The organism is Acinetobacter sp. LUNF3 (assembly GCF_022699605.1).
In the GTDB taxonomy this organism is placed as follows: domain Bacteria; phylum Pseudomonadota; class Gammaproteobacteria; order Pseudomonadales; family Moraxellaceae; genus Acinetobacter; species Acinetobacter johnsonii.
Map to the genome: position 1 here is coordinate 2,593,272 of NZ_CP093968.1, position 57,671 is coordinate 2,650,942.

57 protein-coding genes (1 of these 57 only partly in view) are annotated in these 57,671 nt (G+C 40.7%); 16 read left to right on the top strand and 41 right to left on the bottom strand.

Annotation, left to right across the window (positions count from 1 at the left end; all coding sequences use genetic code 11):
- Positions 1–666 precede the first annotated feature (666 nt).
- The 5 genes from MN200_RS12620 (at position 667) to MN200_RS12640 (ending at position 5,999) form a co-directional block, all read left to right on the top strand.
- Positions 667–3,354, top strand: coding sequence for a TonB-dependent receptor (locus MN200_RS12620; RefSeq protein ID WP_242759541.1), 2,688 nt, complete (start codon positions 667–669; stop codon positions 3,352–3,354).
- A gap of 151 nt (positions 3,355–3,505) precedes the next feature.
- Entirely contained in the window at positions 3,506–4,204 is a 699-nt protein-coding gene (locus MN200_RS12625; protein WP_004695319.1) for an energy transducer TonB, read from the top strand.
- A 34-nt stretch (positions 4,205–4,238) separates the two neighbouring features.
- Positions 4,239–5,120, top strand: coding sequence for a MotA/TolQ/ExbB proton channel family protein (locus MN200_RS12630; protein WP_058870167.1), 882 nt, complete (start codon positions 4,239–4,241; stop codon positions 5,118–5,120).
- Positions 5,121–5,138: 18 nt separating this feature from the next.
- Positions 5,139–5,564: a biopolymer transporter ExbD gene (locus tag MN200_RS12635; protein ID WP_242759545.1), complete on the top strand. Its 426-nt coding sequence runs from the start codon at positions 5,139–5,141 to the stop codon at positions 5,562–5,564.
- Positions 5,565–5,582: 18 nt separating this feature from the next.
- A complete protein-coding gene (locus MN200_RS12640) occupies positions 5,583–5,999 on the top strand; it encodes a biopolymer transporter ExbD (RefSeq protein ID WP_004695313.1) in 417 nt (138 codons plus the stop codon).
- A 71-nt stretch (positions 6,000–6,070) separates the two neighbouring features.
- Here MN200_RS12640 and bioD read toward each other — a convergent pair whose 3' ends face one another.
- From bioD to MN200_RS12670, 6 genes are all read right to left on the bottom strand, one after another.
- Positions 6,071–6,715 carry a dethiobiotin synthase gene (gene bioD, locus MN200_RS12645; protein ID WP_242759547.1) on the bottom strand — a complete coding sequence of 215 codons (645 nt, stop codon included), beginning with the start codon at positions 6,713–6,715 and terminating at the stop codon, positions 6,071–6,073.
- Positions 6,712–7,491: a malonyl-ACP O-methyltransferase BioC gene (gene bioC, locus MN200_RS12650; RefSeq protein ID WP_058870170.1), complete on the bottom strand. Its 780-nt coding sequence runs from the start codon at positions 7,489–7,491 to the stop codon at positions 6,712–6,714. Before bioC ends, bioD begins: the two co-directional genes overlap by 4 nt.
- Before the next feature lie 7 nt (positions 7,492–7,498).
- Positions 7,499–8,656 carry an 8-amino-7-oxononanoate synthase gene (locus tag MN200_RS12655; protein WP_058870171.1) on the bottom strand — a complete coding sequence of 386 codons (1,158 nt, stop codon included), beginning with the start codon at positions 8,654–8,656 and terminating at the stop codon, positions 7,499–7,501.
- On the bottom strand, positions 8,653–9,972 hold the full coding sequence (bioA, locus tag MN200_RS12660) for an adenosylmethionine--8-amino-7-oxononanoate transaminase (protein ID WP_058870172.1): 1,320 nt from the start codon (positions 9,970–9,972) through the stop codon (positions 8,653–8,655). The genes MN200_RS12655 and bioA overlap by 4 nt, the downstream gene beginning before the upstream one ends.
- A gap of 105 nt (positions 9,973–10,077) precedes the next feature.
- Complete coding sequence (locus tag MN200_RS12665) at positions 10,078–10,824, bottom strand: hypothetical protein (RefSeq protein WP_058870173.1); 747 nt, start codon at positions 10,822–10,824, stop codon at positions 10,078–10,080.
- 98 nt (positions 10,825–10,922) lie between these two features.
- Positions 10,923–11,585, bottom strand: a complete 663-nt coding sequence (locus MN200_RS12670) for an IS1595-like element ISAcra1 family transposase (protein ID WP_058870174.1) — start codon at positions 11,583–11,585, stop codon at positions 10,923–10,925.
- A gap of 132 nt (positions 11,586–11,717) precedes the next feature.
- Here MN200_RS12670 and MN200_RS12675 point away from each other — a divergent pair, with 132 nt between their 5' ends.
- On the top strand, positions 11,718–12,287 hold the full coding sequence (locus MN200_RS12675; protein WP_058870175.1) for a peroxiredoxin: 570 nt from the start codon (positions 11,718–11,720) through the stop codon (positions 12,285–12,287).
- Between the two features lie 97 nt (positions 12,288–12,384).
- Here the strand turns inward: MN200_RS12675 and bfr are convergent, their stop codons facing one another.
- The 5 genes from bfr to MN200_RS12700 all read right to left on the bottom strand — a co-directional run bounded on the left by bfr (position 12,385) and on the right by MN200_RS12700 (position 17,519).
- On the bottom strand, positions 12,385–12,849 hold the full coding sequence (gene bfr, locus MN200_RS12680; protein ID WP_004695301.1) for a bacterioferritin: 465 nt from the start codon (positions 12,847–12,849) through the stop codon (positions 12,385–12,387).
- Positions 12,850–13,118: 269 nt separating this feature from the next.
- On the bottom strand, positions 13,119–14,750 hold the full coding sequence (locus MN200_RS12685; RefSeq protein WP_058870176.1) for a PepSY-associated TM helix domain-containing protein: 1,632 nt from the start codon (positions 14,748–14,750) through the stop codon (positions 13,119–13,121).
- Between the two features lie 3 nt (positions 14,751–14,753).
- Positions 14,754–15,047, bottom strand: a complete 294-nt coding sequence (locus tag MN200_RS12690) for a hypothetical protein (protein ID WP_058870177.1) — start codon at positions 15,045–15,047, stop codon at positions 14,754–14,756.
- Entirely contained in the window at positions 15,013–15,303 is a 291-nt protein-coding gene (locus tag MN200_RS12695) for a hypothetical protein (protein ID WP_157843584.1), read from the bottom strand. Before MN200_RS12695 ends, MN200_RS12690 begins: the two co-directional genes overlap by 35 nt.
- A gap of 74 nt (positions 15,304–15,377) precedes the next feature.
- The gene (locus tag MN200_RS12700; protein WP_242759551.1) at positions 15,378–17,519 is read right to left on the bottom strand and encodes a TonB-dependent receptor; all 2,142 of its coding nucleotides are present in this window, start codon (positions 17,517–17,519) and stop codon (positions 15,378–15,380) included.
- Between the two features lie 273 nt (positions 17,520–17,792).
- Here MN200_RS12700 and MN200_RS12705 point away from each other — a divergent pair, with 273 nt between their 5' ends.
- Positions 17,793–18,860, top strand: a complete 1,068-nt coding sequence (locus MN200_RS12705; RefSeq protein WP_242759554.1) for an aldehyde reductase — start codon at positions 17,793–17,795, stop codon at positions 18,858–18,860.
- A gap of 277 nt (positions 18,861–19,137) precedes the next feature.
- Here the strand turns inward: MN200_RS12705 and ligA are convergent, their stop codons facing one another.
- The 5 genes from ligA to MN200_RS12730 all read right to left on the bottom strand — a co-directional run bounded on the left by ligA (position 19,138) and on the right by MN200_RS12730 (position 27,393).
- Positions 19,138–21,177 (bottom strand): NAD-dependent DNA ligase LigA, encoded by a 2,040-nt coding sequence (gene ligA / locus MN200_RS12710; RefSeq protein ID WP_058870180.1) that lies wholly within the window; start codon positions 21,175–21,177, stop codon positions 19,138–19,140.
- 94 nt (positions 21,178–21,271) lie between these two features.
- Complete coding sequence (locus MN200_RS12715) at positions 21,272–22,267, bottom strand: cell division protein ZipA C-terminal FtsZ-binding domain-containing protein (protein ID WP_058870181.1); 996 nt, start codon at positions 22,265–22,267, stop codon at positions 21,272–21,274.
- 4 nt (positions 22,268–22,271) lie between these two features.
- Positions 22,272–25,724 (bottom strand): chromosome segregation protein SMC, encoded by a 3,453-nt coding sequence (gene smc / locus MN200_RS12720; RefSeq protein ID WP_242759557.1) that lies wholly within the window; start codon positions 25,722–25,724, stop codon positions 22,272–22,274.
- A 10-nt stretch (positions 25,725–25,734) separates the two neighbouring features.
- Complete coding sequence (locus MN200_RS12725) at positions 25,735–26,430, bottom strand: GntR family transcriptional regulator (RefSeq protein WP_004983028.1); 696 nt, start codon at positions 26,428–26,430, stop codon at positions 25,735–25,737.
- A gap of 159 nt (positions 26,431–26,589) precedes the next feature.
- Complete coding sequence (locus MN200_RS12730) at positions 26,590–27,393, bottom strand: sulfite exporter TauE/SafE family protein (RefSeq protein ID WP_242759560.1); 804 nt, start codon at positions 27,391–27,393, stop codon at positions 26,590–26,592.
- 28 nt (positions 27,394–27,421) lie between these two features.
- On the opposite strand from MN200_RS12730, the gene MN200_RS12735 reads away from it, so the two are divergent.
- Both MN200_RS12735 and MN200_RS12740 read left to right on the top strand, forming a co-directional pair.
- Positions 27,422–28,177: a biotin--[acetyl-CoA-carboxylase] ligase gene (locus tag MN200_RS12735; RefSeq protein WP_242760539.1), complete on the top strand. Its 756-nt coding sequence runs from the start codon at positions 27,422–27,424 to the stop codon at positions 28,175–28,177.
- 16 nt (positions 28,178–28,193) lie between these two features.
- Positions 28,194–28,925: a type III pantothenate kinase gene (locus MN200_RS12740; protein ID WP_242759563.1), complete on the top strand. Its 732-nt coding sequence runs from the start codon at positions 28,194–28,196 to the stop codon at positions 28,923–28,925.
- Here the strand turns inward: MN200_RS12740 and MN200_RS12745 are convergent.
- Positions 28,916–29,515, bottom strand: a complete 600-nt coding sequence (locus tag MN200_RS12745; RefSeq protein ID WP_094148230.1) for an alpha/beta hydrolase — start codon at positions 29,513–29,515, stop codon at positions 28,916–28,918. The genes MN200_RS12740 and MN200_RS12745 overlap by 10 nt on opposite strands.
- 179 nt (positions 29,516–29,694) lie before the next feature.
- Positions 29,695–31,101, bottom strand: a complete 1,407-nt coding sequence (gene ffh, locus MN200_RS12750) for a signal recognition particle protein (protein ID WP_010327404.1) — start codon at positions 31,099–31,101, stop codon at positions 29,695–29,697.
- Between the two features lie 138 nt (positions 31,102–31,239).
- Here ffh and ccsA point away from each other — a divergent pair, with 138 nt between their 5' ends.
- Positions 31,240–32,049 carry a cytochrome c biogenesis protein CcsA gene (gene ccsA / locus MN200_RS12755; RefSeq protein ID WP_058870185.1) on the top strand — a complete coding sequence of 270 codons (810 nt, stop codon included), beginning with the start codon at positions 31,240–31,242 and terminating at the stop codon, positions 32,047–32,049.
- A 230-nt stretch (positions 32,050–32,279) separates the two neighbouring features.
- On the opposite strand, the gene MN200_RS12760 is transcribed toward ccsA, so the two are convergent.
- Positions 32,280–32,669: a hypothetical protein gene (locus MN200_RS12760; RefSeq protein WP_086208753.1), complete on the bottom strand. Its 390-nt coding sequence runs from the start codon at positions 32,667–32,669 to the stop codon at positions 32,280–32,282.
- A 350-nt stretch (positions 32,670–33,019) separates the two neighbouring features.
- Here MN200_RS12760 and MN200_RS12765 point away from each other — a divergent pair, with 350 nt between their 5' ends.
- From MN200_RS12765 to MN200_RS12775, 3 genes are all read left to right on the top strand, one after another.
- Complete coding sequence (locus MN200_RS12765) at positions 33,020–33,988, top strand: IS30 family transposase (RefSeq protein WP_005804963.1); 969 nt, start codon at positions 33,020–33,022, stop codon at positions 33,986–33,988.
- Between the two features lie 247 nt (positions 33,989–34,235).
- On the top strand, positions 34,236–35,822 hold the full coding sequence (locus MN200_RS12770; protein WP_242759566.1) for an ATP-binding cassette domain-containing protein: 1,587 nt from the start codon (positions 34,236–34,238) through the stop codon (positions 35,820–35,822).
- Between the two features lie 62 nt (positions 35,823–35,884).
- Positions 35,885–36,820 (top strand): tRNA-dihydrouridine synthase, encoded by a 936-nt coding sequence (locus MN200_RS12775; protein ID WP_242759570.1) that lies wholly within the window; start codon positions 35,885–35,887, stop codon positions 36,818–36,820.
- Here the strand turns inward: MN200_RS12775 and MN200_RS12780 are convergent.
- From MN200_RS12780 to MN200_RS12845, 15 genes are all read right to left on the bottom strand, one after another.
- A complete protein-coding gene (locus tag MN200_RS12780; protein WP_319823170.1) occupies positions 36,817–37,566 on the bottom strand; it encodes a DUF1176 domain-containing protein in 750 nt (249 codons plus the stop codon). The genes MN200_RS12775 and MN200_RS12780 overlap by 4 nt on opposite strands.
- A gap of 17 nt (positions 37,567–37,583) precedes the next feature.
- The gene (locus MN200_RS16675) at positions 37,584–37,871 is read right to left on the bottom strand and encodes a DUF1176 domain-containing protein (protein WP_058870188.1); all 288 of its coding nucleotides are present in this window, start codon (positions 37,869–37,871) and stop codon (positions 37,584–37,586) included.
- Between the two features lie 39 nt (positions 37,872–37,910).
- Complete coding sequence (locus MN200_RS12785) at positions 37,911–38,315, bottom strand: NUDIX domain-containing protein (protein ID WP_058870189.1); 405 nt, start codon at positions 38,313–38,315, stop codon at positions 37,911–37,913.
- A 98-nt stretch (positions 38,316–38,413) separates the two neighbouring features.
- Positions 38,414–38,860, bottom strand: a complete 447-nt coding sequence (locus MN200_RS12790; RefSeq protein WP_058870190.1) for a nuclear transport factor 2 family protein — start codon at positions 38,858–38,860, stop codon at positions 38,414–38,416.
- A 110-nt stretch (positions 38,861–38,970) separates the two neighbouring features.
- Positions 38,971–39,306, bottom strand: coding sequence for a YegP family protein (locus MN200_RS12795; protein ID WP_004695228.1), 336 nt, complete (start codon positions 39,304–39,306; stop codon positions 38,971–38,973).
- A gap of 231 nt (positions 39,307–39,537) precedes the next feature.
- Positions 39,538–39,903: a 5-carboxymethyl-2-hydroxymuconate Delta-isomerase gene (locus tag MN200_RS12800; protein ID WP_010327411.1), complete on the bottom strand. Its 366-nt coding sequence runs from the start codon at positions 39,901–39,903 to the stop codon at positions 39,538–39,540.
- A gap of 140 nt (positions 39,904–40,043) precedes the next feature.
- Entirely contained in the window at positions 40,044–40,382 is a 339-nt protein-coding gene (locus tag MN200_RS12805; RefSeq protein WP_004695225.1) for a zinc ribbon domain-containing protein YjdM, read from the bottom strand.
- A gap of 179 nt (positions 40,383–40,561) precedes the next feature.
- A complete protein-coding gene (locus MN200_RS12810) occupies positions 40,562–40,912 on the bottom strand; it encodes a DUF488 family protein (RefSeq protein WP_029575101.1) in 351 nt (116 codons plus the stop codon).
- Positions 40,913–40,971: 59 nt separating this feature from the next.
- Positions 40,972–41,418, bottom strand: a complete 447-nt coding sequence (locus tag MN200_RS12815; protein ID WP_058870195.1) for an SRPBCC family protein — start codon at positions 41,416–41,418, stop codon at positions 40,972–40,974.
- Positions 41,419–41,585: 167 nt separating this feature from the next.
- The gene (locus MN200_RS12820; RefSeq protein ID WP_004695219.1) at positions 41,586–41,972 is read right to left on the bottom strand and encodes a ribonuclease E inhibitor RraB; all 387 of its coding nucleotides are present in this window, start codon (positions 41,970–41,972) and stop codon (positions 41,586–41,588) included.
- Positions 41,973–42,122: 150 nt separating this feature from the next.
- Entirely contained in the window at positions 42,123–43,079 is a 957-nt protein-coding gene (locus MN200_RS12825) for a DUF5660 family protein (RefSeq protein ID WP_058870196.1), read from the bottom strand.
- 277 nt (positions 43,080–43,356) lie between these two features.
- Positions 43,357–44,022: a pseudouridine synthase gene (locus MN200_RS12830; RefSeq protein ID WP_058870197.1), complete on the bottom strand. Its 666-nt coding sequence runs from the start codon at positions 44,020–44,022 to the stop codon at positions 43,357–43,359.
- 638 nt (positions 44,023–44,660) lie between these two features.
- Positions 44,661–45,056 carry a VOC family protein gene (locus tag MN200_RS12835; protein ID WP_010327416.1) on the bottom strand — a complete coding sequence of 132 codons (396 nt, stop codon included), beginning with the start codon at positions 45,054–45,056 and terminating at the stop codon, positions 44,661–44,663.
- A 589-nt stretch (positions 45,057–45,645) separates the two neighbouring features.
- The gene (locus tag MN200_RS12840) at positions 45,646–45,918 is read right to left on the bottom strand and encodes a hypothetical protein (protein WP_004695211.1); all 273 of its coding nucleotides are present in this window, start codon (positions 45,916–45,918) and stop codon (positions 45,646–45,648) included.
- A 106-nt stretch (positions 45,919–46,024) separates the two neighbouring features.
- Positions 46,025–46,726: a hypothetical protein gene (locus tag MN200_RS12845; protein WP_242759573.1), complete on the bottom strand. Its 702-nt coding sequence runs from the start codon at positions 46,724–46,726 to the stop codon at positions 46,025–46,027.
- A gap of 215 nt (positions 46,727–46,941) precedes the next feature.
- Between MN200_RS12845 and MN200_RS12850 the strand changes: the two genes are divergently transcribed.
- Complete coding sequence (locus tag MN200_RS12850) at positions 46,942–47,295, top strand: hypothetical protein (RefSeq protein WP_125280302.1); 354 nt, start codon at positions 46,942–46,944, stop codon at positions 47,293–47,295.
- Positions 47,296–47,375: 80 nt separating this feature from the next.
- On the opposite strand, the gene MN200_RS12855 is transcribed toward MN200_RS12850, so the two are convergent.
- The 5 genes from MN200_RS12855 to acnD form a co-directional block, all read right to left on the bottom strand.
- Entirely contained in the window at positions 47,376–47,582 is a 207-nt protein-coding gene (locus MN200_RS12855; RefSeq protein ID WP_126037786.1) for a hypothetical protein, read from the bottom strand.
- A gap of 231 nt (positions 47,583–47,813) precedes the next feature.
- Entirely contained in the window at positions 47,814–48,389 is a 576-nt protein-coding gene (locus MN200_RS12860) for a DUF4126 domain-containing protein (RefSeq protein WP_242759576.1), read from the bottom strand.
- 117 nt (positions 48,390–48,506) lie between these two features.
- Positions 48,507–48,650, bottom strand: a complete 144-nt coding sequence (locus tag MN200_RS12865; protein WP_004695201.1) for a zinc ribbon-containing protein — start codon at positions 48,648–48,650, stop codon at positions 48,507–48,509.
- Between the two features lie 529 nt (positions 48,651–49,179).
- Positions 49,180–51,690 (bottom strand): RNA-binding domain-containing protein, encoded by a 2,511-nt coding sequence (locus MN200_RS12870; protein ID WP_242759579.1) that lies wholly within the window; start codon positions 51,688–51,690, stop codon positions 49,180–49,182.
- Positions 51,691–51,763: 73 nt separating this feature from the next.
- Positions 51,764–54,370 carry a Fe/S-dependent 2-methylisocitrate dehydratase AcnD gene (gene acnD, locus MN200_RS12875; protein WP_242759582.1) on the bottom strand — a complete coding sequence of 869 codons (2,607 nt, stop codon included), beginning with the start codon at positions 54,368–54,370 and terminating at the stop codon, positions 51,764–51,766.
- A 261-nt stretch (positions 54,371–54,631) separates the two neighbouring features.
- Here acnD and MN200_RS12880 point away from each other — a divergent pair, with 261 nt between their 5' ends.
- Complete coding sequence (locus MN200_RS12880) at positions 54,632–55,354, top strand: folate-binding Fe/S cluster repair protein (RefSeq protein ID WP_242759584.1); 723 nt, start codon at positions 54,632–54,634, stop codon at positions 55,352–55,354.
- Between the two features lie 72 nt (positions 55,355–55,426).
- Here the strand turns inward: MN200_RS12880 and MN200_RS12885 are convergent, their stop codons facing one another.
- Positions 55,427–56,617, bottom strand: a complete 1,191-nt coding sequence (locus MN200_RS12885; protein WP_242759587.1) for a glucose/sorbosone dehydrogenase — start codon at positions 56,615–56,617, stop codon at positions 55,427–55,429.
- A 339-nt stretch (positions 56,618–56,956) separates the two neighbouring features.
- Complete coding sequence (locus MN200_RS12890) at positions 56,957–57,202, bottom strand: hypothetical protein (RefSeq protein WP_004695190.1); 246 nt, start codon at positions 57,200–57,202, stop codon at positions 56,957–56,959.
- Between the two features lie 292 nt (positions 57,203–57,494).
- On the opposite strand from MN200_RS12890, the gene MN200_RS12895 reads away from it, so the two are divergent.
- On the top strand, positions 57,495–57,671 hold the start of the coding sequence (locus tag MN200_RS12895; RefSeq protein ID WP_242759589.1) for a tetratricopeptide repeat protein. Its footprint extends 630 nt past the window's final position; the window shows 177 of its 807 coding nt (coding positions 1–177); its start codon is at positions 57,495–57,497; its stop codon lies beyond the right edge, outside the window.

The window sequence follows — 57,671 nt, forward strand, 5'->3', positions numbered from 1 at the left end:
AAACATAAACCCATGTTTTATAAATTAAATTTTAATTATCAAAATTTAAAAAACGGTCATGGGCAAATATTCACCTCTGCAACAAAGCGAATATCATGCCACGCCTATTTTTTTATCATTCTAATTTAACATTTTGTAAGAAAAATACATGGATATTAATTAGTTATAAATCAGAGGCTCAACTCACATCGAAACATTTTGCCAATTAGTAGCCATTTTTAAACATTCAGTTTAAATAAACTATTGCACAGATTTAATACACCAATGATTCAAATTCGAACATCTCAAGAAATACAAAAAACCATATAAAACATCACAACAATTTGTTTATTAAAGATAAATACTGATAATTCAGTATAATTACAAATAAGATTTTGTATTAAAAATTCAAAAAATCACGACTCATTTTTGATCACTTATTATATGAATAATCATTTTATGATTATTTTTTAATCGATTTATAAGTAATTTTTTGCCATTTTAATTTTTTAAATTCTAGAAAAATGAAAACAAGTTACATAAATCCATACAAATAATAAAATAAAACAATATTTTCCAATAACTTAATTCACAGTCTTTTGTCTATCCCTGAAAGTTGGCATTTGCCTTGCACTCCCTCAGCACAGCAATACCGCTAAATATAGAAAAAGAAGGGTTGAATTTACGATGCAAAAAAACAAATTTGTTCGATCTATGGGGACCCCAACCATCAGCAAATCAATACTTAAACTAAGTACCCTGACTTTAAGTATGATGTGTTTGTCTTTAGCTCATGCAGAAGAAACCGAAAGCTCAGTCTCAGCAGAACCAACTAAAAAAGTTGCTAAAGTGACTGTCACTGGCTCCTCTATCAAAGGAGTTGCAGCTCAAAGTTCTTCACCCATTACCGTCATTAAAGTTGAAGAGCTTGCGCAACAAGGCGTTACTACCACTGAAGAAGCTTTATCTAAAATCACTGCCAACCAATCAAACTTTGTAACCGCTTCAAATGTTGGTACAAGCAGGACACAGGGTTCATCAGCAAATTTAAGAGGATTAGGTGCAAATAAAACATTGGTTTTACTCAATGGTCGGCGTTTAGCAGCGAATGCTTATGATAGTGGTGTCACAAACTTAAATATCATTCCACTTGCTATGCTTGATCGCATTGAGGTTTTAAGGGACGGTGCTTCTGCTGTCTACGGAACAGATGCCATTGGAGGCGTAGTCAACTTTATTACCAAAAAACAGTTCAATGGCTTAAATTTTAGTGCCGACTATCAAAAGCCTGAAGAAAAAGGTGGAGAACAACAAAGTTATTCAATTTTTGGAGGCTTTGGTGATTTAGAAGAAAATGGTTTTAATGCTTTTGGGGTAATTGATTATCGTCGCGGCGAAGATATCATGGCGCAAGATCGTAAAGCCAGCCGTCGCGGTGGTGTCTTACCCGAGTTAGGGGTTAATAGAACCAGTAGCGGATCATTTCCAGCTAATTTATATGATACAGCAACGGGTACATTTGGTAACCCTTATGCAAAAACAGGTTGCGGTAATAGCCCTCTCGTCTTCAGTAATGATGGTGTAACTTGTCGTTATAACAGTCAGGCTGTTATTGGTATCATCCCTCAAACAGAAGACATATCTGTAATGGGGCGTATCACTACAAAAATTAATGATAATTTTAATGCAATTGGTGAGTACGTCTACGCGCGAAGTGAAGTCACGACATCAGTTGCTCCAGACGTGTTCTTTGACTTACCCATGAATCCATCTAGTAAATATTATCCTGGCAAAGGAATTACGCCTGCAATGGATAATGTCAGCGGCCCTCTTGAGTTATATCTTCGTTCTCAAGCTGGTAACCGAGTTAGTAGTAGTGTGAATGATTCACATCGTATATTTGCAGGCCTAGAAGGGGATGCATATGGCTGGGATATTAACACCGGCGTAACCTATGCCCGTAGCAACGCAGCCGATAATATTTTAAGCGGTTATCTCAATTATGATAAAACAGCTGCGGCATTATTGAATGGCACACTCAATCCCTTTGGTGCACAAAGCGAGGTAGATGGCAATGTATGGAGTGATTTAAGTGTTACAGGGCAATATTTAGATGCCAAATTAGATTCAACCACTGTCGACTTTACCGCAAGCCGCCCAATTTATACTTTACCAGCAGGTGACGTAGGATTTGCTATCGGCGCAAGCTATCGCCGTGATGATTGGCAATCAAAAACGCTTGCAGAAATTGCAAGTGTTGCCCCAAGCACAGGCGTAGATCCCACAGAACCTGTCAATGAAGGTTCGCGCAATATTAAAGCTGTTTTCACCGAATTACACATTCCTTTGCATAAAACTTTAGAGGCTCAACTTGCAGCCCGATACGATGATTACAGCGATTTTGGTGACGCATTCAATCCAAAATTTTCTCTTCGTTGGGAACCACTTAAACAATTAATGTTCCGAACAAGCTATACAAAAGGATTTAGAGCACCAACCTTACAAGAAATGTATTCACCAAAATCGGTAACTAATACAGCAGCAACTTACAATGACCCTGTACTTTGCCCTGGAGGCGTACCTGCGACAGGATCGCTACCAGCACGTGATTGCGGTATGCAGTTTGATCGTCAGAATGGTGGTAATAAAGACCTTGAACCAGAAAAGTCTGACTCATTTACTGCTGGCATCGTCTTTGAACCTATTAAAAATCTTGTATTTACCTTAGATTATTTCGATATCAAAGTGAAGAATCAAATCACAACTATTTCTGAGACGGCCATTTTTGCTGACCCAGTAAAATATGCGGATAAATTTATCCGCAATGCTGATGGTTCTCTCAACTATATCAATACAACGAATCAAAACTTAGGTGGTATTAAAACTTCTGGTTTTGATGCAGGTATCGCTTGGCGTTCTCCAATGACAACTACTGGACAGTTTGGAGCGAGTATTGATGGCACTTATGTAACAGATTACCAATACCAAGAAAACAAAGGTATGCCTTGGATTGGCGTAGCAGGTAGTTACGCTGGCTTAGATTATCAAGCAATTGTTTTACGCTGGAAACATACCGCCAATTTAGACTGGCGCTATGAAAATTGGGCAATAAACTTACAACAAAATTTCTCTAAAGGCTACACAGATCAAAACTCAGGCGGCCAAGACCACAAAGTAAGCGATTACATAACCTACAACTTATCTGGTACTTATAAAGGTTTTAAAAATTTAGAGCTCACCATGGGGCTCAAGAATATGTTTGATGCTGAACCACCAGCGTCAAATGTACTAGATAACTTCCAAATGGGATACGACCCACGTTATGCAGATGCAGTAGGACGTACCTACTTCGCTCGTGGTACCTATAAATTCTAATACATCCTTACCACTACAACATGGTTTTCCCTCTGTTGTAGTGGCTCAAACTAACTCTTTAATTTAGAAAATTATTATTGTTTTGATCACAATTTAGCAACTTCATTTCTAGAGTTATGTACGGATCAAAGATTACATTTTAGGAGTAACTATGGGCACTACATTTGAAGATTTAGAAAAAAACTCCGCCAAAAAACTCACAGGTATTGGCGTTGTGATTTTCTTACATGTTCTTGTTGGCTTGGTGCTAATGGCGGGCTTGGCAAAAGATATTGTCAAACCCTCAACCGAACCTGTGGAATTGGTCATTCTGCAAGATATCAAGCCGCCTGAGCCTGAACCACCTAAAGAAGTTCCACCAGAGCCACCAAAAATGGTGGAAAAAGTAGCGCAGCAGCCTGACCCTAAACCTGTAGAAAAAGTAGTCCCAGTGCAAAAAACAGTTGCTACACCCGTCACTAAACCGACGATAAGCACGCCGACGCCAGTTGCATCATCGCCTTCTCCAAGCCCATCTCCAACCCCAACACCGACTGCCGCTGCTCCATCACCTGCACCCAAACCCACAGGTGTTACACGTGGAGTATCGGAAGGTGAAGCTGGATGTAAAGCACCAAGCTATCCACGCGAAGCAGAGATGAGTGGTATTTCAGGCACCGTACTGATTTCGGTCTTTGTCGATACCAATGGTAAGGCGCAAGAAGTCAAAGTGAAACGCTCAACAGGTGACCGTACTTTAGACCGAGCAGCAACGAAAGCGTATAGCTTGTGCACATTTAAACCTGCAATGAAAGATGGCGTAGCTCAAAGCGCTTGGTTCGACATCCCATACGAATTTGTTCTCGAATAATTGAAAAAGATCAGCCGACATTAGGAGTTACACAATGCAAAAATTAAAAAACTTTACCGCAGCAAGCCTACTTGGAATAAGCACATTACTTCCTCTACAAGCTGTTTTTGCAGAGGAAACCGCTGCGCCCACTACAGCACTGACTACACCAGTCACCACGACTGAAAAAGCAGCAACACCTGTTCCCCCACCCTTAGCTGAAAAAGCACCTACTGCTTCAGAAAAAGTACATAACCCTTATGGCTTAGAAGCAATGTGGAAAGAAGGTGATCTGGTGTCTAAAGTGACGCTGTTTATTTTGGTGATTATGTCGATTGGGACATGGTACATCATCATCACCAAGTGCTTACAGCAAGGCAAAATTCGCAAACAAGGCCAACATGCCGATAAAAACTTTTGGGAAGCAACCTCTCTCGATAGTGCAACTGAAGGTTTAGATGATGCCAGTGTGTATCGCTTTATTGCTGAAAAAGGCATTAAGTCGACAAAAAACCATGGTGGAACATTATTAGAGCGTATCGACTTTAATACTTGGGTCACTATCTCGATTCAACGCGCTATCGACAAAATTCACAGTCATTTAAGTGGTGGGCTAGCTTTTCTAGCAACTGTAGGTTCAACCGCACCTTTCGTGGGTTTATTTGGTACGGTTTGGGGCATTTATCATGCGTTAACCGCGATTGGAGTATCGGGTCAAGCATCTATTGATAAAGTCGCAGGCCCTGTGGGTGAAGCCTTAATTATGACTGCAATTGGTTTAGCCGTGGCTGTTCCAGCAGTGCTTGGTTACAACTGGTTAACCCGTCGAAATAAAGCAGTGATGGAAGAAGTTCGTACCTTTGGTTCAGACCTGCATGCTGTGCTGTTAAGTGGTGAAATCAGCACCAATAATCCTGTTAACCGTGACATGAAATAAGAACATGAGGAATCAGCCATGGGAATGATGGTAAATTCAAATGACAGCGATGATGATGTAATCGGAACCATTAATACCACACCATTGGTTGATATTATGTTGGTTTTACTGATTATTTTTCTCATTACAGTGCCTGTTGCAGTTCATACCGTACCAGTCAATTTGCCTGAAGAAAAGAATGTGCCTTATGAAACCAAACCTGAAAATATTCAACTTGCAGTCAATAAAAATGGCGATATTTTCTGGAATGAAAGTTACATTGCCGATAAAGCCACCTTACTGGCACGACTCCAAACAGAGGCACAAAAGAGACCTCAGCCCGATGTCCACATTCGTGGTGACCAACTCACCTCCTATGATGCGATTGACCAAGTCATTACCACCACGCAGCAAGCGGGCATTGGCAAAATTGCCTTTGTCACCACACCGCCCTCTTCACCTTAATCAAAGAAGGATTCAGCTATGGGTATGAATGTTGGTTCCAATCAAGATGATGAAGATGTGATGCTTGATGTCAACATGACGCCTTTGATTGATGTCATGTTGGTATTACTGATTATGTTCATTATCACGATTCCATTGCCAAACAACGCCATTAATATCAACCTCCCGAATGGCACACCACCACCAGTTCAGGAAAAACCACCTGAAATCGTGGAACTACGCTTAGATGCTCAAGGCAAAATGTTTTGGAATGAACAAGCTGTGGAGTCCAAACAAGCGCTCGAAGCCTTGTTTCAAACCGTTGCTCAAAAAGCAGATCAAGACCAAATTAAACTCAAAGCTGACCGCGCAACGGAATATAAATACATTGCGATGGTCATGGCCGCAGCGCAACGCCTTGATGTGAAAAAAATTGGAGTCGTGAGTAATCAGTAAATAAAACCGTCAAAAAAACCGCTGACAACTTTTGCTGTTAGCGGTTTTTTATTTTTTAATGACTCTACGAATTACTTCAATACAGGAATATCGATCCACAATGCTTGCGGAAAATGTGTCGCCAAATAAGCTTTTAAATAGGTCGCGGTATCTTTAGAAATGAGTTCATCTTGAGATTCATCATTTAAGTTATAGGCCAAAGCATAAAGCTCCAAACCACGACTTTTCAGTGCTTCTAAACTTAAAATGGTATGGTTAATACTGCCCAAACGCCCCGAACTCACCAAAATTACAGGCAGTTGCTTGGCTGCAATATAGTCAATGCTAAGCAAATCTGTGGTTAAAGGCACCATCAAACCACCCGCACCTTCTAACAACACCACCTCATATTTTTCAGCCAGCTGCTGAGTAGCACGCTCGATTTTTGCAAAATCAATCTCACGACCATCAATTTTAGTCGCTAAATGTGGCGATGCAGGATAACTAAAAATTTCAGGCATGGTCAGCTTACTGTCATCTTCTGGAAACCAGCCCATACCCATAATTTTACGGTGCTCTTCAATGTCTTCAGAAACATCAACATTGCCCGTTTGCACTAGCTTTTGGGTAATGGTTTTTTGGCCTTGTTCATTCCAAAGCTTGGCTAAGTAGCCCGTGGTATAGGTTTTCCCAATGCCTGTATCGATTCCACTGATAAAGTAAACTGATCCAGTCATGGCGTTCTCCGTGCAATACAATAAATAGGGTGATAACTCAGGCGATAATGAATCTGACCTGATGTATCGAGTTGTGAAAACTGTTGATAATCTTGATAAAAGCGTTCAAGCGAGTGCTTAGTCCAACGAAAGCTCGATGCAGTTGCTGTGACACCTGTGGCTTTTAAATGTTGCAGTACCTGTTTCGGTGTCGCAAAGTCTAAGTACTCAATCTGTTCAGACAAATGCAGAACTTCAAAGCCTTGGTTTTGCAATTTTTCCCGTAGTTGATCGAGACTGACATAATCTAAACCTTGCCCCGTTAAGGTCTTAATCTCTTGCAAATTCCGCTCACCAAAAGTGGAAAAACAAAATAGACCTTGTGGAAGCAGACTGTCATTCGCTTTATGGAAAACAGCATCAAGATCCGTCATCCACTGCAACGCAGAGGTCGATACAATCAGTTCTAAATGAGTTGGAAAAACAAGCTGTTCAATATCACCTAATAACCAGTCTATATTTGAATAGCCATGAAAGTGCTGCTGCACCTCGGCATATAAGTCATTCAGTAGATAGTGCTGAATTTGGAAATCTTTCAGCAATAAATGGCTTAAATTTCCTGAACCACAACCAATTTCAAACACCCGCTCAAATTGCGTTTTAGTGGTATAACCTTGGATTAAATTAAAAAGCTGGCGTGCAATTTGCTTTTGCACAACCGCATGCTCACTGTAGCTTTGTCCTGCCTGAGCAAAGCGCAATGCGACTTGTGCTTTATCAATCTCTAAATTCTTCACGACTCACTCACAACAACTGAATCAACTGATCTAAATCAGTATGGCGAACTTGAGCGGTCAAGGAAATACGTAGTCTAGAACTATGCTGCGGCACAGTCGGTGGTCGTACAGGCATAATATAAAAACCCGATTGTTGCAAAGCTTTTGCCTTCTCTACCGTTTTGCTCGAATCCCCGATGATCACAGGGACAATTTGAGACGTTGAAGGACAAGCAAAGCCTTTGGTCTGAACTGCTTGCTGTAGACACTGACTGATACTGTGTAAATGCTGACGTGCATTATTTAACTGCAAGACTTGTTGCAAGATAAAGTTGCTCCACGCCATGCAAATCGGCGGTTGTGCCGTACTAAAAATTAATGGACGCATCGTATTGATCAGATAGTCTCGAATCACAGGGTGACAAATCAGATAGCCGCCGATTGAAGCCATGGCCTTACCCAAAGCACCAACTAAAAAGTCAATCTCATCAATCACTTGGTATTGCTCAGCACAGCCCAAGCCTTGCTCACCACGCACACCGATGCCATGTGCTTCGTCGACATAGAGCATGACTTTTTCAAACTGTTTTTTGATACGGACCAGTTCAGCCAAATCGGTTTCATCACCATCCATACTAAAAATGGACTCGGTCACTACAATGATCCGCTCAAAAGCATCATCGGCATGATACTTGTGTAAAAGTTGAGTTAAATGTGCCAAGTCATTATGGCGATAACGTACCATCTTCGCTGTCGATAAACGAATACCATCAATCATGCTGGCATGGATTAATTTATCAGCCAGAATTAGGGTTTTACTGTCCGCTAACGCAGGTAAAATACCAATATTCATGTGATAGCCGCTGTTAAATACCAAAGCCGCTCGACCATGAAAAGCTTGACTCAGACTGCTCTCAAACTGTTCATATTCAGGAAAATTACCCGTCAATAAACGTGAAGAAGCTGAACTCATCCAGCGCTGCGCATTTGGTGTTTCATCGAAAAACTGTTCTCGTAATTCGATATTTGCAGCCAATCCTAGGTAATCATTCGATGCCAAATTCAACATCTCATGATCATTGATTCGAATCATCCGCCCTTGCTGCACATTGGACGTAAACCGGCGCAAATTGCCTTGTTGTTTAAGGATATCCAACTGCGCTGCAAAATGCTCTACATGCTTCATACAACAGGCTCCTGCATCTGCACCACCACTTCAACCAATTGCTCAAGCAAGGTCTTCAGCTCATGTGAGGTAATCACATAAGGGGGCATCACATAAACCAATTTTCCAAAGGGTCGCACCCAAATACCACGGCGGACAAACTCTTGTTGTAAGGTCTTCATATCCACATTAAACGTCATTTCAACTACACCGATGGCCCCCAGTACACGAACGTCATGGACATATTCAAGTGACTGTAAAGGTGTCAAAGCGGTACGAAGTTGTGTTTCGATGCGTTGAATATTGCTTTGCCAATCTTGTGAAATGAGGAGTTCTGTACTTTTCGCCGCCACCGCACACGCCAAGGGATTGGCCATAAACGTTGGACCATGCATAAATACGCCCGCTTCGCCTCGACTGATGGTTTCAGCAATATGCTTTTTGGTTAAGGTTGCAGACAAGGTCATATAGCCGCCTGTCAAACCTTTACCCATACACATAATGTCAGGTTCGACCTGTGCATGCTCCCAAGCAAAGAGCTTGCCTGTGCGTCCAAAACCCGTCGCAATTTCATCAAAAATCAGTAAAACGCTGTATTTTTCACAAAGCAATTTGGCCTGTCGTAAATACTCAGGATGATAAAAACGCATCCCGCCTGCACCCTGAACAATCGGCTCAATAATCAGCGCGGCGATACTTTCATGCTGTGTAGCTAAGGTGTTTTCAAGCTCACGAATGTCCTCTTGATCCCATGCTGCATCAAAGGCAACTTGCGGTGCAGGAACAAAAATACGATTGGGTAAACTTGAGCCAAAAATTTGATGCATCCCTGTGACAGGGTCACAGACCGACATCGCATTCCATGTATCACCGTGGTAGCCCGAACGCGGGGTGACAAAATTCGTTTTGTCTTGTTTCCCAAGCGAAGTCCAATACTGAACTGCCATCTTTAATGCCACTTCAACCGCAACAGAACCTGAGTCTGCATAGAAAATTTTATCTAAACTTGGCGGGGTGATTTGCAACAGTAATTTGCCCAATTGAATGGCGGGATCATGACTAAAACCACCAAACATAATATGCGACATGTTTTGCAGTTGATCCGTCACAGCCTGATTCAGTTCAGGATGATTATAGCCGTGTATAGTGCACCACCACGAAGACATCCCATCAATCAGCTGACGCCCATCCTCTAGTTCAATGGTTGAACCAAAAGCTTTTTTAACTTTAAAGGTGGGGAGCGGATTGGTCATCGAGGTATAAGGATGCCAAATATGTTCTCGATCAAATGCTAAGTCATCTAACTCAGCATCCAATTTGGCATTAATCTCAGTCATCCTTAACTCCATGTCTACGACAGTTACAGCAAAATTTCAGTTTGACTGATCTTAAACCTGCACGCATCAAAAATAAATTGCGATATTCGCCACTCAGCGAATTCTTTAATCCATTTTTTGTAAATATTGGCAGATTTTGTCAGTTACCTCATCGGCATGAAAAACTGGAAGCCCATGTGAACCACTTAAAAGCATCGCATCTAAAAAATTTGCACCTAAAGCTTTTAAATTATCCAAGACTTTGTAGCTAACTAAAAAATCTTGTTTAGCCAATAGATGTAATTGATGTCCCGTATAATTATGTAAGATCTCAACCGTATTTAAATGCTCTAAACAATTGAGTCCCTGTTTTAATAGATCTAAAGACTGAGGCTGAAGCAAACTTTGCAACTGCAAAAAATCTTGCTTGGTGGTTGCCGTCCCTTGGCATACCATAAATCCAAATTTCTTTAAGGTTGCAATTGCATCTGCTTCGAAGGATTGTTTAAAGCTTTGAAATGTCGCTGGACTCATCGCAGTTGGCCAGTTTTCATGCGCCACAAAGCACGGATTTGAAGCCAAAGTGATTAATACTTTTTGCTGTTGATACTGCTGTTCAACAGCCGCGACCAATAAAGTCGCTAGTTGCCCCCCCAAAGACCAACCGATAATGACATCAAAATCTTTGGCTTGTTCAGCATGTTGCTGCAATGCCTGTGTATCCAATCCATTAAAAATATTGATCAGCTCAACCGAATGGCCTTTATGCTGCAAAGCATGAGACAAAGGTTGCAGTAACTTGGTCCCACCACCCCAGCCCGTGATGAGTAAAATACGTTGATTCAATGCAGACTCTAAAACTGTAAATTTCAAACAGTATAAAACCTCAGACTCCGTTGCAAAGCAAGCCCTTTGAATGAACAGTAAATTTAAATAAATAAGGCTCTAGACTAGCAGATTTACACTTAATTTTACCTAATGAGGTTCCACAGCTCAGTTGCTAACTCATTAGGTTCCCTCATCCAACGCCATTCAGTTTCTTTAAGATGATAATCAAAGTACTCTTTTGATATGCCGTTAAACTTTGCTAGCCTTCTTTTACAAAAGCTCCAAAATGATTCTATTCCATTTATATGGCATTGTCCTCTAGCAAACTCATTTGCTCCGTGATTTACCCTAAAATGCTTTGAATAACCCACATCAACAAGACCATTATAGCGACGCCATCCATCACTATAAATCACACTCTTAAGTGAAACTTTACCAATGATAACCTCTTGTAAAGTCTTCATTTTACAGTCAGGTACGATTTCAGTATAGACGCGCCCATTACGTTCGAATATTCCAAATAATGGCTGTTTTAGAGTCCCACGACCACGCTTTAACTTTCCATGAAACCCACGTTGCCTTTTCGCTCCAAAATAGCTTTCATCTACTTCTATTGAACCAACAAACTTAGCTCTTAAATCTGTTTGATGATCATAGATAGTTTCTCTAAAAAGCATGTACCAATAATTAATCGTATTACGATTTAAATTGAGTAATAAGGCTGTTTTGGAAGCAGGAATATCAACACAAAAGCATTGAATAATTTTTTTAATCTTGTAGTGACTTAATTTACTGTTTTCTATCATTATTCTAGACTAACATAATTATTCTGCTAGTCTAGAGCCTTAATAATTCAAATTTGGACATGAGAATCTCAGCACTTTAGTGCCTTAAAATTTGCTAAGATCGATGGAATACATTTCTGGACAGCCTACACAATGAAAATAATGCAAATGGCAACGATTAGCTTAATTTCGCTAGGTAGTTTCTGTGCCATCAGTAATGCCACTTATGCAGCACCAGCTTTTTCAAGTGCTTCATCAGACCAAAAACAATGGGTAGGCAAGCCCGCACCGAGTTTTAAGTTACAAGATCAAAATGCCAAATGGCATGAGCTCAAACAATATCAAGGCAAATGGGTCGTTCTCTATTTTTATCCGAAGGATGACTCGCCGGGCTGCACCCAAGAAGCCAATCAGTTCAAAGCACTCTACCCACAATTTAGCAAAAATAATGCGGTGGTCTTAGGCGTGAGTTTGGACGATGTACAGTCACATCAAAAATTTTCTAAAAAGTTGGGGCTGAATTTCCCTATTTTGGCTGATCACAATCATCAACTGGCCAATCAGCTCGGCATCGTACGGAACTTAGGTATCGCGAAAATTGCGAAACGTGAAACCTTTCTGATCGACCCACAAGGTACGGTGGTCTATCACTACAGCAGTGTGAATACCCAAACCCATGCGGGACAAGTATTGGCAGATATTCAAAAGTTCTCTAAAAAATAACCCATACAAAAAAGCCTTCGAACATTGATTCAAAGGCTTTTTAATTACTCAGTACGTAAATGCAAAAGCCACCTTTACATAAAGTGGCATGTATCTCTTACATTTGAGACTGAATGTAGTTTTGCAGACCAATCAACTCGATTAAACGTAATTGTTTTTCTAACCAATAGGTATGGTCTTCTTCGGTATCTGACATTTGCTGACGTAACATGTCACGGGTAATGTAATCACCCTTTTCTTCACACAATTTTACGCCTTGCGCTAATTTTTCACGTACATGATATTCAAGCTTTAAATCGGCTTTTAAGCATGAAACCACATCTTCACCAATTTCAACGTCATCACGTTGCATATTTGGTGTGCCTTCCAAAAACAAAACACGGCGAATAATCGCATCTGCATGTTGTGCTTCTTCTTGCATTTCATGATCAATACGTTCAAAGATTTTGCTTAAGCCCCAATCTTCATACATACGTGAATGAATGAGATATTGATCGCGTGCAGCCAATTCTCCACCGATCAACATATTTAAGTAGTCTACGACTTCAGGATTGCCACGCATTTCAAAATCTCCATTCTCTAATGCAACTATTATGGACATATTTAATTCACTTTGCAAAAGATAAATTATGTAAGTTTATGATTTTTATAAAATTAAAATGAGAAACATACGCATTTGCAGTATGAATCATCAAAATAATAGTTATAAAAGAAGCCTTTGCAAAATTTCATCCCTTTTACAAAGGCTTTTTAGGCTTGAACCGCCCTGTGCTTCATTTTGTAACCATTAAAAATGCTTCTTATTTCAGCCTTGGAACGGTATTCCTTCTTTCACTTGTTCTGAGCAACGGACCAAAGAGAACCCACTTCTGCGGACTGGACTCGGGCCTGAGCTTGGCGATAAAAACGGAAAAATAATCCTGCAAAAATAATAGCAAAGACGTCAACCCACCATAAAGTGGAAGAAGATGACCATAATCCAATCTCAGGTAAGAGCAGTGCGATAGTAGAAGTCAAAGGCATAAGCAGTAAAACAATCACAATCGACAGCAATAACGTTGGTAATGCCCGTGCTCCGCCCAGTACGAAGCTCAGCATTAAACTGAAGATAAAAATCGCATAATAGATATACATAAACCATGCATTGATACTGTGTAGTTCAGGACTGAGTACATAGGCCCAGCGTCCGATCAACATACTCATAACAATGCCAAAGACCGTTCCCAAACATGCCCCTATGGTTAAGTTTGCAACGAATTGCACATCTTTACGCTGTGTAGGTGGTGCTAAATTTGGATTTTTTTGTCGCTTTACACGCGATTCAATCCATAGAATATTGCCTGAGTAAAATAAAAATGCTCCGCCTAGACCCAAGGCCAAATATAACCAACGGGTAAAATCTCCGCCATAATTACCAAAGTGCAAACTGAACATCGATCGAATCAGTTGATCTAGACCAGAACTTTGGGTATTTAAATTGGCTGTACTATAAGGTGCAGGCTGATAAGGATTGAAAAACATCACGTCGAAGTTATCACCACGTAACATCTGATCTGGACTATATAAACTCACGCGTGCCGATGCCTTGGCAGGTTGGTCTAGATTGTTAAAGCTTACAGACGAGACCTCATAGCCCGGTGCTTGTTGCTGTACCTGTAAGAGTATTTTTTCAACATTCAGTTGAGGAACTGGATCTGCAATCTGCACCTTAGCGGGACGTTCAAACAGTGGTTTACCTTTGGTGACCAACTGCCCCAAGCCATCATAAAAGAGATCATGAAATGCCAAAACAATTACCGTCACACTAATCAAAATATGAAACGGTAAACTGGTAATGCCAATCACATTGTGTGCATCGAGCCAAAAGCGTTTTTTGTTCTTGCCTTGCCGTATCGCAAAATAGTCTTTGACCAATGTCGGCAAGAGGATGATTAAACCTGTCATTAGCGCCAAAAAATATAAGACCGAAACCACACCCATCACATAAACACCGAGTGTATGATGCCCAAGCATTCCCGGAATGCCTGCCGTTTCGTGCAGTTGTTCAATCAACCAACCTAGTTTAGATAAGTTTTCTTGTTCAACCTGTAGAGTGCCATCTGGTTTCAGTGTCGCTAACATCGTGCTTTGATCGGTATCGAAAGCATGATCATCATGTGCTTGACTTTGCGCAGGTTGCCACTGAATCGGGGCATAATGAAACTCTTTGGAGTTTAAGTTGATCTGGAAACTTTTTTGCGCTTCAGGATACTGCTGCTGTATCTGTGATACCAAATCGTTGTACTGATGGAATTCAACCGTATTTAAACTTTGTTGCGGTGGCGTTGCCCACTTACTCAAATCATGCTGAAACATACTCAGCCCACCTGCAAAAAAGCAGATGAACAAGAGAATGCCTGCGCAAATTCCTACCCACGTATGTAACTCTTTGGCCAGTCGAAGAATATCTGTACGTACCTTCATGCCCTATTCCCCTCTGAGCCAAAATATGAGTGTGTAAGCCACAACATTGAAAAACAGATAAATCACAATGGACTGCCATCCGCGTGGAATAAAATAGGCCACAAAAAAGAGTGGTAGCCAAATCCATGGAATCGACCACATCCCTAACTGTGGAGCAAGACTACGATACTCAGATTGCAGTCCCCACATTGTGATTAATGCAGCTAAAGCGAAAGCTAGGCTGAGTCCAAGAACTGCTCCTGCAAAGCTTTTCGTCCACCAGTCAGGTTGTATCTTTTGATCGCGTAGTAACCTCATGCGTCAAAGCCCCATGTAATAAAGGAATAAATGGTAGTGCTGACCACAACACCAATGGCATCAGTAACCACATCAACACCGCCACCAGTTTTGGTAATACCGCCAGTAAAAGAACCAATGCCAAAACAAAACCAATCCACCCGACCCAACGATACTTTTTCGCCACAGTCTGTTTAAGAAAAGTTTGGTTAGGATGGGTCAAATACAGCAGCACACAAACACCACAGCACAGGAGTAAACCGAGAAATTTCATCATTGCGTTCAACTTAAATGAGGCAGCATTCAGACATAAAAAAAGCCCACTGCATCGCAATGGGCTGTTCAGTAAAATTAGAAATCGAAAGTGACGCCAAGTTTATAGGTACGTGCACCACCAACCGTTGCATAGTAAGAGTTGAACACACCTTCCCAATATTTTTTATTAGTCACGTTATCGACATTGGCTAGGAAAGTCGTGTTTACACCACCCAGTTTTGTTTTATAGCGCGCACCAACATCAAGAATAGTATAGTCAGGAAGTTTATAGGTATTCAAACTATCTAAATATTGTTCACTAACATAGTTAGCCCGAGCATTAACATTTAAACCATCTACCACAGGTACGGCATAATCCAAGCCTAATGAGGCAGTAAAGTCTGGCACACCATAAATCGTATTGCCTGCAATATCAGTGGTGCTTGTAGAACCTTTTGTATATTCAGCATCAATATAAGCCATGCTTCCCAGTAGATTTAAGTCCTCAGTCAAATTCCCTGAGAAGGACCATTCAATACCACGTGATCGACTTTCCCCACCGTCTTCAGTGATCTGTGTATTACCATTAACCGCTGTCGCCAAAGCTGTTGTGATCAGAGTCGGTTTTTCAATTTGATAAAGTGCCAAGCTATTTAACCAAGAACCAGCTTGATACTTTGTCCCCACTTCATATTGCTTCGTTTCGTAAGGCTTAAACAGTTTTCCTTCATTCACATCCGCGGTAGAAGTTACTGAGTCTGCTTTTGATAAACCTTCAACATAACTTGCATAAAAAGATAAATTTTCTCCAAACGGTTTGATTACGATGCCTAAACTTGGTGAAAGCTTATTTTCATCGTATTTCACATCTGTAGTGAGACTTTCTAACTGCATATCTTGATAACGAGCACCCAAAATCAACTGCAATTTGTCATCCAACATTGAAATTTGATCCGTCAAGGTATAACTCATGAATTTATCATCTTCATAAGGTACAACTGTTGGATAGGTCGTTGGCATTGTCCCGTTCGAGTTAGGATTGTAAAGATTCGTTGTAAATGATGAACTTGTCGCACGAGAGTGTTGATCGTATTCGCGATGTACATAATCTGCACGTAACCCAAGGGTATGTTTAATGGCGCCTGTATTGAATTTAGTTTCAATACCCGTATTACCACTTAGGTTATTTTCTTTAGATGCGACTCGATAATACTGCGAAGTTGCATCACCTGCACTGTTCTGCAAGATCATACGCGTACCAAAAATATGGCCCGAATAACCTTTTTCAACATAACCCACACCTGCAAAAACTTTGGTATCAGGGGTGAGTTTATATTCACCATTTAAGCCCGCATAACGGCTATAGGTTTCCCCATGAATTTGATCAAAGTAATTATTATCCCCCTTTGGTGCAGCCACTACGCCTGTTTTTTGCATAGAGACCATTGCAGGTGAACCATTATCACGGTTTTCACGAATGGCATAAGCATCAAAGTTTAGTTTTAATTTATCGGTCGTATAGTCCGCTGCAATCGAACCCAGTGCTAAACGATCATCCATACCTTCAATAAGATGCTCACCGTCTCCATATGTGCCGTTTACACGAACGCCAAATTGTTTTTGGTCACCAAAACGACGAGAAACATCTACATTGGTTTTATAATAACTCTCATCTTCTAATGACGTCGAAATACGTGTTAGATCTTGGTCGGCACGTTTAGAATTCGCAATCACTACTCCGCCAACGCTTCCTGCTGGTGCCATACCTGCAACCAAAGCATTCGGTCCTTTCAATACTGTTACCGATTCTAGTAAATCTGTTGGTATACGTCCCATAGGAGCTACAGCGTATAACCCGTTGTAAGCCATATCGTCATAGCCGACACTAAAACCACGAATTTGGAAGTTTTCGTTTAAATGACCTTGATTGGTCGTCGCACGAATACTGGCATCATTTTCTAAAACTTCCCCCACTGTAGATGCTTGTTGATCACGAATCAGTTGCTCTGTATAAGTAGAAACCGTAAATGGTGTATCAATCGCTGACTTATTCCCTAAAGCACCCAAGTTAGCCGCCTTCGCCAATTTACCATCGGCATAGCCTTGTTGTGATTGCGCTTCTGATTTTAAGGCAGGTAAAACTGAAACCTCCTCTGCAAAAGCAAGCTGTAAACAGCCTCCACCCATCATCAAAAGCCCAACAGAGCTTGCAAGAATTTTCTTAGAGAAGGATTTCATTTTAAACAACACTTATTTTTAATAAGAATCATTATTATATGTAAAATAATTATCATTATTTATTGTATTTTATCATTTGACTTATCTATCTGATCTAAAATACAAATTTAAGGTTACTTCAAAAAATACGTTCTACTCGCTCATTTTCAATACAGTGTGGTGCAATATTATAAAATGACGCATAAGTCAGACACCTGTTCACCCCATAGGCAAAGACTTTCATGGCATTCACGTTTACACTAAGCCAATACTTAAAACAACAATGGGTAATCTATGACAAACTTAGCAACACAAGCACCGGTACTGGTTACAGGTGCATCGGGTTATATTGCCAGTTGGGTGATTCAAAAATTATTAACCCAAGGGTATACCGTTCATGCCACTGTACGTGACTTGAACAAAACCCAAAGCTTCGCGCATTTATCTAAAATTGCAGACAGCAGTGCTGGAACACTGAAACTCTTTAAAGCCAATTTGCTCGAACCCAATTCCTTTAAAGAAGCGATGCAAGGCTGTGAAATTGTCTTTCATATGGCCTCTCCTTTCGTCGTTACTAACTATAAAGATGCAGTGAAAGACATCATTGAACCTGCTGTTTTGGGCACAGAAAATGTCTTAAACACCGTCAATGAAACCGAGTCTGTTAAACGCGTTATTGTTACTTCGAGTATTGCGTCGACCTATGGCGATGCCATTGATATTTTAAAAACGGATCATAATACTTTTGATGAAAGTCACTGGAATACCAGCAGCTCAGAGACTCATCAGCCTTATCCATATTCTAAAGTGATGGCTGAGCGTAAAGCTTGGGAAATGGCAGATGCACAAAACCGCTGGCAGTTGGTATGCATTAACCCTGCATTGGTCTTTGGGCGTTCATTGACACCAAATACACAGTCAGGCTCAATTGAGGTCTTACAACAGTTTACCAATGGTTTGACTTTAGCTGGTGTCCCACCTATGTGGAATGGTGTGGTCGATGTTCAAGATGTTGCTGAAGCACACTTACAAGCAGCATTCAACCCAGAAGCAACGGGTCGTTACATCGTAAGTGGTGGAACTTTAAGTCTGCTTGAAATCGGTCAATTGCTTAAAGCACATTTTGGTTGGAAGTTCCCATTTCCACGAAATGAACTTCCTAAAGCAGCTTTTAAGGTGATTGGTCCATTCATTGGTTTTAGCCGCGAGTTTGTTGAGTTGAATATGGGTTATCAGATTTATTTTGATGCGAACAAGAGCCAAAAAGAATTGGGTTTAGAGTATCGAGATGTCAAAGAAAGCTTGGTTGAGCACTTTCAACAATTGCTCGATGACGGTGTCATCAAGCAATATATTCCTTGAAATAAACAACCTAAGTTTGACTTAAATATTTCTCCAGCTTATTGAAGAAATGATCTTGACGGAGTCTTATCAAGTTCTCACCCCCATTTCATCATTAGCCTGCAGCTGGCCCTACTTTTGTTTCGGCAAAAGTAGGCAAAACCATTGTCATCTGCAAAACCTGACCACTTTTTGATGTATCAGAAATATGTCGCAGAAACATTAGCTTTTTTACACCACGCAGGTTGCAGATGACGTGCCCAAGTATCATATTTCTGATTTAACCTGAGTCAACAATCTAAACCGCTAATTGTCCATAATCTTTCATCAGTTGAATAAACTCAGCTTCATTAATCACAGCAATCCCAAGCTTCTCTGCTTTATCCAGCTTTGAACCTGCTTTTTCACCTGCAACAACACACTTGGTTTTACTCGACACACTACCACTCACACGTGCACCCAGTGCTTGTAGGAGCTGCGTTGCTTCATCACGCCCCATCGTACTGAGTGTACCCGTCACGACCCAACTTTCTCCATTTAGAGGCTGGCGACTTGGTGCCACAGGCGCATCCCAGTGAATACCTGCCGCCAATAATCGGTCTAAAACTTCAAGGTTATGCGGCGCTTGGAAAAAGTCGACAATCCACTCTGCCGTGATATCCCCCACATCTGGGGTTTTCTTTAAAGCTTCAATGTCTGCGACACGTAGCGCATCTAAAGTTTGGAAAGTATTTGCCAACATACGTGCTGTGGTTTCACCCACGCCACGAATCCCCAATGCATAAATAAATGCAGCCAAGGTAGTCTTCTTGCTATTTTCAATCGAATCAATCAAGTTCTGAACGGACTTCTCACCCATTTTTTCAATGGTTAATAGCTTTTCTCGGTGCTCATGTAGGTGATAAATATCAGCCACATCTTTAAGCAGATCAAGATGTAACAGTGACTCGACCCAACGATCACCCAACCCTTCAATATCAAGAGCTTTACGTGATACGAAGTGGCGAATTGCCTCGATACGCTGTGCGGCACAATACAAACCACCAGAGCAACGCGCTAAAGCTTCACCTTCGGGCATCACCACAGGTGATTCACACACAGGACATTGGCTCGGGAGTTCAACTTCAGTCGCATCGACTGGACGGAACTCGGGCCACACTTTTTCCACTTTGGGAATCACATCACCACTACGGTAAACACTGACAGTATCGCCAATTCGCACATCTAGACGGTGAATTTCCCCAATATTATGCAAAGTCACATTTGAAACGGTCACGCCGCCCACAGCAACAGGATTCAAACGCGCCACAGGGGTCAGTGTACCTGTACGGCCCACTTGCCAGTCAATATGTTCAACCGTGGTAAGCGCAGCCACCGCAGGGAATTTATACGCCGTTGCCCAACGCGGTTCTCGACTTAAAAACCCGAGCTGTTGCTGTTGTTTGAGACTGTTGACCTTAATCACCATGCCGTCAATTTCCACACTCAATTGTGGTCGTTCCGCATTGATTTGCTCATAAACCGCTTGAACTTCTTGAATACTATCGCAGACAAAATGACGCTCACCAACTGCAAAACCAAACTGTTGCAACCACTCTAGACTTTCCGACATGGTATTTTGCCCATGATTGGGTTCACACTGCGCAATACCATAAGCATAAAATGCAAGTGGACGTGCAGCCGCAATGTTCGGGTCTAACTGACGTAGACTTCCCGCTGCGGCATTCCGTGGATTGGCAAAAGTCTTTTCACCTTTGGCTTCATTTTCTGCATTGAGCTTTTCAAAGCCTGCTTTAGGCATCAAGACTTCGCCACGAACTTCTAGTAATGTAGGTACTTCGCCCTGATTTGTGGTCAACACCTTCGGCAAGTTCCGAATGGTTTTGACGTTTTGGGTAATGTCTTCCCCTGTCTCACCATCACCACGGGTTACGCCACGCACCAGCACACCCTGTTCATACCACAGTGAAATGGCAAGACCATCGAACTTCAGTTCAACATCGTATTGAATCGTTTGATTCGGCAACCGTTCTTCTGCACGGCGTGCAAAGGCAAAAAGTTCTTCTTTATTAAACACATTGCCTAAAGACAGCATCGGTACCACATGGGTCACGCTCGTAAACTTCGCCAAAGGTTTAACACCGACTTTATTGATCGGGCTGTCTGGCTGAATATACTCAGGGTATTGTTCTTCTAAAGCTTTCAACTGATGAAAAAGCTGATCATATTCACTGTCTAAAATGGTCGGCTGATCCATCACATAATAAGCATGATTATGCTGTGCCAAAATTTGGATCAGTTGACGCATTTGCGCAACGACAGTCGAAGTTTGAGTCATAATTTCACCATAAAAAAGGGCGGTCTTTGTTCCGCCCTAAAAATTGTATTTCTACTGTCTATTATAGAAATCGTTACCGCTGCTTTCAATCAGATTAAGCATCGATTGCTTGTCCAGCACGGTAATCAATCGCCAAGTGGCGCCAATGCTCACGCAGTTGTGGCGTGAACTCTTGGTTGTTTTGGTCATAAACCGTTCCATCGATTTCACGAGCAATTAAACGTGAAATACTGTCCATGGTGTCAAAGGCATTTTGGACATCGCGGTGTGGTAAGGCCAAGAAAAATGCCAAGCCTTTAATTGGATCGGTCGACAGATTTTCCAAGTCAAAACCATCCATGCCTGTATCAGTAATTTGCAAAACAGAGAACAGTAACTTGGTTCCATCTTCGTTATAACGGTGGAAACATGACATTTCGCCAAAACGTAAACCATACTTCATTAAAACTTTTAAAGTTTTCTCACCAGACAATGCACGACGTTCAGGATAAACATTCAGGGCAATAAACGACTCTGCTGTGGCTAAGGCACTTTCATCATCGACAATTTTTTGCTCATACAGATGTGCATCTAAAATGCTGCTTTCATCGTCAAACTCTGAAATTTCGGCTTTTTCGACATTGGCATTTAAACTAAATTCAGCTTTATCCGCTTTTGCTTGGTCATCAACAAGCGAGGAGCTTACACTTTCAGTCGTTAATTCCGTTGCATCTGCTACAGCATTTTCAGGAGCGACTAAGTCTACTGTTTTATTTTCTACCTCAGCTGACGCATTCAAACTTGGTTCAGTACTGCTGCTTTCGAGCACACTGTCTGCATCCAAAGCTTTCGGTTCGGCTTTTTCAGACAGTGTCGCGTCTACAGAGCTTTCGTTTAAAGTCGGCTCTTTACGTTCAGCCTCTTCAACTGATGCCGTTTGCAGTTGATCACGTACGTGACGCGGGATAATCGGTTTTTGACTGTCAGCATCGATATGCAATGCGGACTCAAGTGAAGGCGCTGCATCTGCCGGCTTTCGAAAAATCATTCGAACCCCAAACAGCATAATGATCACTGCTATGACGATACCAATAATTGTTGTGTATTCCATCTTATTAGGCCTCCGCGACTAAACCGTATTCTTTTGCCTGTTCTAAATTTACAGTCACTAACTTTGATGTTCCCGGTTCAGGCATCGTAACACCTAACAAGTCGGTCGCCATCGTCATTGCGAGTTTATTATGGGTAATGTAAATGAATTGCACCTGTTCAGAAAGCTCTTTTACAAGATTACAAAATCTTCCCACGTTCGCATCATCCAAAGGCGCATCAACTTCATCCAAAACACAAAATGGCGATGGGTTGAGACGAAAAATCGCAAACACCAAGGCCAACGCGGTCAGGGCTTTTTCTCCCCCTGAAAGTAGCGCCAAAGAGCTATTGCGTTTGCCTGGTGGACGGGCCATGAGTTTAACCCCTGACTGCCAGTCATCTTCTAAAGTCAGACTCGCTTCACCGCCATTGAATACTTTCGGGAACAAATCTTGTAGTTCGGTATTGACCCGATCAAAAGTGCTCATGAACAGTTTACGGGTCTCTTGATCAATACTTTTCATTGCAGCGCGCAACTGCTCAACGGTATTTTCCAAATCTTGAATTTGATGACTCAACTCTTCAAAACGTTTTGATACTTCTTCATATTCTTCTGAAGCCGCCAAATTGACTGCGCCCAATTTCTCAAACTGCTGCTGTGCTTTTTCTAAAACTTGTTGATGGCTACTGATCTCAATGCTCAAACCCTCAATAGCTTCAACATTCATCTCTTTCAGCTGTTCAGAATAATGTTGTAAGTCTGACTTTGCAGCTTGCCATGCCAAACGTTTCTCTTCTAACTGCGTTCTCAGCTTTTCATCTTGTTGTTGCTGATGATGACGGTGTTCGGTCAAACTCTGCTGACGCTCTTGCACTGCATTCAGCTCAACTTGCCATTCAGACCATGTTTTTTGCAGCTTTTCAGTAATCTGTGCTTGTTCGCTGAACTGGCTTTCTAAGGCAGGCAGCTCAAGTTGTACAGGGTCAATAAACTTTTTGGCCTGCTCCATCTGCGACAATATTTGCTGGTACTGCGCTTTTAAGAATGTACTGTCTTTTTCTAACAGTTCAATCTGCTGTGTGGTTTGCACCGCCTGACGACGCACCATTTCAAGCGCCTGCCAAACCTGCTGTGCCTGCTGCTGGCTATCATCCAGTTGCTCAGTCAAAGACTCCACTTGGAACTGCATGGTTTTGTAGTTTGGCAAGTTTTGCTCTAGCTTAATATTCAATGCATGCAAATCAATCTCTAGATCATCTTTTTGCATAGCATCTTCTTCAAGCTGACTGTCTAACTGCGCCAGTTGATTGGCCAATTGTTGCTTTTGCACTTCAAAAGCTTGGTTAGTACTTTGCACTTTGGCAATATTCACATCAATCTGCTGCGTCGCTTGAGCTTCTTTTTTCAACAGTTGTTGATCCGCTTTTAACTGCTCATCCACCGCTTGTACTTGAGTACGAAGCTCGGTAGTTTTCGTTTCAAGCTGAATCAGAAGTCCCGTTTTTTCAGTAAGGGTCTGTTCAATTTCATCTAAACGAATTCGATGACTTAGCGCACCCTGTCCAGCTTGGCTCGCTTCGTCATAATCCAAACCAATCACCCAGTCCATGCCGACATGATAACCGTCTAAACTCAGAAGAGACTGACCATCTTTCAATTGCTTTTGCAGAGCCAAGGCTTGTTTTAAGTTGGTGGTTACACCCACCTGCTGCCACAAAGAGGATTGTGGCGATTCAATCCAACTGGCTAGGCTATCGCAACCTGCAATTTCGATCAGTTCAACATGCGGCTGAGGCGTTAACTGACGTGCAACCGCATCGGTGAATGCATCGCTGTTATCCAAACAATGCGCAGAAAGCCATTTGGCTAAGAATTTTTCGACCAGCGCGGCATGGGTTTTAGCTGCATCTTTAAGCTGCAGCACATGCATCAACTGTGGATGATCACTATTTTTTAAGGCACTGACTTTGACCAGAAGCTGTTTGAGATGCTTCTGTTCGGCACTCAAAACCTGTATATCTGCTTTATGTTGATTCAGCTCAGTTTGAGCAGCTTGGTGTTGGATACGCAAATCATCCAGCTGCAACTGTACCTCAATGACACTTTGCTCACGTTGTAACTGCTGTGCCTCAGCGTCTTGCTTTGCATGTAACAGCTGGTCTATCGCATCCAACTGGCTTTGGTTTTGAATTTGCGCCGCTTGCTGCTCTAAAATCTGCTTTTGCTGTTCAAAGCGTAAAATATTTTTGGCCAACTGTTCACTTTGTGCCAACATTTGCGTTTTTTGTTGCTGTTGTTTTTCAACCAAACTTTTGACTTGTTCAAACTGTTGAAGCAACTGTTGCTGCTGTGCTTTTAAATCCGTTAAACCTTGGCTTTGCTGTTGGTTTTGACTTTCTTGCTGTTGTAACTGTTCGGTATGAAGCTCATTTTGTTCGTGCAAACTTTCCAGTTGCAGCTCAATCAGTTGCATCCGTTCTTTGGTTTGCGCCTTCTGCTGTTCAAGCTGTGCCAAAGTAGTGGTGTTTTGCTGGAACAGGCTCTGCTTTTGTTCCAAAGTCATTTTCAACTCAGCCAGCTTTTTCTCTGCCTGTTGCCACTCACTCTGTAGTGGCGTGGACTGCTGAATCAGGCGTTGAAATAGCTCACTGGTTGACGTCAAATCATGCTCTAAAGTCGTTAACTCTGAACGCACCAACTTGAACTGATCGCCCAAATCATTCATGTGCAACGTATATTCTTGCTGTAAACGGCTGCTTTGTTCACATTGAAAAGACAAAACTTCGACTTTAATGGTGCGAATTTGTCTTTCCAGTGTTTTGTACTGAATCGCGGTTTCAGCCTGACGTTTTAAAGTTTTTAACTGTGATCTTAATTCAGAGGCAATATCTTCTAAACGCGATAAATTTTGCGTGGTGTGATCCAAATGTAATAAAGTTTCACGGCGACGTGCTTGATAACGCGAAACTCCTGCGGCTTCCTCAATAAAAACCCGCATTTCTTCAGGTTTTGCATCGACCAAACGGTTGATCATGCCCTGTTCAATAATCGAATAAGAACGTGGCCCTAAACCTGTGCCCAAGAAAATATCGGTAATGTCCCGACGACGGCACTTGGTACCATTTAAAAAGTATTCAGACTTGCCATCGCGGTTGACCTGACGTTTGACCGCCAGTTCTGTATAGGCATTATAGCTACCGCCTAACTTGCCATAAGTGTTGTCAAAACGCAGTTCTACACTGGCGACACTGACGGGTTTGCGCTTTGCCGTGCCTGTAAAAATGACATCCTGCATGCTACCGCCACGCAACTGACGCGCACTGGATTCGCCCATGACCCAGCGAATAGCATCGATCACATTGGATTTACCACAACCGTTCGGCCCAACCACTGCCGTTCGGTTATCTTTAAAGTGTAATGTGGTACTGTCGGCAAAAGATTTGAAGCCGGAAAGTTTTAAACTGCTTAAACGCATAATGTCCTGACTAACGTCGTGAGCGTCTCGCCCACGCAAGTTCAATTTGTTTCATTCGGGTCAGAGATTCCAACACCAAGTTACGTAAGTGTCGACAAAAATCTTCCATAAATAAAGTAGCTTGTTGTGATTTTCTGATTAAAACAGCATCAGTCACCAGTTTAAATAAATCATAAGATTCTTGTAACTCTCTACGCGAAGTATTTAAGGTTAAAAAATAGCTCCGACGTATCGAGGGTAACAGTTCTTGGTAAAACTTCATCAAATAGGCATTGCCCACCATTTCATGCTGCCGCGCCAATCCTTCAAAAATCAAATCATAAAATTTTTCGATACTGCCCTGTTTCAGCTGATTCCCCAACTCATCCAATAACAGCTGTAAACGTTCCGCTTCATAGCTACGCCATGTTTCCGCAATGCGTTGCACAATTTGCCCTAACAGTAGACTGCTGGTGTCAAACAAGGCACGCACTTGCTGAGCGGACATTTCAGAAACGATGGCGCCGCGACGCGGGTAGATTTCAATCAGATGTGTACGTTCAAGCAGTAACAAGGCCTCACGCACCGAGCCGCGACTCACATCCAGTTCAGCGGCAATACGTAATTCTTGTATGCGCTCACCTTCGACCAACTCACCGCGAATGATTTGTTCACTGATGTGCTTGGCAATTTGTTCGGACAAACTCTCTGTATCATGTGCTTGCATACTGTTCCTAACTTGTTTTTATAAGATGCAATCCATGGTCTTTAGTGACCTATTTTTAGGTTTTACCCGATCTTAAACGCTAAACACTATGTCATTGTCTAACAATTTTACCGTCTATAATGCCAATCAACAGCAACGCACACAATATTGTTAAATAAATTAAGAACTAAAACCTTGATAAATAAAATATAAACCAACTACCACCAACAAACCAGAAAAACACTTTTTCAACATCGCAGGCGATAAAAGATGCGCCACTTTCGCACCAAACTTGGCGGTGATAAAACTCATGACCGCAATCCCGAAAAAGGCATAGATATGAATATAACCAATGGTATTCGGTACATTCACTTCAGCCCGATGTCCGAACCACATAAAACCTAAAGCTCCAGCCACTGCAATAGGTAAGCCACAAGCCGCAGACGTCGCCACCGCTTTTTGCATAACCATACCATGACGGTTTAAGTATGGCACCGTCAAACTTCCCCCACCAATGCCGAAGATCGCAGAAGCCACACCAATGCCCGCACCGACAAATAACTGTTTACCTGTAGAGGGCAACTGACGCGATGGATCGACCTCAACATGTGCGCCACTAAACATTTTGTACGCCACCCATACCGCAAAAAAACCGATCAGCAATTGTAAACCATGTCCTGACATATAGTCTGCAATGCCTGCGCCTAAAAAAGCACCCATAACTAAACCTGGGGCCAAATTGCGAAACACAGACCACAACACGGCTCCACGTTTATGATGCGCACTCACGGAACTCATTGACGTGACAATAATAGTCGCCAGTGATGTGCCAACCGCCATATGCATAATGACACTCGGGTCATAGTTCAGATGAGTAAACACCACATATAAAATCGGGATGATAATCAGTCCACCACCGACCCCAAATAGCCCTGCAGCAAAACCAGCGATTGCGCCAATCAGTAAATATATGATTAACTCCATGATCATTTTTCACTTTTCTCAGATTCATATGGATTTAGAGACACGCCAACTACAACAGCTTCTCGCTGAAGCACAGCAACTTCCTGAAGTTTTATTGCTTAAGCCAGTTACCACATCCACCAATGATGATGTGCGTGAAATTGCGCAAAAAGGGATTCAGAGCGTTTTGGTCTGCAGTACACGACAAACTCAAGGTCGTGGACAGCGTCAACGACAATGGGTTTCTCCTGAAGGAAACATCTATTTAAGCACATTGCTACAGACCAAAACACCTATAGATGGGCGCTTGGCTTTAGAAATTGCGTTAAATATCTTGCAAATGCCAAGTTTGCAGGGCCTTGCTCTGCAAGTAAAATGGCCGAATGACCTTTACAGTGCTCAAGGTAAATGGGGCGGAATTTTAGTTGAACCACTGTCGAGCCACCAAGCGATTATTGGAGTAGGCATCAATATCAACCAAGTCAAAGATACCCAGCTTGATCAAGCCACCAGCTCACTTGAACAGTTGGGTTTAGCCCAAGCAGAGCGAATTCGCTTAATGGCAGAACTGTATCTGGCGATTCAACAGGCAGGCCTATGGTTCACCCATAATAGTGCGAATTTGGCGTCTCGTTTCAATCATTACGCAGCATTTATGCAGCAACAAGTTGAATTTGAACATTTGAAAGGTCTGTCTCAAGGCCTATTCTTAGGCATTCAAGATGATGGTGCGGTACAAATTCAGACCGCTCATGGTGTTGAAAACTTTTATCAAGGCCGTTTACGCCCAATGATTCCTGTTTAAATGATTGAGCATCATCATGAAAAATTTATGGTTAGATATTGGTAATACTCGTCTGAAGTATTGGATTACGCAGGAAGATCAAATTTTGGAACAAGGGGCTGAGTTACATTTACAGTCCCCTGCCGATTTGCTTTTAGGTCTAATTCAGCATTTTAAAAACTTAAACATCCAACAGATTGGTGTTTCTTCGGTTCAGGACAAAAAAAATAATGACCGAATCCGTAGACTTTTAAAAAGTTTAAATGTACCGATCACCTTTGCCCAAGTACAGGCCAACTATGCAGGCCTACAGTGTGGTTATGAACATCCAGAACAACTCGGAATTGACCGTTGGTTGCAAGTGTTAGCTGTCGCACGTAATCCAGAGCAGAACTATTGTGTCATTAGTTGTGGTACGGCGCTAACCATCGACTTGGCGGATGGTTTGCAGCATTTGGGCGGCTATATTTTACCTAACCTCTACTTACAACGAGACTCGCTGATCCAAAACACCAAAGGCATTAAAATTCCAGATGCGGCTTTTGATGAACTCGGTCCCGGTCGTAATACCATCGACGCAGTGCATCATGGGATTTTGCTCGGCTTGGTCAGTACCATTGAAAAAGTCTTGCAACAGTCTCCACGCCAGCTGATTTTAACTGGCGGTGATGCACCTGTATTTACGCGCTATTTGGCAGAGTATGCACCATGCATTGAAAATGATTTATTACTTAAAGGGCTACAATATTATATTCAGCATCAACTCTGAGCCACCGCCTGCTGTTGTAAAAGGGGTTTTAAGGTATTGAGCAGTAGCTCAAATTCAGCATAGCCATTTTCACGCATAAAATGCCCTGCACGTTTCACCTCCAGTACCTCTGCACTCAAGAAGTGCCCAAAGGTAAGTGCCAAAGGAGGTGGAACATAAGAGTCATTATTGGAAAACATAACTACACGTGAAGCGATGTGAGAGTGGAGTATACCGCTGTCCAACTTCGCTTGCGCAATAAAGCCACTTAACTCAGGTAAGCTTTTTAAAGCCGCTTTAAAGCCCGCAATACAAAAGATCGCTTTGATTCGACGTTCACGCAGTTTACTACTGAGATAATGTAAAGTCGCCAGACAGCCCAAACTATGCGCAATGATGATGGTATTTTCATCCAAAGTGGTCATTTGCAGGGCCAAAGCCTGTTGCCATTCTTCGAAATGTGGTGCATCGCTGTGCGGGAGCACTAAACGTTTTACTTCAGCATGCAGATCCATCTGACTGAGTTTTTGACTTAGCCACGGAAACCAATGGTCATTGGGCGATGCTTGATAGCCATGCACAATATAGATATGTTGTTTAGATCCATTCATTTTCAACTTCTTATTATAATGTTTGAAAAGAATAAATTTTACGCAACTTTCAAGCCATAAACAGTGCGTTTTTGTTATTAAGCGACGGTATAAAAAACGCGCACAAAAATTTCCATGACTCAAAAACAACATAAAAAAAGGCGCTCAACGCGCCTTTTTCTGAAATGGTAAGAAGCAGATTACTTCTTATCGTTGCCACCAAATAATGGTCCCATTCCGCCGCCACCACCAAACTGTTTTTGCATACCGCTTAATGATTTCATCATTTTTGCCATACCCGATGGATTGGCAAATTTCTTCATCATTTTCGCCATTTGCGCATGTTGTTTAATCAACTTATTGACTTCAACGACATCCATACCACAGCCGGCTGCAATACGCTTTTTACGGCTTGGGTTCATCAGATCTGGATTACGGCGCTCTTTGATGGTCATCGATTGGATAATCGCTTCCATCTTTTTCACTTGCTTTTCAGGGTTCGCTTGTGCCAACGCATCTTGAATCCCTGCATTGCTCATGCCAGGCAACTTATCCAAGAAGCCCATCATGCCGCCCATTTTATTCATTTGCTCAAACTGCATTAGCATATCTTCAAAGTTGAAGCTGCCGCCTTTTTGCAGTTTTTTCGCCATTTTTTCGGCTTTTTCTTTGTCGACTTTACGTTCAAGCTCTTCGACCAAAGAAAGTACGTCACCCATACCCAAGATACGCTGTGCAACACGTTCAGGATGGAATGGCTCTAAGGCATCGAGCTTTTCACCCATACCTAAGAATTTGATTGGCTTACCTGTGATTGCACGTACTGAAAGCGCCGCACCACCACGTGCATCACCATCAGTTTTGGTCAGAATCACACCCGTTAATGGCAGTGCATCATTGAAGGCTTTGGCTGTATTTGCAGCATCCTGACCGGTCATTGCATCGACCACGAACAAAGTTTCAGTTGGCTTAATCGCCGCATGAAGTTCTTTGATCTCGTCCATCATTTCATCGTCTACGTGTAGACGACCTGCTGTATCGACAATCAAGACATCCGCAAACTGAATTTTGGCTTGTTCAATTGCACGTGTTGCAATGGTAATTGGTTTTTCATCAGCACTCGATTCAAAGAAAATCGCGCCAACTTCACCTGCAACGGTTTGTAGCTGTTTAATTGCTGCTGGACGGTAAACGTCGGCAGATACCATTGCTACTTTTTTCTTTTGGCGTTCTTGTAAGAAGCGAGCAAGTTTTGCAGCCGTTGTTGTTTTACCTGCACCTTGCAAGCCCGCGAGTAGGACTACAACAGGAGGTTTCGCTGCAAGATCAAGGCTTTCATTTGCCTCGCCCATCATTTTTGTTAATTCGTCATGCACGATTTTAACAAATGCTTGGCCCGGCGATAATTGAGTCATGACTTCTTGACCCAACGCCTCTTCCTTAACTTTCGCGATAAATTCACGAGTTACAGGAAGTGCAACATCGGCTTCAAGAAGTGCCATACGTACTTCACGTAGGGTATCTTTAATATTATCTTCGGTTAGCTGCCCAGAGCCAGTAACATTTCTTAAACTCTGCGTGAGTCGTTCCGTTAAGGTATCAAACATTGCAAAATCCGCTTAAAATTGCTAGTTGCAAAAAAATCTTTCTTAAAATAGAAAATTTATGCATAGAATGCTATAGGATACTGTAGTTCGCACCGAATTTATATAAATGAATATTCATCATCCTGAAAAAGGTTTGACATGATTAGCCTGCCCTTGGTTTACACCACCTTAGCATTAGTCGCTTATACCACCTCTTTTTGGTATTTGTTCCTCAAATTAATGGCTAAACGTGATCCAAACCATTGGTTTATTGGCATTATTTTAGGCTTAGGCTTATTGCTACATGCCACTGTTTTGTACCATGACATGCTCACACCGATGGGGGTGAATTATGACGTTTTTGTCTTAATGTCATTTACATCGGGGCTCATGCTGTTACTTAGTCTACTCTATAGCACTTATCGTCCAATTCTAGCTTTGAACCTGATTGGCATTCCTGTGGCCGCTACAGGACTCATTTTAGGATTTGCCTTTAGTCAATCCACTCAATTTATTGAACAGCGCTCATTGGGTTTAGATATTCATATTATTTTGTCGCTGTCAGCCTATGCAGTACTACTCATGGCGACCATACAAGCTGTGATTTTATGGTTCCAAGATCGTGAGTTAAAAAACAAACAAAAGAAACGCTTTTGGGTCAACTTACTGCCCTCTTTTCAAGCGATGGAATCTTTATTGTTTGACTTGATTAAAACGGGTTTTATTTTACTGACTGTGGCGTTGGTGTTTGGTTTCTTTACCATTGACAACTTTTTTGCCCAACATCTGGCACATAAGACCGCTTTTAGTATTATTTCTTGGTTTGTGTATGGGGCTTTGCTCATCGGACATTACCGTTTCGGTTGGCGAGGTCAAAAAGCGATTCGCTTTACCTTAATTGGATTCTTTTTATTGGCTGTTGGTTTTATCGGATCTAAGTTTGTATTGGAAATGATTTTAGGTCGATAACGTCTTTTTGTTGAGTTCGCTTTATTAAGGGTACAGTACTTTACTCAAAAAGTAGATGTATAACATAATGGCCCAACAGAAAAGCCCAGCTTAGGCAAACTGAGCCTCCATCAAAATCTAATTAATTGATTTATAAAAACTTATGCAATAAATTATGTATACAGTGATGATGTTAATTCTAGTTTTTCTAAAATTAACATCTAGCTCTCATCTTAGTATTTATAATTTAATTACATTTTTAATCGGTATTCTTCCAGATTTAGCTGACAACCAATATATGATTTCTGCTGATTGTTATGAAACTTATTAAAATCATCCAAATTAGAATCATCATCAAGATTGTTTTGCTTCACCCATGTTTTATAAGCAGAGAAATTCTGAATCACAAAATCCAATAAATTTACTCTAGCTTTGGTTAAATCACACCACTTACTTTTAGATTCCAATTTTTCTGAAAGTGGAACCTCTTTATCATCATAATCTCTAGAATAGATCATATTATTAATTACAGCTTTATTGAGTTCACCATTCAAATGTCGATACTGTTGATCGAATTCGTCACCAGATAAAGCAAAACAACTGCTACTAATAAATAACAGTATAAAGCTTAGTAATTTCATTATTTTAAATATCCTAAATTTTCATTTATTATAAAAGAAACTTGATCAAAATTTTATTCCATTTAACATTATAGAGCCTATACGCAATAACACTAAAACAGAACACAATGCTTTTGACCAATGACAATGTAGATAAACTCATCCCCTCCATAATTGACTAATTCCCCCCAATCAATCATGGTTTGTGAAAGATTTATACGTCTATGACGAAGCTCCGGTAGCCTATAGTATTGATAAATGGCAGAGTAAAACTTGAAGTGCGACATAAACCACCTAATTAATTTAAAGGGTTTATGGAGTATATAAAATTGTCATACCATCATCTTAACTTTGAAGATCGTACTGCATTAATGCTTGAGTCAAGAAAAGAAGGCTTTTCAGCCAGAAAATTTGCTGAACTTATTAAAAGACATCCTAGTACGATCTATCGTGAGCTTAAAAGAAATAGCATCAATGACGTTTATCAAGCTCGATATGCTTCTGATAACACTTTTGCTAGACGTAGACGTGGTCACAGAAAACTCAAAATCGATTCAATCCTCTGGAAATTTATTGTTGAAGCGATCCGTTGTTTATGGTCTCCTCAGCAAATAGCAAAGCGTTTAAAGACATTTCCTGATTTGGATCAAACAATGAATGTAAGCCATACAACGATTTATTCAACGATACGAGCATTACCCAAGGGTGAGTTGAAAAAAGACTTATTATCCTGTCTACGTCATGAAAATAAAAAGCGAAAAGCTAACGGTGAACCTAAAAAAGATTCTATATTACAGGATATTAAAACTATTCATGAGCGCCCAGCCGAAGTTCAAGAAAGAAAAATACCGGGTCATTGGGAAGCTGATTTAATTAAAGGTAAAGACAATAAAAGTTCGATAGCAACACTTATTGAACGAAATACACGGCTCTGTATCTTGGCAACATTACCTGATGCAAAGGCAGAATCAGTGCGCAAGGCTTTAACTGAAGCTCTGAAATATTTACCTGCAGAACTGCGTAAAACGTTGACCTATGACCGTGGACGCGAGATGTCAGAACATAAAATACTCGAAGAAGATTTAGGCATAGATGTATATTTCTGTGACCCACATTCACCTTGGCAAAAAGGCACATGCGAAAATATGAATGGTTTAATTAGGCAATATTTACCTAAAGGGATTGATTTAAATCAGGCAGATCAGCATTATTTAAATCAAGTTGCCATGTCACTGAATACTCGTCCTAGAAAGGCGTTAGATTGGCTTACACCATTAGAGAAATTTGCTCAGCTTGTTGATTATCATATGGCTTTTGAAACTGTCGCACCTCATGTTTGAATTCGCCAATCATCCTTAAATTTATAATTAGAATAATGCAAATAGATTATTTTTCATCCACCTGTTATACTGACAAAACTATTACGCCTCCCTTCTTCTACCTTCTACTTAGAGTAATGCCAATGAAGTAAGTCTTATTTTCCGTCAAATCTAATTTATGTGTTTTCTGACGTGCAAAATAAACTTATTTACTGCTCTATATCTCTATAAAAATTTATTTTGTATGTCCTGTATAAAGGAGTCTTCAATGACCCAACAGGCCTGTACTGTAAAAAATCTCAGCGTTCAATTTGCTCATGAACCACTTTTTCAGCATTTAAACTTTGAATTGCCCGCTGCCCAATGTTCAGCGCTGATCGGACGCAATGGTCAAGGCAAATCAATATTAATGTCGCTACTCACTCAGACGCACATGCCCAATTATGCGAGTGGCGAAGTGATTTGGCATCTGCCATTTTCCTACTTAAGTCAGCTCGAGCGTTTAAGCAACTGTACACTTGCCGAAGCCCTTAACATTGCTGACTTACATGCAAGTTTTCAACGTATTGAACAATCGGCTGCGAGCTTTGAAGACTATGACCGCGTCGAACATGCATGGCATCAACCCACTGAATGGTTGAAATTGCTAGAAAGTGCAAACTTACCTACAGATCTATCTAGCTCAGTTTCTCAACTGAGTGAAGGTCAGAAAACAAAACTGGCACTGTGTCGCCTTTTTTTACAAACTGAGCATTATTTACTTCTTGATGAACCCAGTAATCACTTAGATCATGCAAGTCGTGTGTGGTTAAGTCAAAAAATCCTTCAACATCCTGCGGGCTGTTTAGTCATTAGCCACGACCGCACATTGTTAAATCAAATCTCCAATACCTATGTTTTAAATGATTTTGGTTTGCAACACTTCCGTTGCAACTATACCGAGTATCAGTCACACACAGAGCAACAACAGCAGGCACTACAACACAATATCTCGCAAGAGAAACGCGAACTAAAACAATTACAAGTCCAACAGCATGAGCAGCGCATGAAAGCTCAGAAAAGGCAAAAGTCTGGGAAGAAATTACGAAGCTCTGGTTCTCAAGCCAAAATCCTACTCGACTTTAAAAAAGAACGTGCGAGTCAAACCTTCTCGGGAGTCGCGCAGCAACAACTTCGCCAAAAGGAACAAGCGCAAGATGAGCTCAAAAACAAACAGCAGCAACTAGAACAGATTAAGTCACAAAAGTTTGATTTCCATTTTCAACCTAAACAAACAGGTGAAATTCTTCGTTTGAAAGAAGTGGGTTTAGCAGCACTTTCTATCTCGCCTATTTCTTTCGCCTTACACAACGGAGAAAAAATCCAACTGCGCGGCCAAAATGGTTCAGGTAAGTCGACCCTACTTCGTGCCATTCAAAATCATAGTCATGTTCAATCGGGAGACATTTTTAAGCGTGGAGCATCGTTATATTTAGATCAAAACTTTAGCCTACTGAATCCAGAACTGAATGCGGTACACAATTTACAGTTATTGAATCCGTCTTTGTCCGATGAGGCGTGTCGGAATCAATTGGGGCAACTTCGAATTCGACAAGATAAGGCTTTACTTCCCATCTCACTACTCAGTGGCGGTGAACAACTCAAAGTTGCTTTACTGTGTATCAGTCTCGCAGCACAGCCTGTGGACTTACTGCTACTGGATGAACCCGAAAATCATCTCGACATCGACTCAAGACAACTGTTGGCACAGGCTATTCGCGATTTTACAGGGGCGGTTATTTTAGTTTCGCATGATGATGCCTTTGTCGAGGAGACACAGATTCAAAACTATTTCGCTTTAACCCAAACGCATTAGACTAGACAGCGTGATCGGATTTGCGTATAACACCGTTTTTCTATTTGACTGGTGACACCGCTGTGAAACTCATTCTTGCACCAATGGAAGGCTTAACCGACCCAATCATGCGTGATGTTCTCACGTCTGTAGGTAGCTTCGACTGGTGTGTGACCGAGTTTATCCGTGTGACCAATTCGGTGTTACCCGATCATATTTACCACCAGTATTGCCCTGAATTACTCAATGGCGGAAAAACAGCGGCGGGAACACCCGTGCATGTGCAGTTTTTGGGCAATGACCCTGAAATGTTGGCTGCCAATGCCATCCGTGCTGTGAAACTCGGTGCACCCGCCATTGATATGAACTTTGGCTGTCCAGCCAAAACCGTGAACCGTCACCGTGGTGGCTCGGTGCTTTTAGATGAGCCTGAAGTGGTACATGAACTGGTCAAAGCAGTACGTGATGCGGTTCCTGCACACATTCCTGTTTCTGCGAAAATGCGCTTAGGTTATATGGACCGACATTTTATGTTGGACAATGCTCATGCCATTGAAGATGCAGGTGCAACATGGGTTACCGTGCATGCACGTACCAAAGCCGATGGTTATACCCCACCCGCTTTTTGGGATCAGCTCCGCCCGATTCGTGAAGCATTAAAGATCAATGTGATTGCTAATGGTGAAATTTGGAACAATGCAGACGCGAAACAGTGTCGCTTAGAGTCTGGCTGTGAAGATTTGATGATTGGACGTGGTGCCGTGACTACCCCCGATTTGACCCAGTGTATTCGTCAAAATATCGACACACCTTTACTGACATGGAATGAGCTGCTGACCTTACAAATCCGTTTCTTAAACGGCGGGTATAAGAAAGAAATGAATATGGTCGGACGTTATAAGCAGTGGTTGGGCATGATGTCTAAACACTATCCTGAAGCTAAAGCCCTCTGGGATGAAGTCAAACGCATCAAGCCGCTAGATGACATTATTCTCAAACTAAAGGCAAGCGCGACTTAATCCGTTCGCGCAACGATCGCCACATAAGTGGGCAAGTTCCATGCACCACCTGCAAAGCCTTTACATTGCTGCGATTGTGCCTGATAACTGAGGACAAAAGCCTTTCCATTCCAAGCCCACTCAGAACGAATACCACAGTCAGCGATACCCCGCCCTTTTTGTTCTGAGAAAATTTGTGCCTCACTAAAACTTGAGCCTGATGTGGTGACTTGCTGCTGAATCTTTTGCAATGCTTTGTCCATAACCCAATAACCTAGACCTTCATTGTACGCCCCACGCCAACATGGAACTTGAACCACCACTTGTTCCGCATTCAGCGGATAGACTGAAACCCGATCTTCCTCAAAAAAACGTGCCTCGTATAAATTAGGACAGTCTTGTTCATCTGTTTTTGCTTTTAACTTTGTAAAGAGTTGATGGGCAATTTTACTGTCCACGGCAAAATGACTGGCAACCGCAGGTCGATATCCCGTAATACCAATTTTAGGGATAGCTTTGGGTTGTAAAACATTTTGCTCAGACTGATTGCCTTTTTGATATACCGCATTCGGTGTATTTACACGTTTTTGTATATCATCCATTTTGAGCAAAACTGCATTTGCCCCAGCAGTTGAAATTTGCCATTGCTGTGCTTGGGTCGTGAGGCGAATATCTTCTGCGCCTACCAAAGCCTTTAGCAACTGCGCACTTTGAGCACTGGACAGTTTCGCGGTACTTTTCTTGGCATCGATGGTCAGGCTCCCCAGAGATGTTCCTCCTACGTTTAAATTGGCTTCAGTATCCTGCGTAAACTCTCAGCCACTTGAATTTGGCTGAGTACTGCACTGCCTGCACCTGCAGGACGAGAAATCAGTAATGAAACTGGATGACCAAACTGAGCATCACTTTGATACCCTACCGCGCGGCACATACCCGTGTTATCACAGGCAAGCTCCCAGTCTTTATGCATAAAATAGTTACCCGTTTCAGCATGAGTCAACTGGCTCAAGGCACTCATCAGCAACACACCAATAATGGGACTATTTCGTTTTATGATCTTATTATTCAACATATGCACTCACTCCACTTCAGAGGAATTTTAATTTTGCACTCAAAAACTTCGGCTTTGCACGATACCTATATAATTTAAACAATCTTCAACACGAATCCGTTGTACTTTCGACAGCTGATCTAGATCAAACCAAGCATAGGCCGTATGTTCATCACTGAGCCTGATCTCAGCAGATGCAGCCAAATGGCATCTAAAAATAAAGGCATGCGAGGTCACTGCCGAATGAAAGTACACACCCGATAAATAATCGATCTGAACCTGACAACCGAGTTCTTCTTGGCACTCACGCAGCAAAGCCTGATGAATGGTTTCTCCCATATCCAAGGCTCCACCGGGTAGCCCCCAAGCCTGATCAGCATAATTGGCTTTCAGTAATAAAACCTGTCCTGCTTCATTGGTCAGCACCGCATGAGAACTTAGTCGGTAAAAGTCTTGAAATGCCATAGATACCTTCTTCTTAAGTTGTTCATGTTGTCATTAAAAACATAGCCCCGCAAAACGGAGGTGGCTCAACCTGTACCCAATCTAAAGCTTTAGCGAGCTCAGTCTGGAAAATGAATCGGCTTTGACATTTTAGTTTCAAAGTCCACAGGCACCGAAATATGCTGATGGGCAACCAACCACTCACCTGCTGTTTTTTGAAAACATAGCGTGGTTCTGCACCAAGGAATCTCTGGGGTTGCAACACCACTGGCATGATCCAGTTTAGAATAACAATGTAAAAAAGCTAAACCATCACGACTAAAAATATTGATGTTACGCCTGAACACTTTGATTTCCCCCTGAAAAAATGGGGCATATCGTCTCCACAATTCTTGATAGGCTTGTACACCTTGTAGCTCAAACCCAATATCAAACAAGCTGACATCACTCTGACAAAGACGAATGATATTTTGTACATCCATTTTACAAATGGCATCATCCCATTGTTTGAGTTTGAAGATAATTTCATGCCCTGCATGCTCATCTCCAACTAATCGAAAATCCACATCGCACTCACACACTACAAATCAAACTGCATAAAAAAACGCGTGCGCCATCCATAGCAAACACGCGGTTTTCTTCAATTCTTAAAACAAGCAAAATATGTAATCTGATCTTAAGTCGTCAAATCCTTAATCGTGGTACTTGAACCATTGTTTTTAACCGACTCAATGCCTTTATCTCGGGATTGCTCACTGGCATAAAACTGACTGGTACCAATAATCTGATGATTGGCAGCCTTTAAGTTAAAATAAGGTTTGCCATTCTTGGCTTCTAAGCGTTCATAACGCGTATCATCGGGGCTATTTTTTTGCACCGACTCAATTCCATTATGTGCTGACGCCTTTGCTTTATACAGTTCACTGGTCAAAATGACCTCGCCATTTCCCGCTTTTAAAACAAAGCGATATTGGCCATCATTTGCCTGACTTACTTCGTACCATCCTGACATAAGCTCACCTATTGTTATTTTAAAGTGATTGTAGATCCACCAAAACCGAATAAAAAATCATCCAATTTCATAAAATATAAATGACTTCTTTTATAAAAAAAAGTGCATTTACTACCAGCCCAATTTTTATTTTTTTAAAATAACAGCGCTATATGAATAACGCATGACAGCCTCAAACCGTTTAAATGACACTCGATATCGGCCCAATACGGCTTGGTACTCTTCCTAATTCTATGCTTTTAATACCAATTTGCTATAACTACTTTTTGGCATTTCAATAATTTCTACACAAATTTGTACCGTTAAATCCTGAGGAGCGGTAAAGTTTTGCTGCAAGGTTTTAAGCAATTGGCTCGAAATGGCACACTTGGTGGCTTCATCTCGTCCGCTTAATAAAGACACTTTGGCATGCAAATAAGCCTGTGCATCACCATCCACCCCAATCACAAAATCGGACTGTCGAATGGCACGACTTTTGATGTCATTACCCGATTGTACAAACTGACCATCTAGCAAAGCTTGGTTTAACGCCAATAACATCGGCTTAACTTCAAGGGTGTCGATATTGTCTGAATATTCAAGGTGGATATGTGGCATAGCGTATTCTTCAACAAGTTTTTATCTTTATAGCATGCTGTGCGGGTGTTTCAACGCTTAATGTCTTTTCAAAATGGCTAAAAAAACAAAAACGGAGTCTAATTGACTCCGTTTTAATCTCGAACTGCAAACTCAGCAGATTAGGCTTTTTTCACATACTCAGATTTCAGTTTCATCGCACCGACACCGTCAATCTTACAGTCAATGTCATGACCATCTGCGGCATCTGGCAGTAAACGAATATTTTTCACTTTGGTTCCGACTTTCACCACCGATGACGAACCTTTAATTTTTAAATCTTTAATCACCGTTACCGTGTCACCGTCAGCAAGTAAGTTGCCGTTGGCATCTTTAATTGCTACCACTTCTTCAGTTGCTTCTCCCTCTTTCCATTCGTTTGAACATTCAGGGCAGATCAGCAAGTCACCATCTTCATAGGTATATTCGGACTGGCATTTTGGGCAGTTGGGTAAAGACATAAAAACCTCAAAAATAAAAAAATAAGCAATTCACATTGCTCAAAACGCCAATATAGCATTTTTCAGACAAAAACGATGCGAATCACCTATTTATTTTAAGGCTTTAGCCTTGTCACGGGATGAATAAAATAAAGCCTAGGAAAGTATAAATTTTCCCTGTAATAGCATCAGCTCAACACTTACTTTTGTTCCAAACACTGCTTCAAAATCACCACATGGTTATGCTGTTCTTCTTTGGCTGCGGTGAGTAACGTGATCTGCTCACGCACTGCCAGTTGGCGCAAATCATTCAACTCGGCGGGATGTGCTTCCAGTTCTTTCATATAACGGACTTTAAACTCATCCCAGTGTGCCACCATGTCTTGGTGATACCATTTCCGTAGTTCATTGGATGGTGTGAGAATTTTTGGCCATTCATCTATTTTGGCCTCAAGTTTTGAGACCCCTCGAGGCCACAACCGATCAACTAAAATCCGTTTGCCATCCTCTGCCTCGACAGGCGCATAAATTCGCTTCATGCGTATTGGCATGCAAAACTCCTTTTAAATCTATGGTGCAACTTGTTTTATTGTTCAACGATGACGAAGCACTATTCATCAGGAATGTCTGGATTCACTAAAAAAGCCAAGAGTTGCAACGACTCTTGCCAACCTAGATAACAGCCATCGACAGGAATCACATCGGGCAAACCAGACTGCGTAATATGAACCTCTGTACCGACAGATACTTCTTTAAATTCAACACGCACTTCAATTTTACCTGCAAGTTCAGGTACATCGAACTCATCGGTATAGCGTAATAAACTGTTTTCAACGATTTCATGATAAGTGCCATGAAATGAATGCTGCATGCCTGTACTGAAGTTGGTAAAGAACATACGATATTGACCACCTTCACGCAGATCGAACTGATCGACATGTGCGGTAAAGCCATGTGGTGCCATCCACTTGACTAAAGCATCTGCAGTGGTAAAAGCACGATAGACGCGCTCGACGGGCGCACTAAATACGCGGTGTAATTGAACACTATTTGGCATGATTTTTTTCGTTCTTTTCAAATATTCAGATTTAGTTTAAAACGCTCAAACCCACATGCTGTATTTTTTGTACACATTCTTAGGTAAGCAAAACGTGTCCTGCCGTCTTTTTCTCCCCACCAACAAAAAAAGCATGTTTTTCAACATGCTTTAACTTTAACCATTTCTTAGGCTTGACCTTGCTCATAGTCCTCATCATCTTCGTCGTCATAGACATAGGCCATACAGCCCCAGCCGTCATATTCACCACCAAACTGTTCTGCAATTTTAGTAAACCATTGTTCTAAGTCAACAATGTCTGAATACTCAGGTTCCATATACACATAGATGGTAATAATCCACTCAGATACGTCGCTTTCTTCATCGACAAACAAAGTGATTTTTTGCTCTTCTTGTAATAAATACAACGCACACTTTTCTGCTTGTGACTGCTCTTGAAAGGCAATCGAATATTCTATTTCATGCGGTTCAGACAGGTCGTCGCCATCCTCAGCCATTTGCCAAAGTACATTTCCGTTATCATCATCTGGATATAATTCATAATCACGTGTCATGCGTATGTCCTTGTTATCTTTTTAGCCAATATATCGTTGGCAAGTGACAAAATAGTGACTTCAACATAGCATATTTTGCCCATTTTTATAGCAGTTACATCTGATTTTTCGAAGGTTATTTAGACTTTATTTCACGCTGATTTTGCCTTGTTAATGTAAAACCCGATCTTCAACTAAAATGTCCGCTTGAAACTGTAAATCACTGCTTTTTAGGCTTTCTAATAGAGCCGAAAATTTGAGTTCTTCTAAGCGTAAAGCCAGATAACTCTCTTGTATCTGAGTATGACCAAAGGCCGCACCATAGTGATTGATCAGGATAAAATCATCCTGCAAAGCTTGAATCAAAAGGCCAAGATTGTCTTTGCTCACACGTTGTAAATATAAGTCTGCTTTCGTATTAAATAACTGTGAAACCAACACCATCATCGATAATCGCCGATTCTCATCCATAAAGGCGCAGTTCACAACGTCGTTTTGCTCAACCGCACGAATCACTTGTTGCCGAACTTTCAGTAGATGACAGGCCGCATCTGTTTTCCCATAGCCTTCGATGAGTTCATCTAATAACTGCTCCGAAGGCAGTTGATAACTCTGGCTGTAGGTTTCAATCTTATGATGTAAGGCCTTCGATATTTCAGCCAGATGTTGTCGTTCTTCAGCCATGTGAAAAAAAGCACCCAGTTTTTCTCTGGCGCGCTGCATGGTAACTTCTTTGGCTTTACATTCATATTCCGTTAAGAACTGATTTACTTTTTCGATGCGCTGCCGACACTGTTTGAGCATTTGTTCAGCATCAAATTTGACCGTCTCAGCAAACAATTCAACTTGGTTGTGCCGTTCAATAACATACTGTTCGACATCAATAATTTCTTGGTAAGGACTCAAGGTTTCGTTGCGTTGTCTGAGTGTTCCAAGCTCAATTCTTAAACTGGTCAGCCGATGTTGTAATTCACTTTGCTGCTGTTCATAAACTTCTAAACTGTTTCGACTGCGCTCTAAATTGCTTTCTAAGGATTCAATCTTCTTTTTTTGGGCAAGGCTGTGTATTTTTTGCCCGCATATAACAGCACACAGCAGGACAAGAATGACCGCAAATACATAAAGCATGGCCTATCTCCTTACTGGAAAGTCATTTTTCTTTTAAAGACTCCGCTGCAAGAACACATCAAATTCGAACAGTAAGCCTTGGAACAGACAAACCTATTTTCATTCAATTTCAATCAATCGTGATCATGGCCAAAAAGCCAAACTCAAATGTTAATTTCCATAAAGATAAGCACACTGGATAAAACTGCACTTACACAACTTACGCTAACGGTTTTTTAAACGGCCGGATATCCCAAATTTTAAGTATTTCTCATAATGTAAATAAAGTGTGACATAGTTAAAATGGCACTCGTCCATGAATCGCAACCGATTGTCCACTTAAAGGCTGCTGAAAGGCGAGAAAACTGGCATGTAAAGCCATGCGTTTTAATGGGCTTCGTGTCGGCTCAGGGTGATACAACTTATCCCCTGTAATTGGATGCCCAATATATTGCATATGCACACGGAGCTGATGTGAACGCCCTGTAATCGGAGTCAATAAAACTCGCGTAATATCGGTCTCAATGTCATAGCTAAGAGCTTGATAAAGCGTTTTTGCAGGCTTACCCAGTTCAAAGTGCACAATCTGCCGTGGTCGATTTTCCCAGTCAGTAATCAGTGGCACTTCAACACAGCCTTCGGCATCCAACTGGCCTTGAACTAAAGCAATATAGTGTTTCTCCACCGTGCGGGCTTGGAACATTTTGCTGACAGCAACTTCAGCATCGCGGTGTTTGGCAAACATTAAAATCCCTGAGGTCGCCATATCTAAACGATGGGTAATTTTGGCTTGTGGAAACTGTGCTAAAACACGTAAATAAGCACTGTCTTGATGTTCCGGTAAACGACCAGGCACAGACAACAAACCCGCAGGTTTTTCAATTACCACCAGATCATCGTCTTCATAAACGATCACCAAGTCTTCTTGGGGCGGTGAATATATAAAGTTGTCATTTAGAGCCATGGGAATAACAGCATACAAAAGCGAGCGCGAAAAATAGCAAGCTGTGTTTCAGCTGTCAATCATTCAAGAAATATCGAAAACAGCCTTAATCCTAGGCACCCATCACCCTATATAAAGCCAACTTTTTAGCAGCGCTGATTAGATTGAAAACTTAAAATAAAATGATGTAAGTGAAACTACAACAGCAGAATTTTTCGGTTTTATCGGGAAATATTAAAATTTATTTTTTTGATTTATATTTTATTCGAGTTCAAATTTTTTAGGGTGTCTGGGAAAACATGTTGTTTACTTCAACTATCATAACTTTGTAAGTGATGATCTTATAGCCTATAAACTTTTGATTTATAGCGTCCTAAGCCGAATCAAGACCTTTTGGGTAAGTACTACTCACGCGTTTTGCGCCACTGGTAGCATGCTACTCTTTTCGATCCCGTCACACCCTTGAGATATAATTTAACAATCCAAGGGCGGGATTGTTTCCCGAAGATAAAGTCTTTTTAGCTATTTTTGGAAAAAAATCTTGGCTTTCAGGTTATCTAAAAAATATTTTCCCAAATGCAGCGTATTTATGATTTTTTTCTCACATAAAAGTGCTTTTCTCAGGATTTTATTTCTTTGCTGCATCACAGATGAGAAAATCAACTTCCTGCACAGACCTGCATCAGCTGAATGAGATTCCCGCAGGTATCATCAAAGACTGCAACTTTGACTTTTCCTGCCCGCATCGGTTCAGAGGTAAAACGTACCCCTAGGTTTTTGAGCCGTTCATATTCCGCATCAAGGTCATCTACTTGAAAAGAAGTATAGGGAATCAGATCTGCTTTGATTGCGGCCTTAAACGGCTGTGCCGCAGGATGTGCATCAGGCTCCAGTAGCAGTTCAACACCTTCAGGACTTTCGGGGGAAACCAAAGTCAGCCAACGATAATCACCCACAGGTACATCATGTTTGACTTTAAAACCGAGTTTTTCTGTATAAAACTGACAGGCTTTTTCTTGGCTATCAACCATGATGCTGGTGACATATATTTTCATTGTTGTTCCATATTTTTTATCAGACTTTTAATGGTTATAGCAGAACTCTAAGCGTTCCAATGTTATCAAATCGCAATTTTTTTAAAGCCGTTTTCGCAAACCAAAGCGCCAATTTGTTTTGGCACAGTTAGAGCAAATATTTGGATAAATTCGGGGCAATATAGACGCTTAAAATGGAAGAAAATATTTGAATGGGCGTATCTTTTATCGTGTTATTTTTATCGTTTAGTTTCTAGGGATCAGGAGATAACCTCAACGGTTAAAACTGGGTAAGTTCTAAACTTTTGCCTATAAATGGATAATCTATAGCGTCCTAAGCTGAATCGAGACCTTGTGGGTAAGTACGACGCTGATCTGATAGATAACGAGTCGCAAACTACTCTTTTCGATTCCTGTGCCCTTAAACGCTATATTAAGCAAATTGGTGCGGGATGAATTTCCTAAGATCGGCTAATTTCAAGCAATGATGAAAAATATTTCCCTAAATAGAACCAGACTTGATAAAAATATTCATAATGATACTTTAATTATCTATTTCATCGCATAAAAATGAACTTCTATCATATTTTACACCATCATTTCAGAACGTTTAAGTCCCCATGTAACCTTGCAGCCACGTTGCAATAAACCACCACAAACTAATCGCGGACATACCACAGAGTAAATTAGCTAAAACCTTTTGCATATTACTAAGCTGAGACAGATAGATTTTTCGGTTAATCACATAAGCAACCACAGCTAAGGCTCCACCGATTGCACCACCAATCATCACTAAAAACAAAGGCCAACCTGCCATCAAATGAGCCGCCGTACTCAGCTTAGGTTTCTCTTCAACACTCAAGAGTAGTTCTTTATTTTCCATCTCTTTCCCCTATACATGATCAAGTAGTCATGTGACTGATGCATCAGACTCAAGTCACTCATAAAAGTGTATTTTGAAATATAAGGTAGCAAAAACTAAGCCAAGACTATTCAAAACTCAGATCGTCGATGTCCTGAATTTTGCTCAAATACATTGGAGCAACATTCACTTTGCTCCATGTTTCTTTAAATTTAGGGTCGCTATCAGGGTCTTTGTTGAGATTTTCTCTGACCAGCTTCTTAGCGGTGAGAAAATTGACACTGGTTTCACTATTCACATAAGGGCCAAAATTATCGGAGCTGTCATAGCCAATCAAGCGCATATCACGTCCCTCTAAACGGAACTGATAGGCCCAATATCCATATCGGCCATGGGCATAATGTAGTTTTAACAAGCCTTTTTCGATAGAGGGCACCAACTCAGGCGCAAAGTACACACCGCCATCTTCATTTTCTGAAGAAAATAATGACAGGTTCTGAACGACTTTTTGGTACTGCCCTTTGGTATTCAACAATACAATCACACCACGGCGGTTGCGATCTAGTTTTCCGCGGTATTCATCGGTGACCCATTGTTTCGGATCTGTAGCTTTGACGATTAAAACCACATCTTTCAAGCCATCTTTGTTTAAGTCCCCTTGCAGGACCTCATACACCGTATATTTTGCGGGAAGGTAAGCTTTATATTGGCTACTGGCTTTTTGTCGCTGAATATCCTCCTCTGTGCTTAAGTTTTCAGCATATATATTGGCGGAGACACCCAACATTGCAGCGAACATTAGAGAAATTTGAATGAACTGTTTTTTCATAGTTTTGTTAATTTTTTAAATAATAAAGTAGGTAAAAGAGCGCGCTAATGAATGCTTCATTTTTGACATCTGTGCCACAGCTTAGCATTTATCAGAAGTCTATTTGTAGGATGCTCTAGAATTAAAGCAGATGACCGTATCAGTGTCATATTTTGATTGCTGCCGTTGAAAACTTTCGGCTAAAGTGACGAAAGACCATTCAAATACGTTTCATCATGAAAACCAAAACTGCCCTGCTGATGCTGTGTCTTGCGCTTTCCCTCAGTGCATGCAAAGTGTTAAAAACACATATCATTAAAGTCACCAGCTCAACCGAAGCTCAGCCACATGAAGTGTTGTTAAAAACCACCAAAGGCTATGTGTACTTATCGACACAAAACATGACAGATAAACAGAAGCACATCCTAAAAGATCTGCGGCCTTTTCAGTGTTTGGAAATTAAAACACCTGAACAGTTTGCCATGCAAAACCGAGTGGTTCGATTTTCTGACTTTAAAATTCGTGCTTTAGTCGAAGCTGACCGAGAGTGTCGAAAAATTAAAGTCACGACCCGAATTGAAATTCATTAATGTTGTAATGCTTAAAAATAGAGCATCCATATCCAACAATGAAAAGCTCTGCATAAATTGCAGAGCTTTTTTGTTTTTGATTACTTGAAACAACACTTGTCACAACCTTCGACTTTTTCTCTGGGCCAGTTCATTCTTGCCCGTTTATAAGCCAGCTCATAATTGGCAAAATAACCAATCAGAATTTGATCCTCCGAGCTGGGTAAATCTGTACAGCCTAAGGATGCATTATGAATATGATGGATGCCTTTTTCACTAGACTGTTCATTTACAATAAATTTTATCATTTACAGTTCCCCGAATAATTTTTATAAAGTTCAACCACAAACAAAACCATACAAAAAGTATGTGTTTATAAAATTAAACGGATGCAGTATAAAAATCAATCATTATTTTAAAAGTGAAACTGACCTTTAAGTCATATCAACATAGAGGAATTGATGCCCATATAAGGAAAAATTAGCCACTTTATTTTTAAAGTTTAGAGACCCAGCAATGCCATAAGAAAACTGCTGAAACTATAAAGGGGTGCTGATACTTTCTTGTTTTTTACGTTTAAACCAACGCACGGCCCAGATCGCCAAAATAATACCCACAATCACCACCAAGAAAGGAACCAGTAGTGAAAGCACGGACAGTAAAACAGCTCCGACCCACTCCACTGTAGACACCAATGGGTTGGCAACACCGCCTGTCGTTGCGGTTGAAACCCCTCGAACAGCAACAGTACTCATTTGCACAGCACCTGCTGTTCCCCCACCGATAATGATTGCGGCGGCCCAACTGGCAAACTGCGACATTTCCCCGCTACTGACTGCCATAGTGGTGAGTGTTCCTGCGACCATTGCGGCTGGCGTTGCAATGGTGTCTAAAGCGTTGTCTACCCATGGTATGTAATAGGCTGCGATTTCACAGACGGTTGCAATGGCTAAGGCGATGCATACCGATGGCATCGTTAACCATTCAAAACCTTGCATGGGTTCGAACCAACCCATAATAGATGCAAGGCTCATGACCAAGAGTGGGACAAAGACACGAAAGCCACAAGCCGCACTTAAGCCAATACCGATACAAAGTCCTAATATGGTTTCCATGTGCTTTTCCTATGTCACCTAAGTTGGATGTTTTTATCTTTTTTATAAATTAGCAAAAAGCCCTATCGGGTGATAGGGCTTTTCTTTTAAACAGTGGGTAACTGTTAAATCTTTAGCTTAGGCATTCTTATTGTTAAATTGATTGCCTTGGCATTTGGTACACGGGGGTAAACGATCTGTACCAATTTCTAAGTAGACGCGGTGTCCGCATTGAACACAAAAATAGAAGCCTGTTCCAGGTTTTTCGCCAGCAGTAACCATTTTTGTTCTCCATATGTTTAGAAAATGGTCTTACTAGTATATGCCTTTTATGATGAATGTCTATTGATCATTTTGACAAATGATGGTGTCATAAATGTAAGAAATGATGAATTTCAAAAATAGCTAAGCTAAATAAAATTTAGTCATGAAAGTGCTGTCAGTAACTTACTATTGTTGTCTTTAGAGCGTTGAATCGTAAATGTACTCTCTTAAGCCGAGATGCATTTGAGTCATGGCATCCATTTTTAGCTTATCCAAAACACTTCTTCCAACAAATAAAAAGCCCTATCTAATGACAGGGCATGATTCAAAACAGTGGATAACTGTTTGCAGTATGCAGCTTAGGCAATCTTGTTGTTAAATTGGGCTTTTTTATGGCTTTGTGACAGTTGGGTTATTTTTCTTATATGGATTCTATTAAAAAACAATTAATCTTTCTATATTCTTTAGTATTTCAATATCATTTTCTAAATTAAAAAAAACATTAATACAAAAACCACATTATAGTGGTTTTGTATTAAATTAAAACTCATATACTATTAATTAAATCATCAAATGGTCTATCCAACTTATCCTTGGACGATCTTTTATCCAAAATTTCCAGCAGCTTATCTTTACGAATATTATATGATACTTCCTTCTTTTCAGAATTATTATGTTCATGTTTTGTTTCAATCAAGCATCTAAAACAACGTTGATACATTACAGTTCTTTTATCACCACTTCTTATTAAATCATATATATTATCAAACACATTTAACCACCCATAATTATTATCTTTTTCCAAATGCATCCATATTTGATCATGTATCATATATAATTGATTAACTATTGAATCTTTTTCTGAAATACTAACTACTCTCAATAATTTGACTAGATTTAAACTAGCATCTTGATAATCTTTAATCTGAGCATGCCCACCTCTATATTTTGCTCTTAGTAAATAACCTCTAGCTAGACGTTTATACCAATTCCTATGATTTATATCACCAACTTGAAGAGCTGCATTTGAGACTTCTATTATACCATTAGCTGATTCTAGTTTTTGTTCCGACTCATACCACAACTCAAAGGCTATTTCTTTTTGCTGTCCTTTAGCAATAGAATTTTTAAGTATCCCCCTAACCTTTTCATAGTTGGGATTTTCATCATTTAATAAACATCTTGCCTTCATCAGTAATAAATCTGGATTAGATGGGAAATTTGATAATTCCTTGTCTACTGTTGCGATTGCATCATTTAAACGATTATCATCTAGTAAAGCTATACATTGTCTAATAGCTAATCCTATTTTATAACGATTACCAGTTTTTTTATCACCAATATCAGATTTTGATTTTTTAACTAATTCTTGAATCTTTTTATAATCATGTGCCAATTCGTTTTCATTACTACCAACCAATAGTGCTGTTGTATTTGATATTGAAAATCTTTGTTCCGCATTGATAATACGTGGCTCATCTACTAGAAAGAGTGACTGTAACTCTTCTAGATAATCGACTAATTTAATCCTTTCAATTCCAGCTATCTTCTTAAGTTCTGTAAAAGAACAGCTTTTGAAATAATATATAATCAACAATATTCTTTTTGCATTAGAAGATAAACTATCTATCTCTCTTTTAAGTGCAGCATTTCTCGCATCTTCACCTGCCTGACCTGACCATTCCTTTAAAGCAGAGTTAAAATCAATTCCTTGCTTGTATAGTCGTAATATTGAAGCTGACAATAAAGGAGATCCATCACACTTGTCATGTAAATTTCTTAGTGCTTTAGATGATAAACTACTTAAGTTTAGTTTTTGACACATCTTATTTATATACTCATCAAACTCACCAAAGTGTAATCCAGGTACATCAATGCATAAATCGGATGAGTAAGCTAATTTTTTTCTAGTAGTTATCAAAAATCTAACATTAAGTGAGCCAAGTTGCCGGCATATATCGACTATTTTTTTCTGTTCATCATCTTCTAATGAATCAATATCATCAACAACAACAACAGATGGGAATAAAGGTAAATTTTCTTTTAAATCTTTTTTTATAACTTTTTCAGATACATCTTCATATACTTTAACATCTAAAGCTGAATGATCAGCTAAACATATTAAAAACGATAATGAATCAGAGAAATCAGCATCTTGTATTTCATAATAAGAGTTATTTATACCTGAAAATTGCTTTTCTTTAACAGAAAGCCATAATATTCGCTCATACTCTATAGGGGGATTCTCTAAAAATGTTCTGCAAAATTTATATGCTATTGATGTTTTTCCTTTCCCACCATCCCCTGAAAGAATTTTCACAAATTCGAATTCATCATTGAGCCACTCCCACAACTCAGTTAATAAATCCTCTCTACCAATAAAATCATTACAAATTAAACTCTTAGATGGTAAATTATGTTCAAAATATCTCTTATCAGCTAACTTACTAGATTCAATATTATTAATAGAAAAAAAATTTCTTTCAGAGAAAAGTAGCTGCCAATCATCAGGCGTATTTGCCTTTCGACATTCATCTAAAATTCGCAAGTACGTATCATTAATATTAAATAAAGGTTTATTATTTTTCATTGGACCATTTTTAATAAATGGAATAGGTTTAGATCTAGTCTCTCTCTTCGGTATATATAAAACCCCCATATTATAATTTTTTTCAGCTAAGCAAACCTGAACTTCCTTAAAAGTTATATCAATTATATTACCAGTATATTTTTTTATATTATCTCTTAATTGAGCCAAATTAAAATTACTAAAATCAACACTCTGTGGTTCAAAAATTAAATCTTTAACTACTTCTTTAACACCATATATTATATAACCGCCATAAGAATTAAAAAAACTGGCAACTTGTAAAACAGTCTTAGCAATACCTTCAGCCTCTAAATTAATAGTTTCTTTATAATCCCAAAGCCAACCTTCTTTTGGTATAAATTTTCCATTATCTATTAAATTTAATATTGGCTCATTTCCAACTACACCTTTAGATAGACATTGGTCAATGGCATTATTAATATCTATTAATTTAAAATTCTCACTCATGAATTACGCCCTAAAAAACCCCACGCTAAAGTAGGGTATTTTTCAAACAAAATCAATAACTTTTAGCTAAAGTCTAAACCACACTCCCTTCCAAGAAATCCTGCGCAAAGCGCTGCAATACACCACCCGCTTCATATACAGACACTTCTTCTTCAGTATCTAAGCGACACGTTACAGGTACTTCAACAATTTCACTCTTACCGTCATCCGTCGCACGCTCAATGACTAAAGTTAAAGTCGAACGCGGCGCAATATTACCAATCACGCTATAAAGTTCAGTACCATCCAAACCTAAAGTTTTACGGTCAGTTCCTGCTTTAAACTCAAGCGGTAACACGCCCATACCGACTAAGTTAGTACGGTGAATACGCTCAAAACCTTCCGCCACAATCGCTTCAACACCTGCAAGACGAACACCTTTGGCAGCCCAGTCACGGCTAGAACCCTGACCATAGTCCTTACCTGCAATAATGATGAGTGGTTGCTTACGATTCATATAAGTTTCAATCGCTTCCCACATACGCATTACTTCGCCTTCAGGCTCAACACGTGCTTTCGAACCTTGCTTGATCGTACCGTCCGCACGAACCACCATTTCATTAAACAGTTTCGGATTGGCAAACGTTGCACGTTGTGCAGTCAAGTGGTCACCACGATGCGTTGCATACGAGTTAAAGTCTTCTTCAGGTACACCCATTTTATGTAGGTACTCACCTGCTGCCGAATCCATCATGATTGCATTCGATGGTGATAAATGATCCGTAGTGATGTTGTCAGGCAAGATGGCAAGCGGACGCATATTTGCCAGTGTACGAGGTGCAGCCAAAGCCCCTTCCCAATACGGCGGACGGCGGATATAGGTACTTTGCGGACGCCAGTCATATAAAGGACTTGCCGCTTTTTCCGTTACACCCAAGTCAAACATTGGAATATACACTTTACGGAACTGTTCAGGTTTCACCGCTTCTTTAACCAGCGCATCAATTTCTTCATCTGACGGCCAAATATCTTTTAAGTAAATTGGGTTTCCATTTTGATCTGTACCCAAAGCATCTTTTTCGATGTCAAACCGAATACTGCCCGCAATCGCATAAGCTACGACCAATGGCGGAGATGCCAAAAATGCTTGTTTTGCATACGGATGGATACGCCCATCAAAGTTACGGTTACCCGAAAGTACCGCAGTTGCATATAAGTCACGGTCAATAATTTCTTGTTGTAGTTTAGGGTCTAAAGCACCAGACATACCGTTACAAGTGGTACATGCATACGCCACGATACCAAAACCGAGTTTTTCTAAGTCATCCAATACGCCTGCTTCTTCAAGATATAAAGCCGCTGCTTTAGAACCAGGTGCAAAAGAAGATTTCACCCAAGGTTTACGTGTTAAGCCCAATTCATTGGCTTTACGTGCCAATAAACCTGCTGCAACCGTGTTACGTGGGTTTGATGTATTGGTACATGAAGTAATGGCAGCAATAATCACTGCACCATCTGGCATTAAGCCATCGGTACGGTTTTCAACAACACCTGCAATGCCTTTTTCTTTTAAATCCGCAGTTGATACACGAGCATGTGGGTTTGATGGGCCTGCAATATTACGTGTTACTGTTGAAAGATCGAAACGAAGGACACGTGGATATTCCGCTTGTTTCATATCCGATGCCCAAAGACCAACTTCTTTGGCATACGTTTCAACCAGTGCAACTTGCTCAGCTTCACGACCTGTCAGGGTTAAATAATCAATGGTGTTTTGATCGATATAGAACATCGCCGCTGTTGCGCCATATTCAGGTGTCATGTTGGAAATCGTGGCACGATCCCCCACCGACATGCTGTCCGCACCTTCACCAAAGAATTCTAAATATGCACCGACCACACGTTCTTTACGCAAAAACTCAGTTAAAGCTAAAACGATATCTGTTGCAGTGATTCCCGCTTGACGTTGTCCAACAAATTCAACACCGATAATATCTGGAAGACGCATCCAAGACGCACGACCGAGCATCACATTTTCAGCTTCCAAACCACCGACACCAATCGAAATCACACCAAGCGCATCGGTATGTGGTGTGTGTGAGTCTGTACCGACACAAGTATCTGGGAATGCCACGCCATCACGGTTTTGCACCACTGGAGACATTTTCTCCAAGTTGATTTGGTGCATGATGCCATTCCCCGCAGGAATCACATCGACATTTTCAAAAGCGGTCTTGGTCCATTCGATGAAGTGAAAACGGTCTTCGTTACGACGGTCTTCAATAGCACGGTTTTTCTCAAACGCCTCTGGATCAAAACCACCGAATTCCACAGCAAGAGAGTGATCGACAATGAGCTGCGTTGGCACAACGGGATTCACTTTCGATGGGTCACCACCTTGGTCTGCAATCGCATCACGTAAACCTGCAAGGTCAACCAATGCCGTTTGTCCAAGAATGTCATGACACACCACACGCGCAGGATACCAAGGGAAATCGTGATCTTGTTTTGAGAAAATTAATTCTTTTAGTGACTGCTCCAAAATGGCAGGATCACAACGACGCACTAACTGTTCAGCCAATACTTTTGAGGTGTATGGAAGTTTTGCATAAGCGCCTGGCTGAATCTGTTCAACGGCTTCTCGCACATCAAAGTATTCTAGCTGGGTGCCTTGCAGTGGTTTGCGGTGATTCTTGTTCATAGCGTTCCTGCCTTTGGTGTTTCATTTTTCTTCACTGTCTTTACTAGACAATTCATCTTTGTCTGCTAGGCATACTACACTGTCGAAAACCCATTTCCCAAATCGTTTATATTTCATAAGCTTAGATATAAAAACAGGGGTTTTCGAAATATTTGGTTACATTAACTTTTAAATATTTACTCTAAATATGATTTTTTCTGAAAAATAGCGGAAAATAGCCCTAATTCTTTAGTATTAGATTTTAAGGTAGGCGAGCAATTCATGAGCGATCTAGCTTTCTCCTCTTTCACTTTAATTGGTGTCGATGCACTCAAATTTTTACAAGGCCAAGTGACGGTCAACGTTGAAGCTTTAGCTGAAAATATAACGCAATACACCGCCATTTGTGACTTGAAAGGCCGTATCCACTTTGGTTTGTGGCTGACAAAACGCAACCCTGAGCATTTTGAAATTGTCACCACTCAAGACCAGTCGGAAGAGTTTGCTAAGCACATTAAAAAGTTTGGTGCCTTCTCTAAAATGAAACTTGAACCTATGGGTTCAGTTTTTCCAACCTTCACGCAAGACCGTACCACCTTCTCTGCTGAGCCTACCGATATTGCAGCATGGCAAGTGCAAGCCATTACTCATGGTGAAGCGTTTATCGAACAAGCCATTGAGCATGTGTTTCAACCTCAAGAGCTACGTTTACACCAACGTGCTGGCGTGCACTATGACAAAGGCTGTTACTTGGGTCAGGAAGTGATTGCGCGTTTATGGTTTAAAGCAAAACCAAAAGCGTGGTTGCATTTAATTCAGGGTACAGGCAGTGCGCCTGCACAAGCTGAACAGTTGAATAAAGGTATTCAAGTGGTGAATAGCGCTGCGATTGATGGCGGTTATGTCGCGTTGGTGGTGGCACGTCCTGAGTCTTTGACCGAACTGGATGTGACAGTTTTAGACTTACCAGAACGCTTAAATGGTGATGTGGCAAGACCTGCTTAAGTCTTTAAATTTTATATTGTTATGATAAATTAGCCTCTAAAACTTATTCTTGGTTTTGGGGCTTTTTTAAACTTAGAGCGATGAGAACTCTTTCTTCCTCACATAATAAACCACACCACTCTTATCATCAGAAAAATAAAACGAATTTGAATCTATACGGTAAATATCCGCAGGTCGACCATAGACATTTTTACCCACTAAAAACCCATCAATAAAGGTCTGTAATTTTTGCCCTTTACGCATAATCACAATTTTATAACCATGACCAATTGTGGCATCCGTAGAACCATGCAATGCCACTAAAAAAGAATTTTTGATGACTTCATCTGTGTCTGGATGGTCAAAATAATCAAAGCCAAGTGCAGACGAATGCGATGGGAAATAGGCATAAGGAGACGGTACATTTTTACATCCCGATGCACGTTTAAATTTTGGATCTGCAAAAATTTGACCATTAAACGAATAACAAGATGGCCAACCATAATCTGCATCACGCTTGAGTGCATAAAAAGTTTCATCAGGTTTATGTTTACCCAAATGGTCTGCACCTTGATTGGTGGCAAATAAAAATTTACCCACCCATTTCAAACCGACGGCATTACGCAAGCCTGTGGCATAAATCTTTTGTTCCGAACTATCGGGATTCATTTCTAAAACTGTTGCTCGAACTTTTTCTTTCTCAGTACAAGCATTACAACTTGAGCCGACTGAAACATAAATTTTCCCGTTTCCACCCACGGCAATAGTTCGTGTTAGATGCCAGCCACCATATTTATAACTTAAACCATAATCAGGAAAAGTCGCTAAAACTTCAGCTTTGGCCGTGGGTTTAATTTCGCCTTGGGTAAATTTCTGTCGGGTGAGCTGATGCGTTTCAGCCAAATATAACCAATCTTGCCCTGAAGAATCGGTATAAAATTGGACTGAATTTGGATTTTTCAAACCTGTCATATAAGGAATAATTTTGCCGAATTTTCCTGTTTCAGCATTCCATTCATCCAAAATATAAACGATGCCTTTATTATTGTCGGTCAAATCGTGCATATCTGTGACAAACATTCTACCGTCAGGTGCTTTGCTAAAAAAACGAACACTTTTTAAACCCTCAGCCGCAGGAATGATGTCGTAATTTGGTGGCAGATTGAGAGAAAAACGCTTCCCATTTTTCAAGTTGATTTGATGAGGAACAAGATTTGGTTGCCCAGCTAAAACTGCCATTGAGCCAACTAAACATATGAATAAGATTGAGAGTATTTTTATCATTTTAGATAGATCTCGATTCATCTTATGAAAAACAACGTCTTTTTTATAGGATATAACTAGAATTATGGGGACATAGTCAAATGCTTTTAGTAGAAAATCGTATAGGCTCTTCATATACAAATTATTATTTTATATTATCTTTTAACCCAAGCACTGAAAGTATCTTTGCAGTGGGTAAATCCATTCACACTCGTTCTGCGGCTATAAACACAACATAAAAAATATTGCTTTAGAACGCTATAGTAAGCATCAGTACTTGGGTAAAAGGCTCATCCAAGGACTTAAACTATTTTTAGAGCCTTATTTAATAGTTCACTAATCTTCAATGAAGATTAAACATCAAAAATCATGAAACAGCTTATTCATGTCTTTGCAGAGATAGTCTTTAAATGAAAAGTCTCGTGCATGTTTAGCATCAAATTTTGCGGTCACACCATCTTTTTCAAAGATATATACACGGTCATCTTTGCTCACTAAAAACTCACCACCCAATTTCATCAATAAGGCATCAATTTTTTCACCATCTGGAATCGACTCATCGGCCAAAACTTTTAAATAATTTCGCTTAATTGACTTAATAAACATGCTGAACTCACTACTCATTTTCAGCGCTATTTAAACAGAATCTAAGCCAGAATCCTAATAAAACCCGAAGCCATCACCTACAACTACCAATAACCCATTGCACTCCTTTCCACTGTACATCACGCGGGTTGTATTGGAAAAAGATATACCGATCAACACAATCAACGAAAATTTGTAAGACCAAGACACAATTCAGATATTTACATTCACACAATTCAACTTATGATGTGAAATGACTCAAAACAAATACACACATAGATGGACTTATGTGTAAGAAAAAGGTTTATAAAACATGAAGAAAATCGTACTTGCAAGCTTAATTGCACTCACTAGCCAGCTTGCACTTGCAGCCACCACTCAAGATACCATCAACCCCGAATTTGCCAAGATAGAGGAAATGGTCAAAGCCAACAATATGACGGGGGCATATCAGGCTTTAGAAAAACTGGCAAAGTCTGGCAACTCACAA

What these genes read in the sequence shown, in the direction of transcription:
- MN200_RS12810 (WP_029575101.1), bottom strand. Translation starts at nt 40,912, where the DNA reads ATGCCAATACGCATGAAGCGAATTTATGCGCCTGTCGAGGCAGAGGAT.
- MN200_RS12760 (WP_086208753.1), bottom strand. Translation starts at nt 32,669, where the DNA reads ATGAAATTACTAAGCTTTATACTGTTATTTATTAGTAGCAGTTGTTTT.
- MN200_RS12855 (WP_126037786.1), bottom strand. Translation starts at nt 47,582, where the DNA reads ATGATAAAATTTATTGTAAATGAACAGTCTAGTGAAAAAGGCATCCAT.
- bfr (WP_004695301.1), bottom strand. Translation starts at nt 12,849, where the DNA reads ATGCGTGGCAATCCTGAAGTCGTAGACTACTTAAATATGTTGATCGGT.
- MN200_RS12730 (WP_242759560.1), bottom strand. Translation starts at nt 27,393, where the DNA reads ATGGAGTTAATCATATATTTACTGATTGGCGCAATCGCTGGTTTTGCT.
- MN200_RS12795 (WP_004695228.1), bottom strand. Translation starts at nt 39,306, where the DNA reads ATGTCAGGATGGTACGAAGTAAGTCAGGCAAATGATGGCCAATATCGC.
- MN200_RS12735 (WP_242760539.1), top strand. Translation starts at nt 27,422, where the DNA reads ATGGATTTAGAGACACGCCAACTACAACAGCTTCTCGCTGAAGCACAG.
- MN200_RS12815 (WP_058870195.1), bottom strand. Translation starts at nt 41,418, where the DNA reads ATGCCAAATAGTGTTCAATTACACCGCGTATTTAGTGCGCCCGTCGAG.
- MN200_RS12725 (WP_004983028.1), bottom strand. Translation starts at nt 26,430, where the DNA reads ATGCAAGCACATGATACAGAGAGTTTGTCCGAACAAATTGCCAAGCAC.
- MN200_RS12830 (WP_058870197.1), bottom strand. Translation starts at nt 44,022, where the DNA reads ATGGCTCTAAATGACAACTTTATATATTCACCGCCCCAAGAAGACTTG.
- MN200_RS12820 (WP_004695219.1), bottom strand. Translation starts at nt 41,972, where the DNA reads ATGACACGTGATTATGAATTATATCCAGATGATGATAACGGAAATGTA.
- MN200_RS12715 (WP_058870181.1), bottom strand. Translation starts at nt 22,267, where the DNA reads ATGGAATACACAACAATTATTGGTATCGTCATAGCAGTGATCATTATG.
- MN200_RS12640 (WP_004695313.1), top strand. Translation starts at nt 5,583, where the DNA reads ATGGGTATGAATGTTGGTTCCAATCAAGATGATGAAGATGTGATGCTT.
- MN200_RS12620 (WP_242759541.1), top strand. Translation starts at nt 667, where the DNA reads ATGCAAAAAAACAAATTTGTTCGATCTATGGGGACCCCAACCATCAGC.
- smc (WP_242759557.1), bottom strand. Translation starts at nt 25,724, where the DNA reads ATGCGTTTAAGCAGTTTAAAACTTTCCGGCTTCAAATCTTTTGCCGAC.
- MN200_RS12865 (WP_004695201.1), bottom strand. Translation starts at nt 48,650, where the DNA reads ATGGTTACTGCTGGCGAAAAACCTGGAACAGGCTTCTATTTTTGTGTT.
- MN200_RS12785 (WP_058870189.1), bottom strand. Translation starts at nt 38,315, where the DNA reads ATGGCATTTCAAGACTTTTACCGACTAAGTTCTCATGCGGTGCTGACC.
- MN200_RS12690 (WP_058870177.1), bottom strand. Translation starts at nt 15,047, where the DNA reads ATGAGGTTACTACGCGATCAAAAGATACAACCTGACTGGTGGACGAAA.
- MN200_RS12880 (WP_242759584.1), top strand. Translation starts at nt 54,632, where the DNA reads ATGAGCGATCTAGCTTTCTCCTCTTTCACTTTAATTGGTGTCGATGCA.
- MN200_RS12700 (WP_242759551.1), bottom strand. Translation starts at nt 17,519, where the DNA reads ATGAAATCCTTCTCTAAGAAAATTCTTGCAAGCTCTGTTGGGCTTTTG.
- MN200_RS12805 (WP_004695225.1), bottom strand. Translation starts at nt 40,382, where the DNA reads ATGTCTTTACCCAACTGCCCAAAATGCCAGTCCGAATATACCTATGAA.
- MN200_RS12655 (WP_058870171.1), bottom strand. Translation starts at nt 8,656, where the DNA reads ATGAAGCATGTAGAGCATTTTGCAGCGCAGTTGGATATCCTTAAACAA.
- MN200_RS12885 (WP_242759587.1), bottom strand. Translation starts at nt 56,617, where the DNA reads ATGATAAAAATACTCTCAATCTTATTCATATGTTTAGTTGGCTCAATG.
- MN200_RS12685 (WP_058870176.1), bottom strand. Translation starts at nt 14,750, where the DNA reads ATGAAGGTACGTACAGATATTCTTCGACTGGCCAAAGAGTTACATACG.
- acnD (WP_242759582.1), bottom strand. Translation starts at nt 54,370, where the DNA reads ATGAACAAGAATCACCGCAAACCACTGCAAGGCACCCAGCTAGAATAC.
- MN200_RS12745 (WP_094148230.1), bottom strand. Translation starts at nt 29,515, where the DNA reads ATGAATGGATCTAAACAACATATCTATATTGTGCATGGCTATCAAGCA.
- bioD (WP_242759547.1), bottom strand. Translation starts at nt 6,715, where the DNA reads ATGACTGGATCAGTTTACTTTATCAGTGGAATCGATACAGGCATTGGG.
- ligA (WP_058870180.1), bottom strand. Translation starts at nt 21,177, where the DNA reads ATGACTCAAACTTCGACTGTCGTTGCGCAAATGCGTCAACTGATCCAA.
- MN200_RS12765 (WP_005804963.1), top strand. Translation starts at nt 33,020, where the DNA reads ATGCTTGAGTCAAGAAAAGAAGGCTTTTCAGCCAGAAAATTTGCTGAA.
- MN200_RS12845 (WP_242759573.1), bottom strand. Translation starts at nt 46,726, where the DNA reads ATGAAAAAACAGTTCATTCAAATTTCTCTAATGTTCGCTGCAATGTTG.
- ccsA (WP_058870185.1), top strand. Translation starts at nt 31,240, where the DNA reads ATGATTAGCCTGCCCTTGGTTTACACCACCTTAGCATTAGTCGCTTAT.
- MN200_RS12625 (WP_004695319.1), top strand. Translation starts at nt 3,506, where the DNA reads ATGGGCACTACATTTGAAGATTTAGAAAAAAACTCCGCCAAAAAACTC.
- MN200_RS12695 (WP_157843584.1), bottom strand. Translation starts at nt 15,303, where the DNA reads ATGATGAAATTTCTCGGTTTACTCCTGTGCTGTGGTGTTTGTGTGCTG.
- ffh (WP_010327404.1), bottom strand. Translation starts at nt 31,101, where the DNA reads ATGTTTGATACCTTAACGGAACGACTCACGCAGAGTTTAAGAAATGTT.
- MN200_RS12840 (WP_004695211.1), bottom strand. Translation starts at nt 45,918, where the DNA reads ATGGAAAATAAAGAACTACTCTTGAGTGTTGAAGAGAAACCTAAGCTG.
- MN200_RS12630 (WP_058870167.1), top strand. Translation starts at nt 4,239, where the DNA reads ATGCAAAAATTAAAAAACTTTACCGCAGCAAGCCTACTTGGAATAAGC.
- MN200_RS12870 (WP_242759579.1), bottom strand. Translation starts at nt 51,690, where the DNA reads ATGAGTGAGAATTTTAAATTAATAGATATTAATAATGCCATTGACCAA.
- MN200_RS12740 (WP_242759563.1), top strand. Translation starts at nt 28,194, where the DNA reads ATGAAAAATTTATGGTTAGATATTGGTAATACTCGTCTGAAGTATTGG.
- MN200_RS12890 (WP_004695190.1), bottom strand. Translation starts at nt 57,202, where the DNA reads ATGTTTATTAAGTCAATTAAGCGAAATTATTTAAAAGTTTTGGCCGAT.
- MN200_RS12825 (WP_058870196.1), bottom strand. Translation starts at nt 43,079, where the DNA reads ATGCTTTATGTATTTGCGGTCATTCTTGTCCTGCTGTGTGCTGTTATA.
- MN200_RS12670 (WP_058870174.1), bottom strand. Translation starts at nt 11,585, where the DNA reads ATGATAGAAAACAGTAAATTAAGTCACTACAAGATTAAAAAAATTATT.
- MN200_RS12850 (WP_125280302.1), top strand. Translation starts at nt 46,942, where the DNA reads ATGAAAACCAAAACTGCCCTGCTGATGCTGTGTCTTGCGCTTTCCCTC.
- MN200_RS12800 (WP_010327411.1), bottom strand. Translation starts at nt 39,903, where the DNA reads ATGCCACATATCCACCTTGAATATTCAGACAATATCGACACCCTTGAA.
- MN200_RS12770 (WP_242759566.1), top strand. Translation starts at nt 34,236, where the DNA reads ATGACCCAACAGGCCTGTACTGTAAAAAATCTCAGCGTTCAATTTGCT.
- MN200_RS12835 (WP_010327416.1), bottom strand. Translation starts at nt 45,056, where the DNA reads ATGAAAATATATGTCACCAGCATCATGGTTGATAGCCAAGAAAAAGCC.
- MN200_RS12860 (WP_242759576.1), bottom strand. Translation starts at nt 48,389, where the DNA reads ATGGAAACCATATTAGGACTTTGTATCGGTATTGGCTTAAGTGCGGCT.
- bioA (WP_058870172.1), bottom strand. Translation starts at nt 9,972, where the DNA reads ATGACTGAGATTAATGCCAAATTGGATGCTGAGTTAGATGACTTAGCA.
- MN200_RS12635 (WP_242759545.1), top strand. Translation starts at nt 5,139, where the DNA reads ATGGGAATGATGGTAAATTCAAATGACAGCGATGATGATGTAATCGGA.
- MN200_RS12675 (WP_058870175.1), top strand. Translation starts at nt 11,718, where the DNA reads ATGAAAATAATGCAAATGGCAACGATTAGCTTAATTTCGCTAGGTAGT.
- MN200_RS16675 (WP_058870188.1), bottom strand. Translation starts at nt 37,871, where the DNA reads ATGTTGAATAATAAGATCATAAAACGAAATAGTCCCATTATTGGTGTG.
- MN200_RS12705 (WP_242759554.1), top strand. Translation starts at nt 17,793, where the DNA reads ATGACAAACTTAGCAACACAAGCACCGGTACTGGTTACAGGTGCATCG.